The sequence below is a fragment of the Methylobacterium sp. 142-1Y genome, from assembly GCF_057747795.1.
In genome coordinates, this window is record NZ_JBYLEN010000002.1 from 203434 (window position 1) to 255000 (window position 51567).

Annotated in this window: 48 protein-coding genes, 2 tRNA genes, 2 rRNA genes and 1 pseudogene (2 of these 53 cut by a window edge); 23 read left to right on the plus strand and 30 right to left on the minus strand. The window is 70.1% G+C overall.

Annotated elements, in window-relative coordinates; translation table 11 throughout:
* On the minus strand, positions 1-85 hold the beginning of the coding sequence (locus AC3AOF_RS31010) for an autotransporter domain-containing protein (RefSeq protein WP_488349367.1). It extends 3107 nt beyond the left edge of the window; 85 of the gene's 3192 nt are visible here — the first part of the coding sequence; it begins with the start codon at positions 83-85; the stop codon falls past the left edge of the window.
* 485 nt (positions 86-570) lie between these two features.
* Here AC3AOF_RS31010 and AC3AOF_RS31015 point away from each other — a divergent pair, with 485 nt between their 5' ends.
* Together AC3AOF_RS31015 and AC3AOF_RS31020 are read left to right on the plus strand one after the other, a co-directional pair.
* Entirely contained in the window at positions 571-798 is a 228-nt protein-coding gene (locus AC3AOF_RS31015) for a hypothetical protein (protein ID WP_236992958.1), read from the plus strand.
* A 330-nt stretch (positions 799-1128) separates the two neighbouring features.
* Positions 1129-1797 (plus strand): DJ-1/PfpI family protein, encoded by a 669-nt coding sequence (locus AC3AOF_RS31020; protein WP_236992957.1) that lies wholly within the window; start codon positions 1129-1131, stop codon positions 1795-1797.
* 225 nt (positions 1798-2022) lie between these two features.
* Here the strand turns inward: AC3AOF_RS31020 and AC3AOF_RS31025 are convergent, their stop codons facing one another.
* Genes AC3AOF_RS31025 through AC3AOF_RS31040 form a run of 4 tightly spaced genes read right to left on the minus strand, consistent with a single transcriptional unit; the run spans position 2023 to position 5117 of the window.
* A complete protein-coding gene (locus AC3AOF_RS31025) occupies positions 2023-2805 on the minus strand; it encodes an ABC transporter ATP-binding protein (RefSeq protein WP_488349368.1) in 783 nt (260 codons plus the stop codon).
* Positions 2806-2819: 14 nt separating this feature from the next.
* On the minus strand, positions 2820-3530 hold the full coding sequence (locus tag AC3AOF_RS31030; RefSeq protein ID WP_236992955.1) for an ABC transporter permease: 711 nt from the start codon (positions 3528-3530) through the stop codon (positions 2820-2822).
* Positions 3527-4231: an ABC transporter permease gene (locus tag AC3AOF_RS31035; protein ID WP_236992954.1), complete on the minus strand. Its 705-nt coding sequence runs from the start codon at positions 4229-4231 to the stop codon at positions 3527-3529. Before AC3AOF_RS31035 ends, AC3AOF_RS31030 begins: the two co-directional genes overlap by 4 nt.
* A 31-nt stretch (positions 4232-4262) precedes the next feature.
* Positions 4263-5117 carry a transporter substrate-binding domain-containing protein gene (locus tag AC3AOF_RS31040; protein WP_488349369.1) on the minus strand — a complete coding sequence of 285 codons (855 nt, stop codon included), beginning with the start codon at positions 5115-5117 and terminating at the stop codon, positions 4263-4265.
* Positions 5118-5412: 295 nt separating this feature from the next.
* On the opposite strand from AC3AOF_RS31040, the gene AC3AOF_RS31045 reads away from it, so the two are divergent.
* Positions 5413-5913, plus strand: coding sequence for a GNAT family N-acetyltransferase (locus AC3AOF_RS31045; RefSeq protein WP_236992952.1), 501 nt, complete (start codon positions 5413-5415; stop codon positions 5911-5913).
* Between the two features lie 4 nt (positions 5914-5917).
* Here the strand turns inward: AC3AOF_RS31045 and AC3AOF_RS31050 are convergent, their stop codons facing one another.
* Both AC3AOF_RS31050 and AC3AOF_RS31055 read right to left on the minus strand, forming a co-directional pair.
* A complete protein-coding gene (locus AC3AOF_RS31050) occupies positions 5918-6565 on the minus strand; it encodes a pyridoxamine 5'-phosphate oxidase family protein (protein ID WP_488349370.1) in 648 nt (215 codons plus the stop codon).
* A 154-nt stretch (positions 6566-6719) separates the two neighbouring features.
* Positions 6720-7304 (minus strand): PepSY domain-containing protein, encoded by a 585-nt coding sequence (locus AC3AOF_RS31055; RefSeq protein ID WP_488349371.1) that lies wholly within the window; start codon positions 7302-7304, stop codon positions 6720-6722.
* A 136-nt stretch (positions 7305-7440) separates the two neighbouring features.
* Between AC3AOF_RS31055 and AC3AOF_RS31060 the strand changes: the two are divergent.
* A pseudogene (locus tag AC3AOF_RS31060) lies at positions 7441-7572 on the plus strand (NAD(P)-dependent oxidoreductase); the annotation flags it as partial.
* Between the two features lie 66 nt (positions 7573-7638).
* Here AC3AOF_RS31060 and AC3AOF_RS31065 read toward each other — a convergent pair.
* Positions 7639-7857 (minus strand): DUF6894 family protein, encoded by a 219-nt coding sequence (locus AC3AOF_RS31065; RefSeq protein ID WP_236993535.1) that lies wholly within the window; start codon positions 7855-7857, stop codon positions 7639-7641.
* Between the two features lie 274 nt (positions 7858-8131).
* On the opposite strand from AC3AOF_RS31065, the gene AC3AOF_RS31070 reads away from it, so the two are divergent.
* The 3 genes from AC3AOF_RS31070 to eutC are packed head-to-tail and all read left to right on the plus strand — an operon-like array spanning position 8132 to position 11268.
* Positions 8132-8998 (plus strand): transglutaminase-like domain-containing protein, encoded by an 867-nt coding sequence (locus AC3AOF_RS31070; protein WP_488349372.1) that lies wholly within the window; start codon positions 8132-8134, stop codon positions 8996-8998.
* Between the two features lie 21 nt (positions 8999-9019).
* On the plus strand, positions 9020-10399 hold the full coding sequence (locus tag AC3AOF_RS31075; protein ID WP_488349373.1) for an ethanolamine ammonia-lyase subunit EutB: 1380 nt from the start codon (positions 9020-9022) through the stop codon (positions 10397-10399).
* A complete protein-coding gene (gene eutC / locus AC3AOF_RS31080) occupies positions 10396-11268 on the plus strand; it encodes an ethanolamine ammonia-lyase subunit EutC (RefSeq protein ID WP_488349374.1) in 873 nt (290 codons plus the stop codon). Before AC3AOF_RS31075 ends, eutC begins: the two co-directional genes overlap by 4 nt.
* 114 nt (positions 11269-11382) lie before the next feature.
* On the opposite strand, the gene fliP is transcribed toward eutC, so the two are convergent.
* The 10 genes from fliP to AC3AOF_RS31130 form a co-directional block, all read right to left on the minus strand.
* The gene (gene fliP, locus AC3AOF_RS31085; protein WP_488349375.1) at positions 11383-12165 is read right to left on the minus strand and encodes a flagellar type III secretion system pore protein FliP; all 783 of its coding nucleotides are present in this window, start codon (positions 12163-12165) and stop codon (positions 11383-11385) included.
* 11 nt (positions 12166-12176) lie between these two features.
* The gene (locus AC3AOF_RS31090) at positions 12177-12668 is read right to left on the minus strand and encodes a flagellar basal body-associated FliL family protein (RefSeq protein ID WP_236993504.1); all 492 of its coding nucleotides are present in this window, start codon (positions 12666-12668) and stop codon (positions 12177-12179) included.
* 25 nt (positions 12669-12693) lie between these two features.
* Complete coding sequence (flgH, locus tag AC3AOF_RS31095) at positions 12694-13431, minus strand: flagellar basal body L-ring protein FlgH (RefSeq protein WP_236993503.1); 738 nt, start codon at positions 13429-13431, stop codon at positions 12694-12696.
* Positions 13431-14012 carry a MotE family protein gene (locus AC3AOF_RS31100; protein ID WP_236993502.1) on the minus strand — a complete coding sequence of 194 codons (582 nt, stop codon included), beginning with the start codon at positions 14010-14012 and terminating at the stop codon, positions 13431-13433. Before AC3AOF_RS31100 ends, flgH begins: the two co-directional genes overlap by 1 nt.
* Positions 14009-15145 carry a flagellar basal body P-ring protein FlgI gene (gene flgI, locus AC3AOF_RS31105; RefSeq protein WP_236993501.1) on the minus strand — a complete coding sequence of 379 codons (1137 nt, stop codon included), beginning with the start codon at positions 15143-15145 and terminating at the stop codon, positions 14009-14011. The genes AC3AOF_RS31100 and flgI overlap by 4 nt, the downstream gene beginning before the upstream one ends.
* On the minus strand, positions 15145-15672 hold the full coding sequence (gene flgA / locus AC3AOF_RS31110) for a flagellar basal body P-ring formation chaperone FlgA (RefSeq protein ID WP_442919396.1): 528 nt from the start codon (positions 15670-15672) through the stop codon (positions 15145-15147). Before flgA ends, flgI begins: the two co-directional genes overlap by 1 nt.
* A 69-nt stretch (positions 15673-15741) precedes the next feature.
* Positions 15742-16530, minus strand: coding sequence for a flagellar basal-body rod protein FlgG (gene flgG, locus AC3AOF_RS31115; protein WP_236993500.1), 789 nt, complete (start codon positions 16528-16530; stop codon positions 15742-15744).
* 13 nt (positions 16531-16543) lie between these two features.
* On the minus strand, positions 16544-16897 hold the full coding sequence (fliE, locus tag AC3AOF_RS31120; RefSeq protein WP_236993499.1) for a flagellar hook-basal body complex protein FliE: 354 nt from the start codon (positions 16895-16897) through the stop codon (positions 16544-16546).
* A 7-nt stretch (positions 16898-16904) separates the two neighbouring features.
* Positions 16905-17321 carry a flagellar basal body rod protein FlgC gene (gene flgC / locus AC3AOF_RS31125; RefSeq protein ID WP_488349376.1) on the minus strand — a complete coding sequence of 139 codons (417 nt, stop codon included), beginning with the start codon at positions 17319-17321 and terminating at the stop codon, positions 16905-16907.
* Positions 17318-17698: a flagellar basal body protein gene (locus tag AC3AOF_RS31130; protein WP_488349377.1), complete on the minus strand. Its 381-nt coding sequence runs from the start codon at positions 17696-17698 to the stop codon at positions 17318-17320. The genes flgC and AC3AOF_RS31130 overlap by 4 nt, the downstream gene beginning before the upstream one ends.
* A 243-nt stretch (positions 17699-17941) precedes the next feature.
* Here AC3AOF_RS31130 and AC3AOF_RS31135 point away from each other — a divergent pair, with 243 nt between their 5' ends.
* On the plus strand, positions 17942-20668 hold the full coding sequence (locus tag AC3AOF_RS31135; protein WP_236993496.1) for a heparinase II/III domain-containing protein: 2727 nt from the start codon (positions 17942-17944) through the stop codon (positions 20666-20668).
* Between the two features lie 236 nt (positions 20669-20904).
* On the opposite strand, the gene AC3AOF_RS31140 is transcribed toward AC3AOF_RS31135, so the two are convergent.
* From AC3AOF_RS31140 to AC3AOF_RS31150, 3 genes are read right to left on the minus strand one after another with little or no spacing between them, the layout of a single operon-like run.
* Positions 20905-22311 carry an FAD-binding oxidoreductase gene (locus AC3AOF_RS31140; RefSeq protein ID WP_488349378.1) on the minus strand — a complete coding sequence of 469 codons (1407 nt, stop codon included), beginning with the start codon at positions 22309-22311 and terminating at the stop codon, positions 20905-20907.
* A 59-nt stretch (positions 22312-22370) separates the two neighbouring features.
* The gene (locus AC3AOF_RS31145) at positions 22371-23255 is read right to left on the minus strand and encodes a dihydrodipicolinate synthase family protein (protein ID WP_236993495.1); all 885 of its coding nucleotides are present in this window, start codon (positions 23253-23255) and stop codon (positions 22371-22373) included.
* Complete coding sequence (locus tag AC3AOF_RS31150) at positions 23252-24040, minus strand: GntR family transcriptional regulator (RefSeq protein WP_488349379.1); 789 nt, start codon at positions 24038-24040, stop codon at positions 23252-23254. The genes AC3AOF_RS31145 and AC3AOF_RS31150 overlap by 4 nt, the downstream gene beginning before the upstream one ends.
* Before the next feature lie 138 nt (positions 24041-24178).
* Here AC3AOF_RS31150 and AC3AOF_RS31155 point away from each other — a divergent pair, with 138 nt between their 5' ends.
* The 4 genes from AC3AOF_RS31155 to AC3AOF_RS31170 all read left to right on the plus strand — a co-directional run bounded on the left by AC3AOF_RS31155 (position 24179) and on the right by AC3AOF_RS31170 (position 26866).
* Positions 24179-25186 carry an ABC transporter substrate-binding protein gene (locus tag AC3AOF_RS31155; RefSeq protein WP_488349380.1) on the plus strand — a complete coding sequence of 336 codons (1008 nt, stop codon included), beginning with the start codon at positions 24179-24181 and terminating at the stop codon, positions 25184-25186.
* A gap of 75 nt (positions 25187-25261) precedes the next feature.
* Positions 25262-25624 (plus strand): hypothetical protein, encoded by a 363-nt coding sequence (locus AC3AOF_RS31160; RefSeq protein ID WP_488349381.1) that lies wholly within the window; start codon positions 25262-25264, stop codon positions 25622-25624.
* A gap of 617 nt (positions 25625-26241) precedes the next feature.
* Positions 26242-26652, plus strand: coding sequence for a carbohydrate ABC transporter permease (locus tag AC3AOF_RS31165; protein WP_488349382.1), 411 nt, complete (start codon positions 26242-26244; stop codon positions 26650-26652).
* Between the two features lie 4 nt (positions 26653-26656).
* Positions 26657-26866: a hypothetical protein gene (locus tag AC3AOF_RS31170; RefSeq protein WP_488349383.1), complete on the plus strand. Its 210-nt coding sequence runs from the start codon at positions 26657-26659 to the stop codon at positions 26864-26866.
* Between the two features lie 280 nt (positions 26867-27146).
* Here the strand turns inward: AC3AOF_RS31170 and AC3AOF_RS31175 are convergent, their stop codons facing one another.
* Together AC3AOF_RS31175 and AC3AOF_RS31180 are read right to left on the minus strand one after the other, a co-directional pair.
* Positions 27147-28808, minus strand: coding sequence for a Na/Pi cotransporter family protein (locus AC3AOF_RS31175; protein ID WP_488349384.1), 1662 nt, complete (start codon positions 28806-28808; stop codon positions 27147-27149).
* 119 nt (positions 28809-28927) lie between these two features.
* A complete protein-coding gene (locus AC3AOF_RS31180; protein WP_236993486.1) occupies positions 28928-29638 on the minus strand; it encodes a hypothetical protein in 711 nt (236 codons plus the stop codon).
* 210 nt (positions 29639-29848) lie between these two features.
* Between AC3AOF_RS31180 and AC3AOF_RS31185 the strand changes: the two genes are divergently transcribed.
* The 4 genes from AC3AOF_RS31185 (at position 29849) to AC3AOF_RS31200 (ending at position 35874) form a co-directional block, all read left to right on the plus strand.
* Complete coding sequence (locus tag AC3AOF_RS31185) at positions 29849-30400, plus strand: DUF4337 domain-containing protein (RefSeq protein WP_048430904.1); 552 nt, start codon at positions 29849-29851, stop codon at positions 30398-30400.
* Between the two features lie 413 nt (positions 30401-30813).
* Positions 30814-31470 (plus strand): TetR/AcrR family transcriptional regulator, encoded by a 657-nt coding sequence (locus AC3AOF_RS31190; protein WP_236993485.1) that lies wholly within the window; start codon positions 30814-30816, stop codon positions 31468-31470.
* Positions 31467-32735 (plus strand): efflux RND transporter periplasmic adaptor subunit, encoded by a 1269-nt coding sequence (locus AC3AOF_RS31195; RefSeq protein ID WP_488349385.1) that lies wholly within the window; start codon positions 31467-31469, stop codon positions 32733-32735. Before AC3AOF_RS31190 ends, AC3AOF_RS31195 begins: the two co-directional genes overlap by 4 nt.
* A 4-nt stretch (positions 32736-32739) precedes the next feature.
* Positions 32740-35874 carry an efflux RND transporter permease subunit gene (locus AC3AOF_RS31200; RefSeq protein ID WP_488349386.1) on the plus strand — a complete coding sequence of 1045 codons (3135 nt, stop codon included), beginning with the start codon at positions 32740-32742 and terminating at the stop codon, positions 35872-35874.
* 93 nt (positions 35875-35967) lie between these two features.
* Here the strand turns inward: AC3AOF_RS31200 and AC3AOF_RS31205 are convergent, their stop codons facing one another.
* The 4 genes from AC3AOF_RS31205 to AC3AOF_RS31220 form a co-directional block, all read right to left on the minus strand.
* Entirely contained in the window at positions 35968-36780 is an 813-nt protein-coding gene (locus AC3AOF_RS31205; RefSeq protein ID WP_236993482.1) for an ABC transporter permease, read from the minus strand.
* Positions 36781-36788: 8 nt separating this feature from the next.
* Positions 36789-37634 carry an ABC transporter permease gene (locus AC3AOF_RS31210; protein ID WP_488349387.1) on the minus strand — a complete coding sequence of 282 codons (846 nt, stop codon included), beginning with the start codon at positions 37632-37634 and terminating at the stop codon, positions 36789-36791.
* 535 nt (positions 37635-38169) lie between these two features.
* Positions 38170-39213: an ABC transporter substrate-binding protein gene (locus tag AC3AOF_RS31215; RefSeq protein ID WP_488349388.1), complete on the minus strand. Its 1044-nt coding sequence runs from the start codon at positions 39211-39213 to the stop codon at positions 38170-38172.
* A gap of 20 nt (positions 39214-39233) precedes the next feature.
* On the minus strand, positions 39234-40343 hold the full coding sequence (locus tag AC3AOF_RS31220; protein WP_488349389.1) for an ABC transporter ATP-binding protein: 1110 nt from the start codon (positions 40341-40343) through the stop codon (positions 39234-39236).
* Between the two features lie 107 nt (positions 40344-40450).
* On the opposite strand from AC3AOF_RS31220, the gene AC3AOF_RS31225 reads away from it, so the two are divergent.
* Together AC3AOF_RS31225 and AC3AOF_RS31230 are read left to right on the plus strand one after the other, a co-directional pair.
* A complete protein-coding gene (locus AC3AOF_RS31225; protein ID WP_488349390.1) occupies positions 40451-41860 on the plus strand; it encodes an amidase in 1410 nt (469 codons plus the stop codon).
* Positions 41857-42210 (plus strand): hydroxyisourate hydrolase, encoded by a 354-nt coding sequence (locus AC3AOF_RS31230; RefSeq protein ID WP_488349391.1) that lies wholly within the window; start codon positions 41857-41859, stop codon positions 42208-42210. The genes AC3AOF_RS31225 and AC3AOF_RS31230 overlap by 4 nt, the downstream gene beginning before the upstream one ends.
* Here AC3AOF_RS31230 and AC3AOF_RS31235 read toward each other — a convergent pair.
* The 3 genes from AC3AOF_RS31235 to AC3AOF_RS31245 all read right to left on the minus strand — a co-directional run bounded on the left by AC3AOF_RS31235 (position 42173) and on the right by AC3AOF_RS31245 (position 46946).
* Positions 42173-44761, minus strand: a complete 2589-nt coding sequence (locus AC3AOF_RS31235) for a sensor domain-containing phosphodiesterase (protein ID WP_488349392.1) — start codon at positions 44759-44761, stop codon at positions 42173-42175. The two genes, AC3AOF_RS31230 and AC3AOF_RS31235, sit on opposite strands and share 38 nt — an antisense overlap.
* Before the next feature lie 281 nt (positions 44762-45042).
* Positions 45043-46173 carry an acyl-CoA dehydrogenase family protein gene (locus AC3AOF_RS31240; RefSeq protein WP_488349393.1) on the minus strand — a complete coding sequence of 377 codons (1131 nt, stop codon included), beginning with the start codon at positions 46171-46173 and terminating at the stop codon, positions 45043-45045.
* A gap of 11 nt (positions 46174-46184) precedes the next feature.
* The gene (locus tag AC3AOF_RS31245) at positions 46185-46946 is read right to left on the minus strand and encodes an SDR family NAD(P)-dependent oxidoreductase (protein WP_488349394.1); all 762 of its coding nucleotides are present in this window, start codon (positions 46944-46946) and stop codon (positions 46185-46187) included.
* Between the two features lie 220 nt (positions 46947-47166).
* Here AC3AOF_RS31245 and AC3AOF_RS31250 point away from each other — a divergent pair, with 220 nt between their 5' ends.
* From AC3AOF_RS31250 to AC3AOF_RS31270, 5 genes are all read left to right on the plus strand, one after another.
* Positions 47167-48279 (plus strand): CaiB/BaiF CoA transferase family protein, encoded by a 1113-nt coding sequence (locus AC3AOF_RS31250; RefSeq protein WP_488349395.1) that lies wholly within the window; start codon positions 47167-47169, stop codon positions 48277-48279.
* 362 nt (positions 48280-48641) lie between these two features.
* Positions 48642-50125, plus strand: a 16S ribosomal RNA gene (locus AC3AOF_RS31255).
* A 142-nt stretch (positions 50126-50267) separates the two neighbouring features.
* A tRNA-Ile gene (locus tag AC3AOF_RS31260) sits at positions 50268-50344 on the plus strand.
* A gap of 40 nt (positions 50345-50384) precedes the next feature.
* Positions 50385-50460, plus strand: a tRNA-Ala gene (locus AC3AOF_RS31265).
* Between the two features lie 271 nt (positions 50461-50731).
* A 23S ribosomal RNA gene (locus AC3AOF_RS31270) occupies positions 50732-51567 on the plus strand; it runs 1967 nt beyond the window's last position.
* The 16S and 23S rRNA genes sit together here with 2 tRNA genes alongside, the layout of an rRNA operon.

Consider the following 51567-nt stretch of genomic DNA (forward strand, 5'->3'; position numbering starts at 1 on the left):
CTGCGTAAGAGATCGTCGAGCAGAGCAGCGCGATCAGGCCGCGGGCGGCCGTCGCATGGCGTCTCGACTGTGTCTGGATTGGCATCAAATTGCCTCGATCTGATCGCGGTCTTTTCGGACTTCTTCTTCCGGGACGGCGCCGGAACGCGCTGGCGACCATGCTAGCCGCGAAAAAGTCCGGTCGGCGCCACGATCGTTTCGCATTTGTTCATTTTTGTACGGCCGTGGCAGAAACATCACGAAACCGGCACGTTCGTAGGCATGTGGGAACAGATACTCTGCCGGGGCATTATCCGGGCATCCCCGTCGCGAGGCGCCGGCATGACGCAGCAGGTCTCGATCGGCACCGGCTCGATCGCCGACGCGCCATCGTCGACGTCGCCCATCTCGGCGCGTCCGTGGCGGGTGATCCGGACGCCCTGAGGCGACGCTCGTCCCCGCTCTCCACACCTCGCCGCGTGCCGGCTCGCGCCGCGCGAAGACAGCTTGACCGAACCGACCCTGTCGTGGCTTGTTCACTCTATGTTCTAACGTGAGTCGGCCCCGGCCGGCGCCGTGCAGGGGTGAATCATGAGCTACGAGCCGGCGGAGCGACGGGACGGGAGGGCGCCCGGCGTCGAGACGATCGCAACTGCCTATCTCGCGGCGGCGGGGGGCGATGCGGGCGTCGCCCTGCGCCGGGCGATCGCAGACGCCCTCGCCGATCTCGGCGAGGCCGAGCGGCGCACCCGCCAACAGGACCGGCTGATCTCGCAAGGCTACGTGCGGGCGGGGAGCAGGGACCGGTTCAGGCTCTGATACTAACGGCCCGAGATTACTAACGGCCCAAGATTACTAACGGCCCAAGTTGGTGACGCATCGATGCGATCTCGGGCAAGCCCGAGATCGACGGGGCCGTTGACCCATCTCGAATTGTCGACACCACGCCCAGAAGTCCGGGACCTCGGGCTTGGCGAAAATTCGAGACTTGGCGAAAACTCGAGAACGGAACCAGAGGTCGTTTTCAACGGCCGTTGGTATGACACGGAACCCTGCCGGCCGACCGTCCTCACCCATCGGACGGTCTCTTCCACCCTTGCAACCCATCCCCGCCCATACGATCCTGCCGCCCCACCGGGAGGCTCGCCCTTGTCGCTCAGCTTCGGAATCCTCGTTTTCCCGCAGGTCCAGCAACTCGACCTCACCGGGCCCTACGAGGTCTTCGCCTCGGTGCCGGACAGCGCGGTCCACCTGATCTGGAAGAACGGCGATCCCGTGCCCTCGGCCACCGGGCTGCCCTTCGTGCCGACCGCGACCTTCGAGACCTGCCCGCCCCTCGACGTGCTCTGCATCCCGGGCGGCAGCGGGGTGAACGCGCTCCTCGAGGACGAGGCGGTGCTGGACTTCGTGCGGGCGCGGGCGGCGGAGGTCCGCTACCTCACCTCGGTCTGCACCGGGGCGCTGGTCCTCGGTGCGGCCGGCCTGCTGAAGGGCAAGCGGGCAACCACGCACTGGTACGCGCACGATTTCCTCAGTCATTTCGGCGCCGTGCCGGTGCAGGACCGCGTGGTGCGCGACGGCACTCTGATCACCGCCGGCGGCGTGACCTCGGGCATCGATTTCGGGCTCACGGTGGTGGCGGAACTCCTCGGCCGCGAGGAGGCCGAGACGGTTCAGCTCGCCCTGGAATACGCGCCGGCCCCGCCCTTCGAGGCCGGCACCCCGGCCGAGGCGCCGGAGGCGGTAGTGGCGCGGGCGAAGAAGCGGCTCTCCGGATCGCGGGCGGCCCGGGAGGCGATCATCGGGCGGATCACCTGACCATCTCGTCGAATGCGTTGATTGTTGACGAACGATATCGGGCAGGGAGAGATATCCTGCACTCCCACCTCATCCTGAGGTGTTAGTCGATCAAAGATCGACTGACCTCGAAGGAGGGCTCCAGAAATCGCAGTGTCTTCTGGAGCCCTCCTTCGAGGCCGCTACGCGGCACCTCAGGATGAGGTCGCGGGTAGCGGCTGGCGCAAGAGAATCAACCGCCCCGCCTCACTCCCCCCGCGCCAAAAACTGCCGGAACCGCTCCGATTGCGGCGCGGAAAACACCTGCTCGGACGGCCCGTCCTCCAGGATCCGTCCCTCGTGCAGGAAGACCACCCGGTGGGCGACGTCCCGGGCGAAGGCCATCTCGTGGGTGACGACCAGCATGGTGCGTCCCTCCTCGGCGAGCGCCCGCATCACCCGCAGGACCTCGGCGACGCGCTCGGGATCGAGGGCGGAGGTCGGCTCGTCGAAGAGCAGGACGCGGGGATGCATGGCGAGCGCCCGGGCGATGGCGGTGCGCTGCTGCTGGCCGCCGGAGAGGTGCGCCGGGTAATGATCGCGCTTGTCGGCGATGCCGACCTTGGCGAGCAGCCCCTCGGCCTCGGCGATGCATTCGGATTTGGGGCGCCCCAGCACGTGGACCGGCGCCTCGATCACGTTCTCCAGCACCGTGCGGTGAGACCAGAGGTTGAAGCTCTGGAAGACCATGCCGACCCGTGCGCGGATGCGGTCGACCTGTTTCGTGTCGGCCGGCACCCGGCCGCCGCGGCGCGCGCGCCAGGCCACCGGTTCGTCGCCGACCACGACCTCGCCGGCCTCCGGCACCTCGAGGAGGTTGATGCAGCGCAAGAGCGTCGACTTGCCGGAGCCGGATGAGCCGAGGATCGCCACCACCTCGCCCTCCCGGGCCGAGAGCGAGACGCCGCGCAGGACTTCGAGGTGGCCGAAATGCTTGTGCAGGTCGCGGACCGCGACGGCCTCGGGACGGGTGGGCGAGGGGGCCAGCATGGCGGATTCCGGGGTCAGGCGGGGCGAGCCACCGGGCGCGGGCGCAGGTCCGGCGACAGCCAGGCCTCGGCGAGCCGCAAAAGCCCGATGATCACGAAGGTGAGGACGAGGTAGAAGGCGCCGGCGCAGACGAAGACCTCCAGCGCGCGGAAGCTCTGGGCGATCAGCTTCTGGGCGATGCCGGTGATCTCCATCAGCGTGATGGTGGAGGCGAGCGAGGTCGCCTTGACCACCGAGATCACCTCGTTGCCGTAGGCCGGCAGGGCCTGGCGGGCGGCGAGCGGCAGGGTGACGCGGCGAAACAGCAGGAGCCGCGGCATGCCGCAGGCCCGCCCCGCCACCAGGGCGCCATAGGGCACCGACAGCACCGCACCCCGGAAGATCTCGGCCGTGTAGGCGCCGGTATTGAGCGCCAGTGCCAGCAGCGCGCACCAGTACGGCTCGCGGAAGAAGGTCCACAGGCCCCAGGCCTGTAGCGTCGGCCGGAACTGGCCGAGCCCGTAATAGATCAGGAAGATCTGCACGAGCAGCGGCGTACCGCGGAACACGAAGATATAGAGGCGGGCGAGCCAGTCCGCCGGGGCGACACCCGAGAGGCGGCCCCACGCCGCGAAAGCGGCCAGCACGCCGCCGAGCGCCACCGAGCCGGCGGTGAGGCTCAAGGTGAGGGGCACGCCGCCGAGCAGCGTGCGGATGGTCGATTCGAGGAACGCGACGTCGATCATCGGGTCCCCCGGCGGGCATGGGCCTCGGCCCGCGAGAAACCCCAGGTCGAGAGCGAGGTGATGGCGAGGTAGAGGGCGCCGGCCGCGAGGTAGAAGGTGAAGGGCTGGCGGGTCGAGCCGGCCCCGACCTGGGCCTGTCGCAGCAATTCGACGAGGCCCGTAACCGAGACGAGCGCCGAATCCTTGAGCAGGATCTGCCAGACGTTGCCGAGCCCGGGCAGGGCGTCGCGGGCGACCAGCGGCGCCACGACCCGGCGCAGGATCAGCCCGCGATGCATGCCGACGGCGCGCGCCGCCTCGATCTGCCCGCGGTCGAGGGCGAGATAGGCGCCGCGAAAGACCTCGGCCTGGTAGGCGCCCGAGATGATCCCGAGCGCCGCGACGCCGACTCCGAAGGCCGGCACCCCGACGAAGCCGGTGACGCCGAACAGGCCTGCGATGTTGCCCAGGGCCGCGCTGCCGCCGAAATACAAGAGGTAGATCACCAGCAGGTCGGGCACGCCGCGCAGGAGCGTGGTGTAGCCGTCGGCGGCAAGCCGCAGGGGCAGGAGGCCGGAGAGCTTGGCGCTCGCCGCCAACCCGCCGAGCACGGCGCCGAGGAGGAAGCCGCACAGGGCGAGCGCCAGCGTGGTGCCGGCGGCGAGCAGCAGCGCGCCGCCCCAGCCGCCGGGGCCGAAGCCGAGAAGGGTGAAGGCGCTCACGCGGATCCGATCCCCGTCTGGTCCCGAGCCATCAGCTCTGCGGGGTCAGGTCCGCCTTGAACCACTTGAGGGAGAGCTTCTTCAGGGTGCCGTCGGCGATCACCGAATCGATGCCCTCGTCGAGCCGCGCCTTCAGCTTCGCCTCGCCCTTGCGCAGGCCCATCGCCACGCCGCGGCCGAGGATGCCGCCGCGAAAGCGGGGACCTGCCAGCATCACCGTGCCGGCGAATTCCGGCTTCTCGGCGGTGGCCCGGAGCGGCGCGTCGTTGGCGAAGATCGCGTCGAGGCGGCCGGCGGCGAGGTCGAGGTCGTGCTGCTCGGTGGTCTTGTACTCGCGCACCTCGACGGTGCCCTTGAGGTACTTGTCCATGAAGGCGGCGTGGATGGTCGAGACCTGGACGCCGACGGTCTTGCCCTTGAGGAGCGGCTTGATCGTGTCGAGTGCCTTCTGGGCGTCGGCCTCGTTCGCCAGGCTGAACTTCTCGCCACCCAGGGGGAGCTTGGCGAGCGGCCCGTTGCGGTCGACCGCGAAGCCCGAGGAATCGCCGCTATAGGGCTTGGTGAAGTCGACCACCTTCAGCCGCGCGTCGGTGATGGTCATGCCCGACATGATGGCGTCGAACTTCTTGGCGTTGAGGCCCGGCACCACGCCGTCCCAGTCCTGGGCCACGAACTCGCATTTCAGCTTGGCGCGGGCGCAGATCTCGCGGCCGAGCTCGATCTCGTAGCCGTCGAGGGTGCCGTCGGGCTTGGTGAAGTTGTAGGGCGCGTAGGCGCCTTCGGTGGCGATTCTCACCGTCGCCGGCACCGTGTCGTCGGCCCGGGCCGTCCCGGCGGTGCCGAGGGCGAGGGACAGGACGAGGGCGAGAGCAGACCTGATTGTCATTGTGGCGTCGTTCCCGGACCTTTGAGGCGTTCCATGCTCAGCTAACCCGCAAGGCTGGCCTCAAGGCAAGCGCCTGCAACTGGGATCCTGTGACCGCCATGATGCGAGCGGCATGCCAGCGACGGTTTGCACTTACAGCAGAGCGCTGCTATGGCGCCCGTCTCGGGCAATCGGGCCCGGCGCGGGCGAGACGCCCGCCGGGAGTGGACCGATGGCCCCGAGGGCAGAGGCGCGACGACGGATCGGGTGACCGCTCCGCCCATCCCATCCGACGCCTTGCCCCGAGTGTGCCTCCGTGACCACGCTTCCCCTCGTCATACGGCCCGAGACCCCGCGCGACAACGACGCCATCGAGCGCCTGCACGAGCGCGCCTTCGGCCCCGGCCGTTATGCCCGCACCGCCTTCCGGCTGCGCGAGGGCGTGTCCCATCTGCCCGATCTCTCGTTCACGGCGCTCGTCGGCACGCTGCTGGTCGGCTCGATCCGGGTCTCGCCGGCCCGGGCGGGTTCGAGCCCGCTCCTGGTGCTCGGCCCGCTGACGGTCGATCCGGCCTTCGGCAGCCGCGGCATCGGTGCTGCGCTGATGCGCGCATCCCTGGATGCCGCCCGGGCCGGCGGCCACGGCCTCGTCATCCTGGTCGGCGACGCGCCCTATTACGCCCGGTTCGGCTTCCGGGTGCTGCCGCCGCGCAAGCTCACCCTGCCGGGCCCGGTCGATCCGGGGCGGTTCCTCGCGCTCGAGCTGCGCGAGGGAGCCTTGGCGGAAGCCGGGGGCAGCGTCGTCGGCGGGGCCTGAGGCGTCAGCCCGGATCGGCCTCGCCGCGATAGGCATCGAGCGGGATCGTCCCGCCCTTGCGGGCAACTTCACGGTCGTCGCCCTCCGGCAGGGCGCCCTCGAAGATGTCGATCCGCTTCCAGGCCGGGAACGGCTGGTGCCCGTCCGCGTCGGGCAGGTGCGGCGAGAGCGCAGTCCCCCGGCTCCGGTGGATGTAGCGGCCGCAATTGACGAAGATCGTGTCGACCGTGACCCGAACGACGTGGTCGGCGCCGGGATAGAGCGCCAGCAGGGCGGCCTCGTCGGCGAGCGTCGCGGTGCCGTGGATCCGCAGACGGTGCGGGTTCTCGAAATCGATGAAGAGCAGGCCGATGCGGGGATTCTGCCCAAGGTTGCCGAGGGTCAGGAACATGCCGTTCCCGTCGTAGCTCGGGAAAACCAGCTCGCTCGGTCCGGTGATGCGCACGAACCCGGGCGGTCCGCCCTTGTAGGACACGGTCGGCTGGCCGTTGCCGTCCACGGTGCTCAGAAAGACCATCGTGGCGCCGGCGATGAAGTCGCGCTCCGGCATCTCGAACGCGTCGTGTGCGTGCTCTTCCAGGCGGTCGGCGAGGCGGCGCGTGCCGTGCTCGTCCTGCAGACGCCGATGACTCTCGCCGAAGAAGACGCTCATCGTTTCCCCCTTTGACCTCGGCCATTCCCGACCGTTGCCCCGATTAGCACGGGGGCAGGGGAACCGTCGCACCCGCCTTTCGCCTTTACGGCTCGGCGCGACGGATCAGGGCCGGCTCCCCGTCACGGGGATGGGGAGCCGGTCTCAGGTTTTCTTAGTCCTTCATGATCTGGCCATCCGGCCCGACCTTCACTTCCTGCTCACGATCCGCCAGCGCCACCTTGATCTCGTAGGCGACGGCCTTGCCGTCGCGCTCGACCTCGGCCTCGTAGGCCTTGCCGCCGCCGGCCTGCTTCTCGGCGATCGCCAGGGCGTCCTTCAGGGAGACCTTGGCGTTGTTGAAGTCGGCGACCTTCAGGCGGGTGAAGTAGCGCTCGATCGGCTGGTTCTCGCTCTTGTAGAGTGCGCCGGTCTCGGCATTGATGCCGTGCTCGACCAGTTTGCCGTCCGGATAGACGACCTTGATCGCCCAGTGCATCGGGTTCTTGCCGTCGGCCTTCTCGAAGTCGGCGTCGATGGCGCGGCCGTTGCCGTCCTTCTGCTGGGCGGTGGTGATGGCATCGGCCAGGCTGACCTTGGCGAGCTTGGCGGCCTGCCACTCCTTCATGTCCTTCATGTCGCTTGTCGCGGCGGGGGCAGTGCCCGGCGCGGTCGGGGCGGTCGGCGCCGTGGTCTGGGCCAGCGCGAGGCCGGTGGTGAGGGCGAGGGCGCCGGCGGCGGCGAGGAAGCGGGTCAGCATCGTGGTCTCCGTGGGCGTGTGAGGCCGTCCATCCAAGGACACCGGAAACGCCGATCCGCCGACTTGGTTGCCCATTGGGCAACATGCTCTCGCAGGAGGCAGGGCCTGGATCGGAACCCACATACTCCCGTCCAGCTCTCAAGTACCGATGAAGCGCCCCGGCCAGCCGGTCGAGCCCGCGCCCGTCTCCGTGATGCTGGCGAGCGAGGAGGCGAGCGACGTCTCGGGCGCCACCGTGGCGGTGACCGGCGGCAAGCCGATGATCTGAGGCTTCGAGACGCCACTCCGGATCCTGCTCCGGAGTGGCGATGTCGCTATGGAAGAAGTGTCGGCCCTACGCGGCTGTCAGCGACACCCGGAACACCGTCCGCCCGGTCTCGTCGCGGACGTTCATGGCGAGGATCGCACCGGCGGACCGGGCCGGGTCGAGGGCGCAGGAGCGCAGGGCCTGGACGGCCTCGGCATGGGCGGCGCCGGCGTCGGTGAGCACCACGCCGATCGTGTCGCGGGCGTCCCAGGTTCCGGCATCGAGGTCGAAGAAGTAGCGGTGCACGGCGTATCCTCCCTGGTCGCTCCGGTCTTGCCGGGCCCGACGACAAGCGGCCTTAACGCAGGCTAAGCCAATCGAAGCAAAGACCGGGCCGCACCGGCGCGGCGCGCGAAACCCGCCGAATCGGCGCGGCTCTTGCGTGACCCTGGAGCGCTTCACGATCGCGTTGCAATCGCAAAGCTCTCTAGGTCTTTGATTTTGCCGCATTTTCTGCGACGAACCGGTATCCGCTTCGTCGGAAAATGCTCTAGCCCGCCGACGGGAAGGGTCTCAAGCCGTGCGCTACACTTTAGGTTGCCATCTCGCCTATGAGGTCGAGACCGAGACGGTCTTCATCTTCAACCTGGAGGTCGCCCGGCTGGCGCGCCACTGCGACCTGCGGGAGACGCTGCGCCTGACACCCGACCTGCCCATGCGCCGGCACGAAGCGCCCGAGACCGGCAACCGCTACGTCGCCGTCACGGTGCCGCCCGGATCGTTCAGCCTCGACTACGCGGCGGAGGTAACCCTCGATCCCCATCGGGCCGATCCTGCCGGCATCGCCGAGACGCCGGTGAAGGACCTGCCCCTCGACATCCTGCCCTACCTGCTGCCGAGCCGCTTCGTCTCCTCCGACCGGCTCACGCCCTTCGCCCAGGCCGAGTTCGGCGATGCGCCCCCCGGATTCGAGCGGGTGAGCCGGATCTGCAACTGGATCCACGACCACATCGCCTATGTGCGCGGCGCCAGCGACGAGGAGACCACCGCCGACGAGACGCTCTTGAAACGGGCAGGGGTGTGCCGCGATTTCGCGCATCTCGGCGCGGCCTTCTGCCGGGCGCTCGGCATCCCGGCCCGCTTCGTCAGCTGCTACGCCTACGGCCTGGTGCCGCCCGACTTCCACGCGGTGTTCGAGGCCTATCTCGGCGGCCGCTGGTGGCTGTTCGACGCGACGCGACAGGCCAATCTCGACGGGCTGGTGCGGATCGGTGTCGGGCGCGACGCGGCCGAGATCGCCTTCGCGACCCCCTTCGGCGAGATGAAGCCGACCGGCATGGAGATCCGCATCGATCGGGCCGACGGCGCGCCGGAGACCGGCGAGCGGACGGTAGCGGCGATCGCGACGGCGGACGAGGGTCCTGACGCGGGGGACGGCCCGCGCTAGGTTCTCCACCGGAGGCCTCGCATGCGCTACCGTCACGTCGTCGGACCCCGGACCTTCGTCTTTTCCGATCTCGCCGAGCTGATGGCGAAGGCGAGCCCGCCGCGCTCCGGCGACCGGCTCGCCGGCCTGGCGGCGGAAAGCGCCGAGGAAGGCGTGGCGGCGCGCTGGTGCCTCGCCGAGGTGCCTTTGTCCGAGATCCTGGCCCGGCCGCTGATTCCCTACGAAGCCGACGACGTCACCCGGCTGATCCTCGACACCCACGATGCGGCGGCCTTCGCCCGCGTCAAGCACCTGACCGTGGGCGATTTCCGCGAGTTCCTCCTCACCGCCTCGCCGGAGATCCTGGCGGCGATCGCCCCCGGGGTGACGCCGGAGATCGCCGCCGCGGTGTCGAAGATCATGCGCAACCAGGACCTGATCCTGGTCGCCCGCAAGGCCCGGGTGGTCACGCGCCTGCGCAACACGATCGGGCTGCCCGGCACGCTGGCGGTGCGGCTCCAGCCCAACCACCCGAGCGACGATCCCGCAGGCATCACCGCCTCGATCCTCGACGGGCTCGCTTACGGCTGCGGCGATGCCTGCATCGGCATCAATCCGGTCTCGGATTCGGTGCAGGGGCTGACCGGCCTACTGCATCTTCTGGCCGAGCTGATCGAGCGCTTCGACATCCCCACGCAAGGCTGCGTCCTCACCCACGTCACCACGACTCTGGAGGCGATGAATCGCGGCGTGCCGGTCGATCTCGTGTTCCAGTCGATCGCGGGGACGCAAGCCGCCAACGCCTCGTTCGGCGTCACGCTCCCGCTGCTGAAGGAGGCGCACGAGGCGGCCCTGGCGCAGAGGCGCGGGACGGTCGGCGACAACGTGATGTATTTCGAGACCGGGCAGGGCTCGGCCCTGTCGGCCGAGGCCCATCACGGCATCGACCAGCAGACCCTGGAGGCCCGGGCCTACGCGGTGGCCCGCGCCTTCCGGCCGCTCCTCGTCAACACGGTGGTGGGCTTCATCGGCCCGGAATACCTCTACGACGGCAAGGAGATCATCCGGGCCGGGCTGGAGGATCATTTCTGCGGCAAGCTGATGGGCGTGCCGCTCGGGGTCGACGTCTGCTACACCAACCACGCCGAGGCCGACCAGGACGACATGGACACGCTGCTGACGCTGCTGGGTGCGGCCGGCGTGACCTACGTCATGGGCGTGCCGGGCGCCGACGACGTGATGCTGAACTACCAATCGACCTCGTTCCACGACCAGCTCTACCTGCGCGAGGTGATGGGGCTCGGGCGGGCGCCCGAATTCGCGGACTGGCTCGCCCGGATGGGGCTGGCCGAGGCCGACGGGGCGTTGCGGCCCGGCGGCGGCGCGCCGCTCCTCGCCGCGGCACCGGGGCTCGCGGCGTGAGCCGGGACGACGATCCGGCCGCGATCTGGCAGCGCCTCGCCGCCCTCACCCCGGCCCGCATCGCGCTCGGCCGCGCCGGTTCCGGCCTGCCGACCCGGGAGGTGCTGCGCTTCGGCCTCGCCCATGCCCAGGCCCGCGACGCGGTGCACACGCCCCTCGATGCGGACGGCGTGCGGGCCGGGATCGCCGCCCTCGGCTTCGAGACCCTGGCGGCGGCTTCGGCGGCACCGGACCGGGCGACCTACCTGCGCCGGCCCGATCTCGGGCGCCGGCTCGACGCGGCCTCCGCGCAGGCGCTCGCCGCGGCCGCCGGCGATCCGGTCGATCTCGCGCTCGTGGTGGCGGACGGACTCTCGGCTCGCGCCGTCCACGAGGGCGCGGTGCCGTTTCTCGACGCGTTGAAGCCGGCGCTCGCCGGGTCCGGCTGGCGCGTCGCACCGGTGGTGGTGGCGACGCAGAGCCGCGTGGCGCTGGGCGACGCGGTCGGGGCGCTGCTCCGGGCCCGCGCCGTCGCGGTGCTGATCGGCGAGAGGCCCGGCCTGTCCTCGCCCGACAGCCTCGGGATCTACCTCACCTTCGATCCGCGGCCCGGCCGCACCGATGCCGAGCGCAACTGCCTGTCGAACGTGCGGGCGGCGGGGCTCAAGCCCGACCTGGCGGCGTTCAAGCTGCACTGGCTGATCGACCAGGCGCTGAGCCGGCGGCTGACCGGCGTGGCGCTGAAGGACGAGAGCGACCGGCTGCTGGCGGGACCCGGGGAGAGGCCGATCGACGCTGCGCGCCCGAACCCTCCCCCCTCTGCGGGGGAGGGTACCCCACGGAGCGGGGCGGGAGAGGGGACGCCGCTTCCGGAGAGGTCGCGACTGTGATGAAGGGCGCCACCTGGAACAGCGTCGCGCTGCCCCTCTCCCGGCTCACTGCGTTCGCCACCCTCCCCCGCAGAGGGGGGAGGGTTGGAGCGTACGCTCGATCCCGAGACGAAGCTAGAAGAACGACCGGACCAGCCCGCTCACCAGCAAGTTCCATCCGTCGATCAAGATGAAGAACAACACCTTGAACGGCAGCGAGATCACCGTCGGCGGCAGCATCATCATGCCCATCGACATCACGATCGTCGAGACGATCATGTCGATGACGAGGAAGGGCAGGGCGATCAGGAACCCGATCTCGAAGCCGCGGCGCAGCTCGGAGATCATGAAGGCTGGGATCAGGATGCGCAGGTCGATCTTCTCGCCGTCCTGTGCCTTCGGGAAGGTGCGGCTGGCGAGATCCTGGAAGGTCTGGAGGTCCTTCGGCCGCACCTGGGCCGACATGAACTCGCGGAACGGGTCGGTGATGCGGGTGAAGGCCTCCTCCTCGGTGATCCGGTTCTCCTGAAGCGGGCGCACGCCCTCGTTCCAGGCCCGGTCGAAGGTCGGCGCCATGACGTAGAAGGTCATGAACAGCGACAGGCTGACGAGGAACAGGTTGGCCGGCGTGCTCTGGAGGCCGAGGCCCGAGCGCAGGAACGAGAAGGCGACGGCAAAGCGCGTGAAGCTCGTCACCATCACGAGCAGCCCCGGCGCCAGCGACAGCACCGTGAGCAGCGCCACCATTTGCAGGATGCGCCCGCTCGCCGCGCCGTTGCCCGGCGGCAGCAGCGCGTCGAGGCCCGGGATGCCGGTGACGCTGCCCGCGGCGCCGCCTGCGCCCTGCGCCAGGGCGGCCCCGGCGGGCAGGAGCACGAGGGCGACGACCCCGAGAACGACCTTGAGACGCCGGCTCACGCGAACACCCTTCATTGCACCACCAGCGCCTCGACGATCAGCTCGCGGATCGCCCCCTTGGTGCGCAACGCGACGCGCTCGTTGAGGTCCTCGCGCAGGTGTTGGAGGCCGCTCGCCCCCTCGATCTGCGCCGTCGAGAGCGTGCGCAGGTAGGCGACGATGTCGGCCTTGATCTCCGCCACCGTGATGTCGGGGGTGGGCAGGCTGCCGGTCTTGAACACCACCGAGGATTCGAGCCGGATCCAGGAATCGGCCGGCTCGGCGAGGTTCGTCACCACCGAGCCGACGCTGCGCAGGGTGAGGTCGCCGGAATAGTTCAGGACCTTGGTGGCCTTCTCGTGCTCCTGGGCCTCGCGGGTCTTCTGGTCGACCGCCTTCTCGACGCTCGTCATCAGGTACAGGCCGAGACCCGCGCCGGTGCCGATCGCCACCAGGGTGCAGAGGGCGAGGGCGCCGATCCAGGCCTTTCCGCCGCCCTTCTTCTCGTCCTTCTTGTCCGCCATCGCGGGTCCCCCGGGTTCAAGGCCGTCAGAACGGCGCGACGGTCTCGAAGATCTGCTGGCCGAGGGTCGGCCCCTGCACGTCGGTCAGGCGGCCGCGGCCACCGTAGGAGACCCGGGCCTCGGCGATCTTGTCGTAGTCGATGGTGTTCTTGCGCGAGATGTCGCGCGGCCGCACGATGCCGGCGACGTTGAGCACGCGCACCTCGTTGTTGACCCGGATCTCCTGCGAGCCGCTGATCAGGAGGTTGCCGTTCGGCAGCACCTCGGTGATCACCGCGGCCACCGACAGGCTCAGGTTCTCCTTGCGGTCGATGGTGCCCTGGCCCTTGGTCTCGGTGCCCGAGCGGATGCCGGTATCGGCGGTGGCCGAATCCTTCAGGCCCGAGACGCCGTAGCCGAAATCGAAGCCGAGGCTCGATTTCTGGCTGCGCGAGCGGTCGCTCGCATTGTCGAACTGCGCCTTGTCGTTGATCAGGATGCTGACCGTCAGCACGTCGCCGATGTTGCGGGCGCGGGGATCCTGAAACAGGTCGGCGCTCGCCGGCGTCCAGGTCGAGTGATAGCTGTGCCGGCTCTGGAGCGAACCGAAGGTCGAGGGCAGGGCCTCGCGCGGGGCGGAAAGCCCGGTGCCGATCGGCGTCAGGACCGGCGGACGGCCGAACTCGTCGAGCTTGCTCTGGCAGCCGGCCAGCGCCAGGCCGGCGGCCGCCAGGGGAAGCAGTCGGAGCGTCAGGAGGCGGCCGGAGGAAGCGAAATGGGTCATCACGATTTCTCGTTGTCCTTGCGGCGGCCGGCCTCGGCCATCTTGCGGGCGAGCGACGCGGCGCGGGACGCCTCCATCTCGGCGAGCACCGCGCTCGCCGTGCGGGCGTTGAGCTTCACCAGGATCGCCGCGGCGTTGTCCTCGGGCATGTTGGTGAGCTGGAGCGCCGCCGCGTCGGCGCGCATCTTGGCGTAGACCGCGACCACGCTCTCGTCGGCCTTAGCCAGGAATTCCTTGCGGCGCTGGACCACCGCCTCGTACTCGGCGCGCTTCTCCTCGAGGCGGCGGATGCGCTCCTCGACCTGCTTCTCGAGCGCGGCGAGCTGATCCTTCTGCCAGGCGAAGCGGGCATCGGCCGCCGCATCCGCGATGGTGGCGCAGTAGCCGGTCTTGGCCGGGTCCTTGGCCGCCCCGGCGGCGAAGTCCTGCGCCGTCGGCTCCTTGGGCGCGTCGCGGGCGGCGATGGCCCGCATCGCCGCATCCTTGGCCGGGTCGCTCGCCGCCCCGCCATGACCGTCGCCGGCGGCGAGCGCCGGACCGGCCAGCGCCAGCAGGAGGGCGGTGAGGAGGATCCGGGTCATTGGACGACGAGCTCCGCCTGGAGGGCGCCGGCGGTCTTCACCGCCTGGAGGATCGCGATGATGTCGGTGGGCTTCAGCCCCACCTGGTTGAGGCCGCGCACCAGGGTCTGGAGGTCGGAGCCGCCGAGCACCGCGAGCCGGCCCTGCTCCTCGCGGGCCGCCACCTCGGTGCGCGGCACCACCGTGGTCTGGCCGTTGGAGAAGGGCGCGGGCTGCGACACTTCCGGCGTCTCGGTGACCCGCACCGTGAGGTTGCCGTGGGTGACCGCCACCGTGGAGATCTGGACGTTGCGGCCGATCACCACCGTGCCGGTGCGCTGGTCGACCACGACCCGGGCCGGCACGTCGGGCTGGATCGTCAGGTCGCCGATCTCGGCGACGAGGCGCGGCAGGATCATGTCGCGGGGGCGCTGGAGCACCACCGAGCGCTGGTCGCGCGGGCTGGCGATGCGGTGGCGGAAGCGGCCCATCGCGTAGGTGTTGATGGCGTCGGCCACCATCGTGGCGGTCTTGAAGTCGGGGTTCTTCAGCTCGAAGATCAGCTCGGGCAGATCGCGGAACGCACCCGGCACCTCGCGCTCGATGAGCGCGCCGTTGGGGATGCGGCCGGCGGTCGGCACGCCCTGCGTCAGCTGCTCGGCTTGCCCTTGAGCCGAGAAGCCCGAGACCGCGAGCGGGCCTTGCGCCGCCGCATAGACGTTGCCGTCGCCGCCCGACAGGGGGGTCATCAGCAGGGTGCCGCCGCGCAACGAGGTCGCGTCGCCCAGCGAGGTCACCGTGACGTCGATGCGCGAGCCGGCGCCGACGTAGGGCGGCAGGTCGGCGGTCACCATCACGGCGGCGACGTTGCGGGTGCGCAGCCGCGCGTCGCGCACGTTGATGCCCATCCGGTCGAGCATCGATTGCAGCGACTGCTCGGTGAACTGGGCGTTGCGCAGGGTGTCGCCGGTGCCCTGGAGGCCGGTGACGAGGCCGTAGCCGACGATCTGGTTGTCGCGCACGCCCTTGAGGCTGGCGACGTCCTTGATCCGGGCGTAGCCGCCGCTGGCGATGACCGGCGCGGCGGCGCGGGTGGGCAGGACCGGCACCAGGGCCACGGCCAACGCGAGGGCGATGCGGAACGGGGCCCGCATCAGAAACCGCCGATCTTGATGCGGCCGTCGGCCATCACCGTGCCGAGCACGATGCGGTTGGTGTCGGTGTTGCGCACCCGGATGGTCTCGCCGAGGCCGCCATTCTGCAGCGGCGCCCCGACCGCCGTGATGACGAGGCCGTTCTCCTCGAAGATCATCTGGGTCGGCGTGCCCCGGCTCACGAGGCGGGGATCGTCGACGGCGTTGACCGGCACCGGCTCGCCCGGCAGCAGCATCCGGCGGGCGGTGCGCCCGACGATGGCCATCGGCGCGTCGATCACCGCGGCCCGGGCCCGGTAGGTCGTCGGGTAGGCCTGGAGCCGCAGCATCGTCTCCTTGATCGTGTCGCCCGGATAGATCGTCACGGTCGGCACCGGCAGCATCATCTCGGTGAGGGCCGAGGGCGCGTCGGCGGGTGACGACGGGACTGGCGCGGCCACGCCGAGGGCGGCCGGAAGACACAGGCCGACCAGGGCCGGGAGGACCAGCGCCAGGAGGAGACGGGAGTGCCGGAGGAGGGAACGCATGGGGGTGTCGCGCCGGGAGGAGGGGCGCCGCCGGGTCCGGCGGCGTGGCAGTCTCACCGAAAGATCGGCTTACCGGATGCCCTTGGAGATCGTGCCCGCCATCTCGTCGACGGCCTGGATCACCTTGGAGTTCATCTCGAACGAGCGCTGGGCGGTGATCAGGCTGGTGATCTCCTTCACCGGATCGACGTTCGAGCCTTCGAGGTAGCCCTGCTGGAGCTTGCCGTAGCTGGCATCGCCCGGGTTGCCGATCACCGCCGCGCCCGAGGCCGGGGTCTCGCGGTAGAGGCCGTTGCCGAGCGGCTCGAGACCCGACTCGTTGGCGAAGTTGGCGATGGTGATCGTGCCGATATTCTGTTGCGCCACCTGGCCGTCGATCTTGGCGTAGACCTGGCCCGACTGGTTGATGGTGATCTCGGTCGCGGTCGGCGGGATCAGGATCGCCGGATCGACCGTATAGCCTTCGAGCGTGACGAGCTGGCCGGTGGCGTTCTTGTTGAAGGCGCCGGCGCGGGTGTAATTGATCTCGCCGCTCGGGCTCGTGATCTGGAAGTAGCCGCGGCCATTGATGGCGAGATCGAGCTGGTTGGCCGTATTGGTGAGCTGGCCCTGGCGGTGCAGGTTGCGGATCGCCGCGGCGCGCACGCCCAGCCCGAGCATCGCGCCCTCGGGGACCGCCTCCTGGCCGGACTGGTTGGGCACGCCCTGCTGCCGCTCGGCCTGGTAGAGCAGGTCGGTGAACTCGGCCCGCGCCCCCTTGAACCCGGTGGTGTTCAGGTTGGCGATGTTGTTGGCGATGACTTCGAGGTTGAGCTGCTGGGCGGACATGCCCGTGGCGGCGACGGCGAGCGCTCTCATCTGCGTAAGGTCCTCAGATCGCCATGCGGCTCAGTTCGAGATAGGCGGACACGACCTTGTCGCGGATGGCGACGGCGGTCTGCAGGCTCTGCTCGGCGGACATCACCGCCTCGACGACCTGCTGGGTCGAGACCTTGCCCTGGATGCCGGCGATGGAGGCGGCCTCGCCGGCGCGCAGGTCGTTGCGCACGCCGCTCGCGAAGCTCGCCATGATCTGCCCGAAATCGGCCGGCGCGGCACCGTCGGCACCCGGCATCGCGGCGCCGGACATCGGGGGCAGCGCGGCGCGCTGGACGGAGGCCGCCGCCTCGGGCCGGGCGGAAGCGGCGGCCCGGTCGAAGGCCGAGAGGGTGAGGGCCTCGATCATCGGATGCTCATGTCCTCAGGAGGTCGATCACGCTGGCCACCATCGCGCGGGCCTGCTTGATCACCTGCAGATTGGCTTCGTAGGAGCGGTTGGCCTCGCGCATGTCGGCCATCTCGATCAGGGCGTTCACGTTCGGCAGCTTGACGTTGCCGTTCTGGTCCGCCGCCGGGTTGCTCGGGTCGTGCTCGACCCGGAACGGGGTGTCGTCGGTGTCGATGTCGCGCACACGCACCGAGGCGGCACCGATCGCGCGATCGAGCTCGGCCTTGAAGGTCACGGTCTTGCGCGCATAGGGGTCGGCCCCCGGCGCGTTGCCCGTCGACTGGGCGTTGGCGAGGTTCTCCGACACCACCCGCATGCGCAGAGACTGGGCTTCAAGGCCCGCGCTCGCGAGACGGGAGGCGGCCAGCAGGGGGTCGATCACGATCCGCCCCTCACGGCCAGTTTCAGCATGCGGTCGAAGCTGCGCACCACCCCGATATCGAGGTTGTGCTGGCGCGACACGTCGCTCGCCTTCAGCATCTCCTGCTCCAGGCTGACGCTGCTGGAGGTCTCGAGCACGTCCCAGCCGGACTTGTCGGTCCGCACCGGCACGCCGAGGCCGGGGGCGTGGAGATGGGCCTGCGCTGTCGTCGCCATGTCGCCGCCGGTTCCGGCGAGAACCTGGGCGAAGGGCACGGTGTCCCGGGCCTTGTAGCCCTGGGTGTTGGCATTGGCCACGTTGCCGGCGATCGTCGACTGGCGCACCGACAGGTAGTTGCCGTGCAGCGAGGCGAGCTCGAACAGGTAGATCCCCGTCACGCGAACCCCTCCATGTCCGTCACTCCTTACCTTGTGCCGAAACGACCCGACGCCCGGGCCCTGCCGCGTAACGGAGGGTTTAGAAGCGCTACCTTGCCCGAGGCTGGCGCAAGCTTGCGGGGCTCGCGGGAGGGTCGCCCGGTGGGGATGCGCACGCAGCAGGCATCCCCGCGCCTTGACAGGGACGGCCACTCCCCGGCACTGCCGCGGGGTACCCGCCCGCACTCGTCCCCCCTTCAGCGCATGCTTCCGGCCCTGCTGCCCTCCGAGCCGGTCTTCCTCCCGGTCCAGGCCCGTTACGCGGGCGGGGCGGGACCGGGCACGCGCGAGGGCGAGCACGCGATCACCGCCAACAACCGCTGGTCCCGGGTCCAGCTGACGTTTCGCCATCTGCCGGCGGAGGCCTGGTGCTGCCTGGAGGCCACCCTCGCCTGGACGGCCGAGGAGGAGGGGGGGCAGGCCCTCGACTTCCTCCTCGCGGGCTTCGACTTCCTGGCCGCCGACGGGTCGAGCCTCGACGTCGAGCAGGTGCCCGGCCTCGTCCGCACCCTGCTCGATCCGCACAGTGCCTGGATCGCCGGGCCGGCCTGCCAGCCCGCCGGCAGCGAGCTGGTGCGGATGGCGCCGTTGCGGGTGGCCTTCGGGGTGCCGCCCCAGGCGCGCGGCCTCGCCCTGACGCTCCGCTCCTGGCGCAACAGCGAAGGGGTCACGCTCGCCGAGCCGCGCCTGCGCCCCGGCATGCCCTCGAGGCCGGGCGCGTTCCGCCGCCGGCGCCTCGGGCCGCATCCGGAGCCCCTGCGCCACGGCCTCGTCCCGGGCCTCGGCCTCGTGGTGCGCGGGCAGATCCACGCTGCGCGGCAGACCGAGCACGCCGCGCGGGTGAGCCTCGTCTACCGCGACCGCGACGGGGCGGAGATTCCGCCGCCCTATCCGGGCACCGTCGCGGTGCCGGGTCTCGGCGCGAAGCCGGGCGCGGAGGAGCCGGGCGAAGGGGAGAGGCCGGCCCTTGGGGCGGCGATCAACCTGCCGGCCCAGCCGCAGGCGCGCCGCTTCACCCTCGCCCTGGAGCCGCCGCCGGGCGCCACCGCCCTCGATCTCGGCTTCTGCACCTGGGAGGAGGAGGGCGAGCGGCTGCCCGCCGTGGAGCTGCTCGGGCCGCCGGAAGTGGCGCTCGAGGACCGGTTCCGGCTCGAGAGCCTGTGCGGCGACGACCTCCTCGACGCGCCGGGCTTCCTCGCCCGCCTCTCGGCCCGGCTCGGGCGCGATCCCGGCGCCGAGGCCGCCTGGATCCCGGGGCCCGGGGAGGCGGGCGCCGCCGCCCTGCCGCTCGCCCGCGCCCGGTCCCTGCGATCCGAGACCGAGCGTCCGGTCGCCCTGCGGCAAGAGGGCGGCCTCACCTTGCGCCTCGCCGGCTGCCCGGACTGGACCCTGCCCGAGCCTCCGGATTTCCGCGAGGATCCGTTCCGCGCCGTGCCCTCCCGCGCCATCCCCTGGCGCCTCGCCTACCAGTCGCTGACCTGGCTGCTGGCGCTCGCCGAGGCGGCGCCGGCCCGGGCGCTCGCCCTCGCCCAGGCCTGGTCGCGGGCCAACCCCTGGGGCCAGCCGGCCGATCCGTTGAGCCTGCATCCGGGCGCCTTGCCGGCCCGGGCCGAGGTGTGGATCGGGCTCCTCGCGCTTCCGGGCGCCGGGGCGGCGGCGCCGGTCCTGACCGGGGAGGCGGTGCGGCACGGCTTCGCCCTGGCGGAGATCGTCGGCCAGAACACCTTCGGGCGGAGCCTGCACCAGCTCCAGGCCGCCGCGGCGCTGCTGGCCCTCGCCTCCGCCCTGCCGCGCCTGCCGTTCTCCGGCCACTGGGACGGGCTCGCCCGCGAGTCCCTACGCGACGGCGTGCCGGCCCTTCTGCCGGTCGACGGGCACTTCTCGGATTCCTCGCTCCACCGCCGCCTCGACCTCGTCACCCTCGGGCGGGCCCTGCGCGAGCCCCTCGGCGAGGCGGCGCCCGGCCCCCTCGTCGCCGCCCGGACCGAGGCGGCGCTCTCGGACCTCGCCGGCCTCCTCGATCCGGGCGGGCGGCTGCCGCCCTTCGGCGAGGTGTTTGCGGGCACCGACGATGCCGGCTGGATCGCCCGGCTGCGCGGCAAGGCCGGGCTGGTGGCGCAGCGCCCGACCGCGCAACAGGCCGCGTCCTCCTCGACGCTCCTGCCCGACGGCCTCTGCGCCCGCCACGACACCGCCGGACGCGGCTGGGCGCATTTCGCCTGCACCTTCGCCGAGACCTCGCCCCAGGGCCACGCCGATTGCACGTCCTTCGTCTACGCGGCGGGGGCGACGCGCTGGATCGTCGAGGCCGGAGGCTCGGAGCAGGTCGAGATCGGGGCGGCGCGCCACTACCTGCTCTCGTCCCGCGCCCACAACGTCGCGGTGATCGACGGCACCGAGCCGGTGGCCGGGCGCGGCCTCCACCGCGGCAGCCTGGCGCTGCCGGGCGCCGTCGCCCACGCGATCGAGACCAACGTGCACGGGCCGGGCGTCAGGCACCTGCGGGTCTTCGTGCTGCCGCACGACCTGTCGGGCCTCGCGGTGATCGACCGCTTCGCCGCGCAGGATGGCGGCCCCCTGACCTTCCGGGCCTTCGCGCAGCTCGCGCCCGAGACGCTCGTCGCCATCGAGGGGCCGCGCCGGGTCCAGGCCCGCCAGGGCGGCCGGCGCCTCGGCCTGGTGCCGTTCGCGATCGCCGGCCGGGTGGCGGGCCTCGACACCGTGATCGGCCGCAGCGAGCGGCCCGGCACCATGCAGGGCTTCGTCGTCCGGCCCGGCGTGCTCGAACCCGCCTGCACCCTGCGCTACGCGGTGACCGGCCGCGGCACGGTCTGCGGCGGCTTGCTGATGGCCGTGGACGGCCCGGCGGAGGATTCCCTCGCGCGGGTGCTGGCGCGGGAGGAACTGGCGCAGTTCCTCATGCAGGCGTGAGGGATGCCTCTGGAGTTTTTTGATCGAAAAATTCAAGAATGCATCCCACCATCCACCTCATCCTGAGGTGCGACTGAAAGGAGCCTCGAAGGAGGGCTCCAGGAATCTCAGAGACATCTGGAGCCCTCCTTCGAGGTCAGCCGATCTTCGATCGACCGACACCTCGGGATGAGGTGAGATGGTGGAATATCGTCTATCATATCAGGTGCGATCGATGATCGTGATCGACTGGCGACTCACACCACCTTGCCGGGATTGAGCACCCCTGCCGGATCCAAAGCCGCCTTCAGGCGCCGCATCAGGGCGATCTCGGCCTCGGAGCGGACATGGCCGAGCCACGGCTTCTTCGTCAGCCCGATGCCGTGCTCGGCCGAGACCGTGCCGCCGAACGCGCGCACCAGCCCGTAGACGACCTCCTGGATCGCGTCCTTCGGCTGCGGGTCGGCGCCTTTCAGCCCGGCGACGATGTGCAGGTTGCCGTCGCCGATATGGCCGTAGAACAGCGCGAAGGCGCCGGGCAGGCGTTCGGCCAGGGCCGCCTTGCAGGCCTGGACGTAGTCGTCCATCGCCGCCACCGGCAGGCCGATGTCGAAGGGCTCGTGCGGCCCCAGCACCAGCGGGAATTCCGAGCAGGCGTCGCGCACGCCCCAGAACGTCTTCACGTCGGAGAGCGAGCGGGACAGGACCGCATCCGCCAGCAGGCCCGCCTCTCCTTGCGCCTCCAGCCAGGCCTCGAAGCGCGGCCCGTCGAAGGTCTCGTCGGTCCCTTGCGCCTCGATCAGGCAATAGGCGGCGTGGCCCGGGGCCAGCGGCACCCGCACCCCCGGCATGGCATGGACCGTCTCCCAGTAATCCGGCCACATCACCTCGAAGGCCGAGAGCATCGGACCGAGGCCCCGGCGGGCCGCCGCGAGGAGCCCGACCACGGAGTCGTAGTCCGGCAGGGCGCAGAGCGCCGCGAAGGTGCAGGCGGGCTTCGGGAACAGCCGCAGCACCAGCCGGGTGATGATGCCGAGCGTGCCTTCCGAGCCGATGAACAGGTGCTTGAGGTCGTAGCCGGCGTTGTTCTTGATCATCCGGTTGAGGCTGGTGACGATGCCGCCATCGGGCAGCACCACCTCCAGGCCGAGGATCATCTCGCGGGTCATGCCGTAGCGGATGACCCGGTTGCCGCCGGCATTGGTGGAGGCGTTGCCGCCGATGGCGCAGGAGCCCCGGGCCCCGAGATCGAGCGGGACCAGGAACCCGGCCGCATCCGCGGCCTCCTGCACCACCTGGAGCGGCGTGCCGGCCCACACGGTCATGGTGGCCGAGGCCGGGTCGATCGCCTCGATTCCGGTCATCCGTTCCAGCGACAGGGCGACCGAGCCGGGCAGCGGCCGGGCGCCCCCGCACAGGCCGGTGAGCCCGCCCTGCGGCACCACCGGCACGCCGTGGGCCGCACAGATCCGCATCGCGGCGGCGACCGCCTCGGTGGTGGTGGGCCTGACCACCGCGAGGGGGACTTGCGGCCCGAGGGTGCTCCAGTCGGAGGCGTTGCGGGCCGGCCGCCCGGCGCCGGAGAGGATCGTCTTCTCGCCCAGTTCCGCGACGAGGGCGGCCACCACCCCCTCGTCGCGGGACGCGTCCGGCATTGCCGTCATGCTGGTCTCCTCCCGAGGGGCGGCGTGGATCGCCGCTCGTCTCGATCGTCTTACAGGTTTTACGCTGCTGCGGCGCGGGACAGGCCCGCCATCTCCGCCGCGATGCGCCGCCCGATTCCGGCATCCGCCGCGACCAGCGGAGCGCGCACCCGGCCGAAGGCGGGTTCGCCCGTCATCGCCGCCATGGCGGACTTCAGTACCGGCACGAACGGCCCGCGGATCAGGCCGATCGCCGCCCGCATCGGCTCGGCGGCGGCGGGATCGGTGAACATCGCCCGCACCAGGTCGGGAACGAGGTTGGCCATGCCGCAGATCGTGCCGACCCCGCCCTCGGCGAGCGCCCGGCCGATATCCGCCTCGTTGCCGACGCAGACCGCGACCTCGGGAGCCGCCGCCCGGAAGGCCTGGAACTGGGCGAAATCGCCCGAGCTGTCCTTCACGCCGGCGACCAGTTGGCCGTAGCGCGCTCGCAGGGTCGCCACCGCCGCCGGGGGCAGGCCGACGCCGGAGGTCTGGGGGATGTGGTAGAGGGTCGCCCGCAACCGGTCGTCGCCGACGCCGTCGAGGATCGCCGCGAAGGCATCGACGATCCCGGCCTCGGTCACGTCGCGGTAGAAATAGGGCGGCAGCACCAGGGCGTGGGTGAGGCCGAGGCCGAGCGCCGCCTTGGTCAGCGCGACGCTGTCCGGAATCGCCGGATAACCGGTGCCCAGCCCGATCCGGTCGGCCGGGATGCCGGCGGCGAGCAGGGCCTCGACCGCCGCGAGGCGCTCAGGGCCTGAGAACGAGGTGCCCTCGCCGGTGGTGCCGAACGGCACCACGCCGTCGCAGCCCCGCTCCATCAGGAACCGGACGTGGCGCACGAGGGCGCCGTGATCGACCGCGCCGGTCGCGTCGAGCGGCGTGGCGAGGGCGACCCACAGGCCGGTGATGGCGTTGCTCATGCGGTCCTCCGAGAGGGCGGTTCACGCCCGTTTGAATGAGGGGAAGAGGGCGGTTCACGCCCGTTTGACTCGAGAGAAGAGGGCGGTTCACGCCCGCTGGATTCGAGGGAATCGGGCGCCTCGTGCCGGTCGGCCTCGCGGCCGGTATCCAGCCCCAGCGCCCGGCGGCGCGAGGTTTCGAGGTGCCGGCGCAGGGCGGCGGCGGCCGCGTCGGCATCGCGCGCCTCCACTGCCGTCAGGATCGCGGCATGCTCGGCGAAGGCCGGCGGCAGCACCTCGGGCGAGAGCGCGACGCGGCTCTGCATGATGACCCGGATGCGGATGAGGTTGACCCGGTGGATCTCCGAGACGAGGCCGTTGCCGAGATGGGCGACGACCGCATCGTGAAACCCCCAATCCGTGGCTTGCGCCTCGGCGATCAGCGCCTCGGTGACGCCCTCCGCGGCCTCAGCGCTGATCCGCGCATGGGCGGCGCGCAGGGACGCCACCAGGGCGGCGGGCGCCGTGCGGGCGAAATGCGCCACCGCCGCGGTCTCGATGATCTCCCGGAGCTGGAACGCCTCGTGGACCAGCCGCAGGTCGACCGCCGCGACCTGCAACCCACGCTGCGGCAGGGTCGAGATCAGCCCGTCAGCCTCCAGCCGCGGGATCATCTCGCGCACGGCGCCGAGAGGCAGGCCGGTGAGCGCCACCAGCTCGCGCTGCGTCACGAAGGAGCCCGGCGCCAGGCGCCCGTCGAGCAACTGCTGGACGAAGGCGTCGTAGGCTTGGTCGCGCTGTTTCATGTCACCCAACTCTCACTGACATGTCAGTCTGTCAATCGCTAAAGGTTCGCTCAACATGCAGTGACCGGGCCGGGCGCCAAAGCGCCGGTCCGGATCGAGACGTGAACGGGAGCCGGGCATCCGGTCCGAGGAGGAACCATGACGACGATGCAGCGCGCGCCAGCCTCGCCTCCTTCCCGTTTCGGGGCAGGAGTGACGCGCGGACCGAAAGCCGCGCTCGCCGGGCTGCTCGCCGCCGTGCTGACCGGTACGATCCCGGACGCTGCTCGCGCCGAGGGCTTCGACTGGAAGCGGTATGACGGCCAGACCATCAACCTCGTCCTCACCAACCATCCCTGGAGCAACGCCATCCGGGAGATGGCGCAGCCATTCACCGTCAAGACCGGGATCAAGCTGCGCATCGCGATCCTCAACGAGGATCCGCAGCGCGCCCGGCTCAACACGCTGCTCCAGGCGAAATCCTCCGACGTCGACGTCTACGTCTCGCTCAAGATCCGCGAGGGTGCGGTCTACAACAAGGCCGGCTGGTACGCCGACGTCACCCCGATGCTGACGGATCCGAGCCAGACTGCGCCGGTCTTCGAGCTCGACGATTTCGGCGCCGGGCTGATCCGCAACGAGACGTTCGGGGGCAAGCTCACCGGCCTGCCGATCAACGTCGAGGGGCCGCTGTTCTACTGGCGCGAGGATATCTTCGCCAAGTGCAGCGTCGCGGTACCCGAATACCTCGAGGACATCCTGGGCGCGGCGCGCAAGATCAAGGCCTGCGATCCGTCGATCGATGCCTGGGCCGCTCGCGGCGTACGCAACGCCGTGCCATACCCGATGGCCGCCTTCGTGTTCAACAGCGGCGGTGGCTTCAAGTCGGTGGACGGAACCAAGCCCGGCCTGTGCCGGCCGGAATCGGTCGCGGGGCTGACGCTCTACACCGACCTCCTCAAGGATTACGGGCCGGTGGGCGCGACCAATCGCAGCTTCCCGCAGGTGGTCGAGCTCCTGGGCCAGGGCAAGGTCGCCATGACCCACGAATCCTCGAACGAATTTCCCAATATCATGAAGTATTCGGGCCGCGAGGACGACCTCGGCATCAAGCTGTTGCCGAAGGGGCGTGCCGGCGGCGTGTCGCAGCCGATCGGCTTCGGCTGAGGCCTGTCGATCTCCGAATATTCCCGCCGCAAGGGGCCGTCCTGGTACTTCCTGCAATGAGCGACCTCGCCGTCGATGCAGGCGACCCTGGTCGATCGCGGCGTGGCACCTTCGCGCAGTTCCGTCTTCGAGGGCGAGGGGATGCGGGCCTGGGCGAGCCAGAAGCCGGTGCGCCGGCAATGGGTCGCGGCGGTGAGCGAGATCAGCCGCCGCGGCACCGGCGACTACGCCTCGCCGACCGACCGGGTGCCGGAGACCCGCGAGATCATCGGCCGGGCGGCGCAGAAGGTGGTCCTCGGCCAGAAGACGCCGCAGCAGGCCGCCTGCGACGCCGACGCGGCGCCGTTGAAGCTGCAACAGCAGGATCCGCCGCGTCTCGGCTACGCGATCGGTCGTGTCGCGATAGCCGACCCCTTCCCACCCTCGACCTCATCCTGAGGTGCGACCGCAGGGAGCCGCGAAGGAGGCCTCCGGATGGCGCAGCGATCCCTGGAGCCCTCCTTCGAGGTCACTCGATCTTCGATCGACTGACACTTCAGGATGAGGGGGAGGGTGGGATCCCATGATGTCGGTCGCGCAGGCGCCGACACCGGTCGTCATCCCGCCACGGGGACCGCACGTGACCACCATCGCCAGTCCAGCCGTCACCATCGTTCCCGAGCGGGCGCGACGCGGACAGGCAAAAATCTCGTTCTCCTGGATGGTCTGGCCGGCGGTCGCCTTCGTCGTCCTGATGATGGTCTTCCCGATCGTCTGCGCCGCCTGGATCTCGCTCCAGGACGCCTCGCTCGGGACCGAGCCGCGCTTCGTCGGGATCGAGAACTACCTGAACCTCGCGAGCGACCCGGAATTCCTCAATGCCTTCCGGGTCACCTGGGTGCTCTACGGGGTGGCGCTGGCGATGCAGCCCGTGCTCGGCACCTGGCTCGGCATCGTGCTCAACGGCGTCAAGGTCGCGCGCAATCTCGTGCTCCTCGATCCCTCCGTCGCATCGTCAACTGGCTGCTCGGCACGGTCGGGGTATCCCGCTCCTGTGCCTGGCGAGCCCGCACTGGGTGCTGCTCAGCGTGGCGCTGATCGATACCTGGCAATGGGCGCCCTTCGTCGGGCTGATCGTGCTCGGCGGCCTGCAATTCCTGCCGGCGAGCGTGTTCGAGGCCGCCGCGGTCGACGGCGTCATCGGCTGGCGCCGCTTCGTCTACGTCACCCTGCCGCTCCTCGGGCCGACCTTGCTCATCGCCGCCGTCCTGCGCTCGGTCGATCTGCTGCGCTTCTTCGACCTCGTCTTCATCGCCACCCGCGGCGGGTCGGGCAACGCCTCGACCACCATGAACATGTACGCCTATCAGCAGGGCTTCGAGTTCTCGCCCTTCGGCCACGCGTCGGCGGCGATGCCGACGCTCTCGATCGTCGTGCTCTGCACCGTCATGGTCTTCGCCCGCCTGCGGCGCGCCCTGAGCTATTGAGGCCATGCCGACGACCCCGCCCGTCTCCCGCCGGATCCTCGGCCGCGCCCAGGTCGCCGCGATGCTGGTCGCGGTCCTGGCGCCGCTCGCCTGGACGGTCCTGTCCTCGTTCAAGGTCGGCCGGGACGTGATGGCGCTGCCGCCGCAGCTGATCTTCACGCCGACGCTCGACAATTACCGCGAGCTGTTCCTGCGCACCGACTTCCTGCACTGACGTTCGATCCGGGGCGGGGGGCTTTGTTCTCGGAGGAGGGGCAACGTGTCTAAGCGGATTTCGCCGAAGTGGTTGCCGGTTCGGCGCCAAAAATCTGCGACAAAACAAAAACCTAAGCGGGCGAAGCGTTGGCCTGCCCACGCAAGTCTGTTTAGGGGCCGGCTTGATTGGCGTGATCCTGCAAAGGATTGCTGAGCGCGCCATGGCCCGCGACGCTGCCGGGGCAGCCACGCGGCACTTTTCCCGGGGTGGAGCAAGGTACTGGCGTCTCGCCAACCCGTCACGACCCCTCCAACCGGCTCGCCCGCAACGCCCCCCGGCTCTCCAGGATCGGATAGGCCGCCCCCGCCACCAGATGGTCGTTGACCCGCTTCAGGTCGCGCACCAAGTCGGGATAGAGCGCCGTGGCCTCGGCCGGCCCCAAGCCGGGGCCGGCCTCGCGCAGGCGGCGGAAATGGGCCTCGGTCGCCCGGGCCTCGAGATCGCGGAACACCGCCTTCTCGTCGGCGAGCCGCCGGGCGGCGCGGGGATCCTCGGTCAGGAAGGCGGCGCCCGCCGCGCTCAGGTTGGCGGAGAGGCGCGCCAGCAGCATTCCCACTTCCGCCTTGCCGTCCGCCGAGAAGGCGAGGCCGCGCTTCAGGCGCTTGGCCGCATGGGTCATCACGTTGCGCGAGAGGATGTCGCCGGCGTGTTCCAGGTTGGTGGTGAAGGCGATGAGCGTCGCGATCCGGCGCTCGTCGTCGTCGCTCAGGGCTTCCGGGTCGAGGCGGACGAGATAGGCCTTGATGGCGGCGTTGAGCCGGTCGAGCGTATCGTCCATGCGGCGGATCTCGGTGACCTTGGCCCGGTCGCCGCCGGTCAGCGCCTCGCCGGCTCCGGTCATCATCTCGGCGAGCACGTCGGCCATCCGCAGGGCCTCGCGGCCGGCGGCGCCCAAGGCCACCGGCGGGGTCTCCAACGCCGCCTCGTCGAGATGGATTGGCCGGCCGGGATCGTGGACGTCGATCCTTTCGGGCACCAGCCGGCGCAGAAGGGCCGCGAAGGGGGTGAGCGCCGGCATGAAGACGAGCGCGAGCACGAGGTTGAAGGCGGTGTGGAAATCCGCCACCGCCCGCGACAGGTCGGGCTGCCAGGCCACCAGCAGCGGCCCGATCAGGCCGAGGCAGGGCAGGGCGATGACACAGCCGAGGGCCCGGGTGAGGAGGTTGCCGAGCGCCACCCGGCGTCCCGCGGCCTCGCCGTCGCGAGCCCCCTCCAGCACCGGGTTGAGGGCCGAGCCGAGATTGGCCCCGAGCACCAGCGCCATCCCGGCCTCGAAGGGCAGCACGCCGGCATGGGTGAAGGACATCACCAGGAGCACGATCGCCACGCTGGAATGCGCCGCCCAGGTGAGCACCGCCCCGAGCATCAGGGCGATCAGCCGGTCGGTGGCGACGGCGCCGAGCAGCACCCGCAGGGCCGGCACGTCCTCGTAGGGGGTGATGACCTCGACGAGGCGCGAGAGCGCCATCAGCATCAGCCCGAGGCCGATCGCCGCCCGGCCGAGGTCGCGGGTGCGCGGCTCGGACCCGCGGCGAAACAGGATCACACCGACCAGCACCAGGACCGGCGCCACCCGGGCGACGTCGAAGGACAGGACCTGCACGATCAGCGTTGTGCCGATATTGGCGCCGAGCATCACGGCGAGCGCCGGCACCACCGCCACCAGCCCGGCGCCCGCGAAGGAGGCGACCATCAGGCCGGTCGCGGTGCTGCTCTGGAGGAGCGCCGTGACCCCGAGCCCCGCCGCCAGCGCCTTGACCCTGTTGCCGAGCGCCACCCCGAGCAGACGGCGCAGATGCGGCCCGAGGGCGCGCTGCACCCCCGTCTGCACCATGTGGATGCCCCAGAGCAGCAGCGCCACCGCGCCGCAGAGATCGAGCAGGGTCAGGGTGGTGTCCATCGGCGTCGGTCGGCCTCCGTCCCGTCCAAGTCTTGCCCGTCCGAGCCCTGGGACTTAGGGCGCCGGAGCCTCCGGGTTCGGGCTCCGGACGCACATCTGATGCCTGTCGGGCGAAGGGATCAGGGTTTCGGGCAGGCCGGGTCGGCCGGGCGGGCGGCGCGGTGGAAATCCAGCACCTCGCGGGTGTAGGTCTCGACCACCTCCGAGAAGGGCTGCCGCTCGCCCGTGAACAGCACCGCCCGGTGGCTGAACAGATGCTCGGGCACGCTCAGCGTCCCGCAGGACGGGGCGGGCGGGGCGGCCTGGTCCCAGCCCGCGGGCAGGGGCTGCCACAGGGGTTCCGAGCCGACGGTCTGGCGGGTGGTGCCGAGCGGCGCCACCGCCCGGCCGAACGGCGTGTCGGTGGTCTCCAGCTGTCGGTTCATCTCCGGGGTCAGGCGGGCCGGCACGTACCAGTTGTCGGCCTCCGACAGGACGTGGTCGCCGCAGGCGAGGCGCACCCGGCGGTAGCGCAGGGGCTCGTCCGGCCCGACCGCGAGGCGCTTGCGGGTCTCCGGGCTCGCCGGCGTGTCGACGCCCCGGTCCAGCCGGGCGACGAGGCGGGGCGTCTCGGCCATGCGGTGGGCGGCGCACCAGTTCTCGAGCGTCGCGGTGGCGCTGCGGCTCGCCAGCAGGGCGGCGTTGAGGCTCTGGACCACCGCCACGGCCTCGACGCGGGAGAGGTAGGTGTCGGGCCAATCCGGCCCGGCGGCCCGGGCCGGGAGGGCGGGCGCGACGGCGGCGAGGAGGAGGGCGGCGGACAGGGCTCGGCGCATGATCGGGCGTCTCATCGGGACCGGCCCTCGTGGCGGGGCCGTGACGCAAGGCCTGCCCTCTCCCGGGGCGGCCCGCAAGCGGGGGCTGGCGCAGCCCCGCGACCCGGCTATGAAGGCGCGGGCGCCGCCGGCTTCATCGATCGGACGCGTCCCCGGTTCTTCGTCCTGTCGCAGGGTTTCGCCAGACGAGGCCGCGCCTGTCGGATTGGTTCGGGAGAGACGACGATGTCGGGTGGTCACGGGGCGGTGGACAGCTCCAACAAGAAGGTCGCGCTGCTGATCTCGGTGCTCGCGTTGTTTCTCGCCCTCGGCGAGACCCTGGCGAAGAGCGCCCAGACCGACGCGCTCGGCGCCAACGTCGAATCCGCCAACCAGTGGGCCTACTTCCAGGCCCGCACGATCCGCGGCACGGTGCTGAAGACCGCCGGCGAGCAGATCGCGCTGGAGCCGAACGCCTCCCCGGAGGCGGTGAAGAAGCAGATCGAGGAATGGGCCAAGACGATGGCCCGCTGGGATTCCGATCCGGCCTCCGGCGACGGCCGCAAGGAGCTCGCCGCCAAGGCCAAGGCGGCCGAGGCCAAGCGCGACCTCTCGCTCGCCCGCTACCACCATTACGAGCTCGGCTCGGCCGCCTTCCAGATCGGCATCGTGCTCGCCTCCGCCCAGGTCATCACCGGCATCGCCGCGCTCGCCTTCGCGGGCGGCGCCCTGGGGATCGCGGGGATCGGCATGCTGGCGATCGGGCTGTTCGCCCCGCACGCGATCCATCTGTTCTGAGGCGGGATACCGGAGGCCCGCTCGGACCTCCGACCGGTGATCCTCGTACCGGCGCGTGCCCGGGACCGTCGTCCCGGGCACGCGTGGCAGCGCCCGGGATCGAGGGTGAGACCAGCCGAGACGAGGCGGAGCAAGCGACCGACCAGTCTTCCCGCGCCGCCTCGACTGTCTTTCGGATCACGATGGACTGTCGCGGACTGACGCTGCGGCGGGACGGCCACGGCGCGATGCTGATCCGGATTGTGCGGCGGGCAAGCTCCGCCCCGCCTCCACGTCGCTGCCCGATCCGGCCGGAGGCCGCGAGGCGCGCGATGGCAGCGCTTTCTTATCGTGCTATTATGTCGCGGAAACCCGCGCTTGCCAGTGTCGCGCCCAGCCCCGCTAACTGAACCCGTCAGTTCAGTTAGGGCTTCATGAGCGACGCCGCACGCCGATCCGATCGACCTGATGCCGGCCGCCCTCGAGTCGCGCGCCCGCCGGCCGAGCGGCTGCTCGATCCCAAGCGCCGCCGCCGCATCCTGGAAGCCGGAATGGGGCTGTTCTCGGGCCTTCCCTACGCAGCCGTTCACATGGACGCGGTCGCCGCCGCCGCCGGCGTCGCCAAGCCCACGCTCTACCGCTACTTCCCGACGAAGGAAGCCCTGTTCATCGACGGGCTCGCCTGGACCCTGGCGGATCTTCGCGACGCGATCGGGGCGATCCCCGACCGGGACGCCCCCGCGCGCCTGCGCGCCGCCGTCGGGCTGGTGCTGGGGCGCATCGGCGCCCTCTCGCCGGCGCTCACCGCGATCGAGGGGCGCGGCGCCGAGTTCGGCGAGCGCAGCCGGCGCGTCCTGCGCGAGGGCTTCGACGGGTTGCGCGATGCGCTGGCCGGCCTGCTGCGCGACGGCGTCGCCGCGGGCGAGCTGCACGTGCCCGACATCGACCTCGCGGTGCTGATGCTGCTGGGCGGCATCCGCATGGCGGTACACGGCACCGGCCGGCGCCCGCCCGCATCAGGCGCGGTCGCCGATTTCTTCCTCAACGGTCTCGGTGCGCCTCTCGCACCGCGTCATGGAGCCCCGCGATGATCCGCCTCGTCCTCGTCCTCCTGGCGCTCGTCGCGGCCGGAGCGGGATGGCTCGTGCAGCGCCATGGCGGCGACACGCACGCCGCCTGGAGCACGGCCCGGGGGGCGCTGCCGGCCGATCTCGGCCGACACCTGCCGGAGCACCTGCCGGTCGCCTACGTCCCGCCCGCTCCTCCGCCACCGACGAATCCCGCCGCGTCCCGTCCCGTCGTCACCACGGTGGCGGCGGGCGTCACCGACCTCGCGCTCACCCGCTCGGGGGTGGGCTGGGTCGAGCCGATGGCGAGCGTGATCGTGCGCCCGCGCATCGACGGGGTCATCGTCGAGCAGCTCGCCCGCGACGGCCAGGTGGTGAAGGCCGGCGACGTGCTCTACCGCCTCGACGACCGCGAGATCCGCGCCCAGATCGCCCGGGACGAGGCGGCGCTCGCCCGCGACCAGGCGACCCAGGTCCGAACCCAGAACGACGTCCGCCGCGTCGGCGAGCTGCTCTCGCGCTCCTCCGCCTCGCAGGCGCAGTTCGACGTCGCCACCGCCGAGGCCAAGGTCGCATCGGCGAATGTCGCGGCGTCGCAAGCGGCGATCGAGGCCGACAAGGTCCGGCTCGACTACACCACCGTGCGGGCGCCGATCGCCGGCCGCCTCGGCCGGGTGCTGGTCACCACCGGCAACCTCGTCAAGGGCAACGAATCCGCCGGAACCGGCCTCGTCACCATCACGCAGATGCGGCCCTTGCGCGCCACCTTCTCGCTGCCCGAGCGCGACCTCGACGGGTTGCGGGCGGCGCTGATGCGGCCCGGCACCGCGCCGGTGAGGGTCTATCCGAGTGGCGGAGAGGCGGTGCTGGCGGTCGGGCGGCTGTCCTTCGTCGATTCGAGCGTCGACCAGGCGTCGGGCACCGTCACCGCCTGGGCCCTGTTTCCGAACGAGGACGACCGGCTCTGGCCGGGCCAGTACGTCCGGATCGAGGTCGATCTCGGCCGGCGGCCCGGCACCGTGACGGTACCGCAAGCGGCCGTGCAGCCCGGGCAGGAGGGCAGCTTCGTCTGGGTCGTGCGTCCCGACGGCACGGCCGAGCGCCGCAACGTCGAGGTGATCACCTCCCGCGACGGCCGCGCCGCCCTGAGCCTGGGGCTCAAGCCCGGCGAGCGGGTGGTGGTGGAAGGCCAGTTCCGGGTCCGCCAGGGCCTGCCCGTCACCGAGCGGCCGCAGGACGCGACCGAGGCGCAGGCGGCCAAGCCCGGCGCCGCCACCCGGATCGAGTAAGTCGATGAACCTCTCGGCTCCGTTCATCCGCCGACCCGTCGCCACGATCCTGCTGTCGATCGCGCTGACGCTGTCGGGGCTGTTCGCCTACCGCTTCCTGCCGGTGGCGGCCCTGCCGACCGTGGATTTCCCGACCATCTCGGTCACCGCGCAATTGCCCGGCGCCTCGCCCGAATCGATGGCGGCCTCGGTGGCGACGCCCTTGATCAAGGAATTCTCGACGATCCCGTCGATCGCCACGATCTCGGCGACGAACTATCAGGGCTTCACCTCGATCACCGTCGAGTTCGAGCTGTCGCGCAACATCGACCAGGCCGCCGTCGACGTGCAGGCGGCGATCACCCGGACCTTGCGCCGGCTGCCGGTCGAGCTGACGATCCCGCCGAGCTTCCGCAAGCTCAACCCCGCCGACGCGCCGGTGATCCTGCTCGCCTTGTCGAGCGAGACGACGCCGCTGCCGACGCTGGATGCCTTCGCCCAGACGGTGATCTCGCCCTCGCTCTCGACCATCACCGGCGTGGGCCAGGTGCTGGTTTATGGCAGCCAGAAATTCGCCGTCCGGGTCCAGCTCGATCCCAACGTGCTGGCGGCGCGCGGCATCGGCGTCGACGAGGTGCAGGCGGCGATCCAGAACGCCAACACCTCGACGCCGGTCGGCGTGGTCGAGGGCAGGGGCCAGAACCTCACCATCCAGACCAACACCCAGTTGATGAACGCCGACGGATTCCGCGACGTGATCGTGGCGGTCCGCAACGGTCGGCCGGTGCGCCTCGGCGAGGTCGCGCGGGTGATCGATTCGGTCGAGAACAACCGCATCGCCTCGTGGAAGGACGGCACCCGCGGCCTGGTGCTCGCCGTCCAGCGCCAGCCCGACGCCAACACGGTCGACGTGGTCGACCGGGTCCGCGCCATGCTGCCGAAGTTCCAGGAGCAGCTGGGCGGCAGCGGCACCATCGACGTTGTCAACGACCGCTCGCTCTCGATCCGCGAGGCGGTGCACGACGTGCAGTTCACGCTGGTGCTCACCATCGTCCTCGTCGTCGCGGTGATTTATTTATTCCTCGGCCGTCTTGCCGCGACGCTGATCCCGTCGGTCGCGGTGCCGATCTCGATCATCGCGACCTTCGGGGCGATGTACGTGCTCGGCTACTCGATCGACAACATCTCGCTGCTCGGCCTGACCCTCGCGGTCGGCCTCGTCGTCGACGATGCGATCGTGATGCTGGAAAATATCGTCCGGCACGTCGAGGAGGGGATGAAGCCGTTCGAGGCGGCGCTCAAAGGGGCGGGCGAGATCGGCTTCACCATCCTGTCGATCACCATCTCGCTCGTTGCGGTGTTCATCCCCGTGCTGCTGATGGGCGGCGTCGTCGGGCGGATCTTCAACGAATTCGCCATCGTGGTGACGATCGCCATCGTCGCCTCGGCGGTCATTTCCCTGACGCTCACCCCGATGCTCGCCGCCCGCCTGCCGGCCGATGCCGCCGGCCACGGTCAGAAGAAGAACCTGTTCGAGCGCGGCTTCGCGCGCATCCAAGGGTCTTACGAGCGCGGCGTCGATCTCTGCCTGCGCTGGCCGTTCGCGGTGCTGATGGTGTTCTTCGCCTCCGTGGCGCTCACCGCCTGGATGTTCGTCGTCATCCCGAAGGGGTTCTTTCCCTCCGAGGATATCGGCCAGCTCCAGATCGCGACGGAAGCCGGCCAGGACGTGTCCTTCGACGCGATGACGGCGCTCCAGCACGAGGCCGAGGTGATCCTCGCCCGCCACCCGGCGGTGGCCCATGTGGTGAGCCGGGCCGGCTCGAACGGCTTCTCCGGCACGCTCAACCAGGGCTCGTTCTTCGTCGAGCTGAAGGACCGCGACCAGCGCCCGCCGCTGCCTAAGACCATCACCGAGCTGCGCCGCGACCTCGCGACGGTGCCGGGCCTGACCTCGTTCATCACGCCGGTGCAGAACCTGCGGCTCGGCGGGCGCCAGTCGAAGAGCCAGTACCAGTACGTCGTGCAGGGCCTCGACCGGCCGGGGCTGGAACGCTGGTCCGAGCGCCTGACCGAGGCCCTGGCCAAGGACCGCGCCACCTTCACGGGCGTCACGAGCGACCTCCAGAACGCCGCGCTCCAGGCCAAGGTCACGGTCGATACCGACAAGGCGCAGGCGCTCGGCATCACCTCGGACCAGATCCGCCAGACGCTCTATACGGGCTTCGGCACCCGCCAGGTCTCGACGATCTACGGCACCGCCGACAGCTACCAGGTCATCACCGAGTTCGACCCGCGCCTGAACTGGACCGCCGACCGCCTCGACGAGATCCGCCTGCGCGCCAGCAACGGCAAGCTGGTGCCGCTCTCGGCGGTGGCGAGCGTCACCCGCGTCCCGGGCCCGCTCTCGATCAACCAGCTCGGCCTGCTGCCGGCGGTGACGATCTCGTTCGACCTCGCCCCCGGCGTGGCGCTTGGCCAGGCGGTCAACCGCATCGCGGCGATCAAGGAGTCGCTCGGGGTGCCGGGCACCATCACCACGACGTTCGCGGGAACCGCTCAGGTGTTCCAGGACGCGCTGGCCAACCAGGGCCTGCTGCTGGCGGCCGCCGTCATCACCATCTACCTCGTGCTCGGCATCCTCTACGAGAGCTTCATCCACCCGCTCACCATCCTCACCGGCCTGCCGGCGGCGGCGATCGGCGCGCTGGGCGCGCTCCAGCTCTACGGGATGGACCTCTCGGTGATCGCGATCATCGGCGTGCTGATGCTGATCGGCATCGTGAAGAAGAACGCCATCATGATGATCGACGTCGCCCTGGTGCTCCAGCGCGAGCAGGGCTGGAGCCCGGCGGCGGCGATCCGCGAGGCCTGCTCCTTGCGCTTCCGCCCGATCATGATGACGACCGCGGCCGCCGTGATGGGCACCCTGCCGATCGCCATCGGTCACGGGGCGAGCGCCGAGTTGCGCCAGCCGCTGGGCGTCGCGGTGGTGGGCGGGCTGCTGGTCTCGCAGCTCCTCACCCTGTTCATCACGCCGGTGCTCTACCTCTACATGGACCGTCTCGGGACGGGTGTGACCCGCCTCGTCCTGTCGCTGCGCCGCGGCCGCCGCGATCCGGGCCGGCCGGAGGCGGAGGGGCACCAGCCGGCGGAGTGAGGCGCGAAGCAGAGTTGCACCGGGCAACTCCGCTTAGCTTTCTGCTTCGCATCATTTTACCGCCGAACCGGTAACCACTTCGGCGAATGATGCTTAGACCAGCCGCCGCGACAGCCCGGTCAGCCGCTCCATCACGGCGATGCCCCCGATCGTCGCGACGATCAGGATTCCCGACAGCGCCGCGATGGTCACGTCGAGGCGGCCTTCGAGGTCCTGCCACATCCGGATCGGCAGCATGTCGGTGGCGGCGTCGCGCAGGAACAGCGAGACCGGGATGTTGTCGAACGAGGCCATGAAGGCGAGGAAGCCGCCGGACAGGATGCCGGGCCGGATCAGCGGCAGGGTGATCCGGCGGAACGTATAGAGCCGCGAGGCGCCGAGGCTCGCCGAGCCTTCGAGCAGGCTGGGCTGAAGCTGGGTCAGCGCCGCTACGGTGTTGCGCACCACGTAAGGCACGCAGACCACGGTGTGGCCCAGCACCAGCGTCGCGACCGAGACCGGCCAGCCGATGAGCGAGAAGAACATCAGGCTCGACAGGCCGAAGGCCAGGGCCGGCAGGATCAAGGGCGACAGGAAGAAGCTGTCGAGGAGGCGGGCCGAGAGACGCGGCGAGCGCGCCACCGCCAAGGCCGCCAGAACCCCGAGCCCGATGGCGAGCGCGGTCGCCAGCACGGCGACCGTGAGGCTGTTCTTGAGCGCGTAGTGAAGCTGCCAGGCCTCCATCAGTTCGCCGTACCAGCGCAGGGAATAGCCCGGCGGCGGGAAGCGCAGGGACAGCCCGTCGGTGAACGAAACCACCAGCACGATCAATGTGGGTGCGAGCAGCAGCACCAGGGCGAGAATCGCCAGCAGGTGCAGCAGGCCCTCGAAGCTGAGTCGGTCGAGGGCGCCGGGGGAACGGGACATCGTCACTCTCACGTCTGGGCGTAGCCGCGGGCGAGGCGGCCCAGCGCGTTGAAGGCCAGGACCACGCCGAGCACCGCGACGAGGAAGATCACCGACATCGCCGCCGCGAACGGCCAGTTCTGCAAGGCGATGGCCTGCTGGTAGATGTAGCCGGGCATGAACAGCATCTGTCCGCCGCCGATCAGCGACTGGGTGATGAAGCCCGAGATCGCCGCCGCGAAGGTGAGGACCGAACCGGCGATCAGGCCCGGCAGGCAGAGCGGCAGGGTCACGCGAAAGAAGGTACGCCAGCGCCCGGCCCCGAGCGCTTCCGAGGCGTCCCACAGGCTCGGGTCGATGCGGGCGAGCGCCGTCATCAGCGGCAGCACCATCAGGGGCATCTGCACCTGGGCGAGCGCCGCGACGAGCCCGCCCTCTGCGTAGAGCATTCGCAAGGGCGTCTCGATCAGTCCCAGCGAGGAGAGCAGGGAGTTGATCACCCCTTGTCGCCCGAGGATCACGATCCACGCGAAGGTGCGGATCACCACGCTGGTGAGGAGCGGTGTCAGCACCGCCAGGATGATGATCCCGCGCACCCAGCCCCCGGCCCGGGTGGCGACGAGCGCCAGCGGCAGCCCCAGCACCAGGCAGGCGGCGGTGACCTTGAGCCCGAGCCAGAGCGTGCCGAGGAGCACGCCGAGGCTGAAGCCGTCGCCCAGGAAGGCCGCGTATTGCGACAGGCCGTAACCCCCATCCGCCCCCCGAAGCGACAGGCCGAGCAGCGCGACGAGGGGCGCGGCGAAGAACGCCGTGAAGAACACGGCGAGCGGGCTCGCCAGCCGCAAAGGGTAGGTGGTGACGTCCGGCGGGGCCACGGTGACAATTCCTTCTACGGCTTCGACGTGATCCGTACAGTCGAGGTAGAGCGCGTCTCCCCTCTCCCGTGTGGGCTAGCGGATTCACACTTCTCCTTCGAGAGCTAACCCTCTGTAAATATGCGCGCTTTCCCCTCCCCCTTGTGGGGAGGGGTTATGGGGATCGAAGATCCCGCGTGGGGGTGGTGCAGGAGGCACCGCTGCGCTCTATCCGGCACCACCCCCACCTCCAGCTCCTCCCCACAACTTGCAGCGATTCCGGGCAAGCCCGGGATCGCCGGGGGGAGGAGAGGCGCGCGACCTTCACCGGGAGAAGCTCTCGAACCGAGAAGTGTGAACACGCTAGCCCGTGTGGGAGAGGGGTCGGGGGTGAGGGTGGCTCGGCTTCAGGATTGAACTCCGAACGCTGAGCTGCACAGCTCGACGCTTGGCTCTTTATCCTGAACCCGAGCCACCCTCACCCCTACCCCTCTCCCACACGGGAGAGGGGATCCCGCGCCTTATCTTGGCCGCGGCAGATCAAGGAGAATCGATGCTACAGCTTGATCTCGCGGTTGAACCGCTCGATCCAGGCCGGGCGCTGCGCGTTGATCGTCTTCCAATCCTGGAACACGAACTTCTTCTTCAGGTCGTCGGTGTCCTTGGCGAGCACCCGGGCGATCTCGCCGGTCATCTTGACCTTGGTGTTGGTCGGCACGACGAGGTAGGGCGCCTGCATCAGCCGGGTCTGGACCGGCTCGGAGATCGCCGCCTCGATCAGCTTGAAGGCGAGTTCGCGGTTGGGCGAGTTCTTGACGATCTGGATCAGCGTCTTGAAGGCGATGGCGCCTTCCTTGGGCGCCACGAACTCCACCGGCACGCCCTTGGCCTTCAGGATCTGGATCGCGTTGAAGTTGCCCGGCGAGATGTCGACCTGGCCCTGCTGGAACAGGGTGGCGAGCGCACCCGGATTGGCCGCCACCGCCGAGAGGTTGGGCTTCAGCTTCTCCATCGCCTTGAAGGCGGGATCGATGTTCGATTCCGAGCCGCCATGCATCTTGGCGATCTCGACCATGAAGCCGGTGCCCAGCGTCGAGTTCATGTTGGTGATGCCGACCCGGCCCTTGTATTCGGGCCGCCACAGGTCGGCCCAGGAGGTCGGCGGGGTCTTCACCGTGTCGGGATTGTAGGTCAGGCCGACGACCTGGAAGAAGGCGGCCGGGCCGTGCGGGTCCTGCGCGTCGGGGATCAGCTCCTTGAAGGCGGCGCTGCGCTCGACCGGGTAGGGCTCGACGAGATCCTGGGCGAGAGCCGTCAGGGCCGGGCCGGGATCGTGCAGCATCACGTCGATCGGCGGGTTGGCCTTGGCGGCCGAGACCTTGGCGATCTGGTCGACCGACAGCATCGGGTCGAGGACGATCGGGGCGTTGCCCGTCTCCTTGCGGAAAGCCGGCACCAGCACGGCCTTGTGAGCCTCCTCCCAGCTGCCCGTGAAGGTGGCGAAGACGAGCGGCCGCGCCTGGGCGTAGGACAGGCCGGGAAACAGCTCCATCGCGCCGAGCGACAGGGCGGTGGTGAGAAGCGTGCGGCGGTCGAGCATCGGGAAACTCCGTTCGAGGATCAGGCGGCGGCCGGGAAGGCGGAGGCGAGGCCGGGGGCGACGGCGATGCGCACGGGGGTGCCGGGCGGACGCAAGCCGCCCCCGCCGAGGCGCGGCTCGGCGATCTTGAGCGGACGCCCGGCTCCGACCCGGACCTCGTGGACGACGGTGGGGCCGAGCGGCAGGGCCATCTCGACCACGCCGGCGATGCCGTCCTGCCCGTCGGTGAGGCGCAGGTGCTCGGGCCGCAGGCACACGGTCACCCGGGATCCCGGCGCGATCGGCCGGGCGAGGGGACGGGCCAGAACCTCGCCGCCGGCATCGAGCACGATGCGGGGCTGGTTGCCTTCCTGGCCGAGCATCACCCCCTGCACCGCATTGGCCGAGCCGACGAAGGTGTTGACGAACAGGCTCTCCGGCGCATCGTACACGGTGGTCGGGGCGGCGAACTGCTCCAGCCGCCCGTTCGACAAGACCGCCACTCGGTCGGAGAGCGACAGGGCCTCCTCCTGATCGTGGGTGACGAGCAGCGTGGTCACCCCGGCGACGCGCTGGAGGCGCTTGACCTCGATCTGCATGTCGAGGCGCAGGTTCTTGTCCAGCGCCGCGAACGGCTCGTCGAGGAGCAGCACCGCGGGGCGGATGGCGAGTGCGCGGGCCAAGGCCACCCGCTGCTGCTGCCCGCCGGAGAGCTGGCGCGGGTAGCGGTTGCCGGCATGGCCCAGCTGCACGAGGTCGAGGAGGCGCTTGGCTTCCATCGCCTGCTCGGTCCGGGGCGCGCCGCGGGCGGCCAAGCCGTAGGCGACGTTCTCGGCCACCGTCAGGTGCGGGAACAGGGCGTAGTTCTGAAAGACGATGCCGACGGCGCGCCGGCTCGGCGGCAGGGCGTCGATGACTTGGTCCGCGACGATCACCCGCCCTTCGGTCTGGCGCAGGAAGCCGGCGACGATGCGCAGCAACGTGGTCTTGCCGCAGCCCGACGGCCCGAGCAGCGAGACCAGTTCGCCGCCCTTGATGTCGAGGTTCACGTTTTCCACGGCGACGGCACCGCCGTACCGATGGGTGATGCCGTCGAGCACGACGGACCGGCCTTCCGCCTGGGTCTGGGCGCGGGCTCCGGATGGTGTCACGGTGAGGGTTCCTGCGGCATCGATCTTGCTGCCCCAAGTGTCGCAAATCGTATGCCATTTCGGGGAAAGCTCATGACTGACCACGACTTGACGACAGGGGGCATCGCATGAGCACGGAGCTGTGGCGGCTCTCCGCGACCGAACTCGGCCGGCTCTTCGCCGCGGGCCGAGCCTCGCCGGTCGACGCCCTGGAGGCGGGACAAACCCGCGCCGCCGCGTGGGAGCCGCACCTCAACGCGATCGCCCGGGAGAACCCACGGGCCCGGGACGAGGCCGAGGCGAGCGCCGCCCGCTGGCGCGCCGGCACCCCGCTCTCGCCCCTCGACGGCGTGCCGATGACCGTGAAGGAGTTCCTCGTCACCGAGGGGCTGCCCTCGACCTATGCCGAGCCGGGCGAGGCCGCTGCCTCTTCCCACGACGAACTGCCCGTCGCGCGGGCACGCCGGGCCGGCCTCGTGATCCTGGCCAAGACCACGATGCCGGAATTCGCTGTGCAAGGTTACACGGCCTCTGCCCGTTTCGGCGTCACCCGCAATCCGTGGAACGTCGCGCTCACCCCCGGCGGCTCGACCGGCGGAGGGGCGGCGGCGACGGCCGCCGGCTACGCGCCGGTCGCGCTCGGCACCGATGGCGGCGGATCCCTGCGCCGGCCCGCCGCCCATACCGGCCTCGTCGGGCTGAAGAGCAGCCTCGGCCGGGTACCGCGCCACGGCGGCCTGCCCTCGCCGCTCCTCGATTTCGAGGTGGCGGGAGCGCTCACCCGCACCGTCGCCGATAGCCGCGCGATGCTCGCCCTGATGCAGGGGGCCGATCCGCGGGTCCTGTGGTCGAATTTTGCACCCAACCCGGCCCCCGAGCGCCGCTTGCGCGCCCGCTACGTCGAGCGCATCGGCGACGCGCCCCTCGATCCCGTCATCGCCGCCTCGTGCCGGCGGGCGCTGGGGCATCTCGAGGCGCTGGGCGTCGCGGTCGAGGAGGGGCCGCTACCCTTCGAGATCGCAGGGCTGAACGCGCTCTGGCCCGAGATCGGCAAGATCGGCCTCGCCCGCCTGTTCGAGGCCGATCCGGCCCTCGCCGCGCGGGCGAGCGCGCCGTACCGAGCGATGGCCGAGGAGGGCGCGCGGGCCCCGGCGACCCTGCTCGCCGCCATCCTCAAGCGGGTCCAAGCCCTGCGCAACGCCGCGAACGCCGCGTTTACGGAGATCGACCTCCTGGTCACCCCCTCCGCCGCGGCGATGCCCTGGGCGGCGGATGCGGTCTACCCGGAGGTGATCGACGGGCAGCCCGTCGGCCCCCGCGGCCACGCGGTCTATTCGGGCTGGGTCAACGCCGCCGCCCTGCCGGGCTTGAGCCTGCCGGTCGATCCGGCACCGGACGGGATGCCGATCGGCCTCCACCTCGTGGCGGGGTTCGGCCGCGACGACCTGCTCCTCGACATCGCCGAGGCGCTGGAGCGCCGCCGCCCCTTCGCGGATCGCTGGCCGGTCCTGCCCGGAACCTCGGAGGCGGCACGATGACGGCCGGCGGCATCTCGCTCCATGCGGTCGACGTGGCGGAGGGCTGCCCGGCCCTCGGCCTGCGGGTCACCCTCGCGGCCCTGGACGAGCCCGGCCCGCGCCCGGTCGCCGAGGGAGTGATCGGGAGGGATGGCACCTTCGACCACCCGGTGGTGCGCGGCATCGGGATCGGGCCCGGCATCTACGAGGCGGTGTTCCACCTCGGCGACTACTTCACGGCACAAGGCAAGCCGGGCCCGCACTTCCTCGACCGGGTGCCGTTCCGCTTCACCATCGTGGATGCGGCGGAGCACTATCATCTGCCGCTGAAGTTCACGCGCTTCGGCTACGCCGTGTTCCGGGGCGTGTGAGCGAGTGCCCGAGCACCGGCACGAGTTCGCCGAACGGCACCGGCCGGCCGAGCAGGAACCCTTGCGCCCCGGTGCACCCCGCCTCGCGCAAGGCCGCGAGCTGCACCTCGGTCTCGACGCCCTTGGCGACGACCGCCCGGCCGAGCGACCGGCCCAGCCCGACGACGGCGCGCAGGAAGCCGGCACCGTCCGGGCAGGCCGTGAGCGCGGGAGCGAGCTTGATCCGCCCGAAGGGCAGGCGCTGCAGGGCGCCGAGGGAGGAGGCGCCGGCGCCGAAATCGTCGAAGGCGAGGCCGATCCCGAGGGCGGCGAGGTCCGCGAGCCGCCCGCCCGCTTCCGCGGCCGCGCCCTCGGCAATGTCGAGCTCCAGGCGATCGGGCGGCGTCCCGTTCGCCGCCAGGGCGGCCCGGAGGACGGAGACGAGGCCGGCCTGGCGCAATTGCCCGCCCGCGATGTTGACCACCACCCGCATCCCCTGCGGCAGAGCCTGCGCGTCCGACAACGCGCTGCGCAGCACCCATTCGCCGAGCGGCACGATCAGGCCGCTCTCCTCGGCGAGGGCGAGGAACGCCGCGGGGCCGAGCGGGCCGCGGGCCGGGTGGTCCCAGCGCAGGAGCGCCTCGACCGCCTCGACCCGCCCGGAGGCGAGATCGAAGACCGGCTGGTAGTACAGGGCGAACTCGCCGCGCTGGAGCGCGAGGCGCAGGTCGATCTCGAGGCGGCGGCGCTCCTCCGCCGCCCGGTCCATGGCGGCGGCGAAGAGGCGGTAGGTGTTGCGCCCCTCCGATTTCGCCCGGTAGAGCGCGCGATCGGCCCGCTTGACCAGGGTGTCGCCGTCGAGCCCGTGCTCCGGCGCGAAGGCGATGCCGATGCTGACGCCGACCGTCGCCGCCTGCCCGCCGAGATCCACCGGCTCGCGCAGGGACGCGACCAGGCGCTCCGCCGTCGCCGTGGCGCTGGCCGCCCCGGCCTCGCCGTCGAGCAGGATCGCGAACTCGTCGCCCCCTAAGCGCGCCGGCAGGTCCTCCTGCCGCAGGGCGGCGCGGATCCGCCGGGCCATCTCGCGCAACAGGGCGTCGCCCGCCGCGTGGCCGAACGTGTCGTTGACCGCCTTGAACGCGTCGAGGTCGAGGTAGAGCACCCCGCAGGTCCCGCCGTGGCGCCGCAGCGCGGCGAGGCGGCGGTCGAGGCTGTCGCGGAACAAAGCCCGGTTCGGCAGCCCGGTCAGGCCGTCGTGCCGGGCCATGTGGGCGACCTGCGCATCCGCCGCCTTGCGGGCGGTCACGTCGGTATAGGTGCGCACCGCCCCGCCGGTGGGCAGCGGCACCGTGCGGATCTCCAGCATCGTGCCGTTCGGCCGCTCGCGCTCGTAGGTATGGGGATGGGTGGTGATCGGACCGTGGGCGACCTGCTCGCGCAAGGCGGCATCGCAGCGTGCGAAATCACCCTGCGCGACCTGGTGGCGCCGCACCTCGTCGAAAGTCGGGGTCCCGCGCATCAGGTCCCGCGGCAGGTCGAGGAGCGCGATCGCGCGCTCGTTGCAGACCCGCACGATCCCGGTCTCGTCGACCATCATCAGGCCCTGGTCCATGTGCTCCAGGGTGGCGTCGAGGAGGGCTGTGCTGGCGCGCAGCTCGGCCTCGGCCCGGTCGATCTCCGTCACGTCCTGCACGCTGCCGAACAGGGCCGCGGCCGCCCCGGCCTCGTCCAGCTCGCAGATGCCGTGCGAGACGACGACCCGCTCCGCACCGTCGCGGCGCACGATCCGCGCCTTGAAGTGGAAGCCCGTCCGCTGCTCCCGCGCCCGGGTGACGAGGCCGGCGATCCGCTCGCGGTCGTCCGGATGGTAGTAGGACAAAGCCTCCGTCACGCTGGCGGCGGGGTCGCCCGGCGCGCGCCCGTGCATGCGGCAGACCTCGTCCGACCAGGTCGTGGCCCCGGAGACGAGGTCGACGCGCCAATGGCCGATCCGGGCCACCTGTTCGGCGAGCGTCAGGTTGCGGTTGGCGAAAGCCAGGGCCTCCTCGCTCGCCCGCCGGCGCCGGGCCTCGGTCGCGCTGGCCACCCGGGCCTCGTAATGCCGGAGCTGCGCCACCACGATCGCCGTCAGGTCGGCGAGCTGCGCGCGCTCCCCGGTCGAGAGCCGGCGCGGGACGGTGTCGGCGATGCACAGGGTGCCGAGGGCGAGGCCGGGCCGCAGCGCCAGCGGGGCGCCGGCATAGAACCGCACCCCCCACGGCCCGGCGACGAGCGCGACGTCGCGAAAGCGCGGATCCTCCGCCGCGTCCTCGACCACCAGGGGCGTGTCGCCCAGGATGGCCCGGTCGCAGAAGGCCGCGTCCCGGGCGGTCGGACCGAAGGCGATGCCGTCGGAGGCCTTGCACCACAGCCGGTCGGCATCGACCAGCGTGACCCAGGCATAGGGCACCCGGAACAGGGCACGGGCGATGCGGCAGACCGCGTCGAACTGGGCCTCGGGCGGCGTGTCGAGGATCCCGAGGTCGTGCAGGGCGGAGAGGCGGTCGGCCTCCCGGTCGGGACGAGGGGGCATCGCCACGCTCCTTTCCGGCAGATCGGCGCGGGAACGCCAGGCGAGGCTCGACACAACGTCAAAAAAATGAACGAGTCGTTAAATGCCTCGGCCGCGCCGTCTACCGATCGACAAGACGGCCTAGGCCGAGCGATGTCTTTCACGGTGGGAGCGCGGGATGATGCACCGCATGCACCATCCCGCGGCGATGAACTGTTGCTGAACGGACGAGTACTGTCCTCTCCCACTCGCGCAACCGCTGCCGATTGACGCGGACCGGGCTCGCGACCGCGGCGGCCGCCTCACGCCGTCAGCGCCCGGCTGATCACGATGCGCTGCACGTCGCTGGTGCCCTCGTAGATCTGGCAGACCCGCACATCGCGGTAGATCTGCTCGACGGGATAGTCGGCCAGGTAGCCGTAGCCGCCATGGATCTGGATCGCGTCGGAGCAGACGGCTTCCGCCATCTCGGAGGCGAAGAGCTTGGCCATCGCCGCCTCCTTGAGGCAGGGCTGCCCGGCATCGCGCAGGCGCGCGGCGTTCAGGACCAGGAGGCGCGCGGCCTCGATCCGCGTCGCCATGTCGGCGAGCCGGAAGGCGACCGCCTGGTGCCCCGTCAGCGTCTGGCCGAAGGTCTCGCGCTCCTTCGCGTAGGCGAGCGCCGCCTCGAAGGCCGCCCGGGCCATGCCGACGGCCTGGGCGGCGATGCCGATGCGACCGCCCTCGAGATTCGAGAGCGCGATCTTCAGCCCCTCGCCCTCCTGGCCGAGTATCAGGTCGGGGGTCAGCTCCATGTCCTCGAACACGATCTGGGCGGTGTCGGAGCAGCGCTGTCCGAGCTTGTGCTCGATGCGCGCCACCTTGTAGCCGGGAGTCCTGGTCGGCACGATGAAGGCCGAGATGCCGCGTTTTCCCGCTTCCGGGTCGGTGACCGCGAACACGATGGCCAGATCCGCATTCGCCCCCGAGGTGATGAACTGCTTGGTGCCCGAGAGCACCCAGGCATTGCCGGAGCGCCGTGCCCGGGTCTTGAGGGCGGCGGCATCCGATCCGGCCCCCGGCTCGGTCAGGCAGAAGGCTCCGAGCTGCTCGCCGCGGGCGAGCGGGCCGAGGAACCGCGCCTTCTGCTCGTCGCTGCCGAATTTCAGGATCGGCATGCAGCCGACCGAATTGTGCACGCTCATCACCGTCGAGACCGCGCCGTCGCCGGCCGCCACCTCCTCGATGGCGAGCGCGTAGGCGACGTGGTCGGCAGCGGCACCGCCATGCTCCTCGGGTACCAGCATGCCCATGAAGCCGAGCGCGCCCATCTCGGAGATCGCCTCTCGGGGAAAGCGCGCCTCCCGGTCCCACTGGGCCGAGAACGGCTTCAGGCGCTCTTGCGCGAAGCTGCGGGCGGTGTCGCGGATCAGGATCTGGTCGTCGCTCAGCATCCTCGCGCTCCCTACTTCGCCTGCATGCGCAACGCGCCGTCGAGGCGGATGACCTCGCCGTTGAGCATCGGATTGTCGATGATCGCCATCGCCAGCTTGGCGTATTCCTCCGGCTTGCCCAGCCGCGACGGGAACGGCACCGCGGCGCCGAGGGAATCCTGCACCTCCTGCGGCAGGCCGCGCAGCATCGGCGTCTCGAAGATGCCGGGCGCGATGGCGCAGACCCGGATTCCGGCCGGCGCGAATTCCCGCGCCGCCGGCAGGGTCAGCCCGACGATTCCGGCCTTCGAGGAGGCATAGGCCGCCTGACCCACCTGGCCCTCATAGGCCGCGACCGAGGCGGTGGAGATGATGACGCCGCGCTCGCCCCCCTCCAGCGGGTCGAGCGCCAGGGCGCCTGCCGCCACGAGGCGCATCAGGTTGAAGCTGCCGATCAGGTTGACCTGGATCACCTTGGCATAGGCCGCGAGGTCGAGCGGGCCGTTGCGGCCGACGATCCGGCCGGCGGTCGCGACGCCGGCGCAATTGACCAGGATGCGGGCGGGCCCGTGCGCCTCCGCCGCCCGGGCGACCGCCGCCTCGGCGCTGCCTGCGTCGCCGACGTCGCAGCGGAGGGCGATGCCGCCGATCTCGCCGGCGATCTCGAGAGCCGCGCCCTCGTTGAGGTCGAGGAGCGCGACCTTTGCACCCGCCGCCGCCAGCGCCCGGCCGGTCGCCGCGCCGAGCCCCGATCCGCCGCCCGTGACGATGGCCGCTACGCCGTTGACCTTCATGCGCGTCCTCCCCGATCCTCGCCCCCACTCGACCGGTGGGTGACGGACCCTTGTCGCTTGCCGCCGATTCCGCATCACCCGTGACGGGGTGCCGACCGGTCTGCTAGGCGAAGGGCTCCTTGCGGCCCATCGCTATGGGCCGGGCCAGGCATCGTCAAGGCGCCGCCGCCTCAAGTGACGACAGCCGCCGGATCAACGCGGCATCGGGGGGAGAGACAGCATGAAGCCAGCCGGGCAGGGCGGGCCGCTCGCAGGGCTACGCATCGTCGAATTCGCCGGCATCGGCCCCGGCCCGTTCGCGGCCATGCTCCTCGCCGATATGGGCGCCGAGCTGATCCGGCTCGACCGGACAGGGGGAAGCGATCCCTATTCGAAGAACGTGGTGGCACGCGGCCGCCCGACCGTGACGGTCGACCTGAAGGACCCGGCCGATCTCGCCGGCACTCTCGCGCTGCTGGTGACGGCCGATGCCCTGATCGAGGGCTTTCGGCCTGGCGTGATGGAGCGGCTCGGACTCGGGCCGGAGGTGGTGCTCGCCCGCAATCCGCGCCTCGTCTACGGTCGCATGACCGGCTGGGGCCAGCAGGGGCCGCTGGCGAGGTCAGCCGGGCACGACATCACTTATCTGGCGATCACCGGCGCCCTCGCGGCGATCGGACCGGCCGAGCACCCGGTGCCGCCGCTCAACCTCGTCGGCGATTACGGCGGCGGTTCGCTCTACCTGGTGGCGGGCCTCCTCGCCGGCCTCATCTCGGCGGGCCGCACCGGGCAGGGCCAGGTCGTCGACGCGGCGATCTGCGACGGCGCCGCCTCGCTGATGGCGATGTTCTCGGAGTTGTCGTCACAAGGGCGCTGGAGCGACCGTCGGGAGGCGAACCTGCTCGATGGCGGCGCGCCCTGGTATCGCACTTACGCCTGCCGCGACGGCCGCCACATCGCCCTCGGGCCGCTCGAACCGCATTTCTACGCCCTCTTCCGCCGCCTCATTGGCCTCGAGTCCGACCCGGATTTCGACCGGCGCGACGATCCTGAGATATGGCCGGCGCTGAGGCGCAAGCTCGAAGCCGCGTTCCTGACGAAAACCCGTGACGAGTGGTGCCGCCTCTTCGAGGGAACGGATGCCTGCGTGGCGCCGGTCCTGACTCTCACGGAGGCCGCCGGTCACCCGCACCTCGCGGCGCGGCAAACCTTCGTGACCGTCGACGGCACGGTCCAGCCCGCACCGGCACCCCGGTTTTCCGGCACCCCCTCGGCGATCCGACCCCCGTCCGGGCCGCTCACCCTCGGCGAGGCGATCACCCGCTGGAGAGGGGAGGGGAGTTTTCGAAGCTGAGCCGGGAAAACGAGTGTTGACGGCGCCGGAAACGGGGCCTATACGACCACCCATCGGCGCCGGCCGCTCCCGCGGACCGGTCGCTGAGCCATCTTCGAGACAGTCCGGGCCGGCGAGCCTGACCTTGGTCAGGCGCTGGTCCCGTTGTTGCCGATGATGCCCCGGTTTCGATCGGGCCGCTCTTTGACAAGTACATACGAGAAAGAGAAGCGTGGACGGCGTCGTCCCTGCGGATCCTGCCTTCGGGTGGGATCGTGAGTAGGATGATGCTGATCTGACGTTTCGGTGCTCACACGATCAGGTGGAAACGCCGATCGGTCGTGAGCCTCCGTTTATGTTGTGATCAGCTATGATCAGCTCTTCAACTTGAGAGTTTGATCCTGGCTCAGAGCGAACGCTGGCGGCAGGCTTAACACATGCAAGTCGAGCGGGCCCTTCGGGGTCAGCGGCAGACGGGTGAGTAACGCGTGGGAACGTGCCCTTCGGTTCGGAATAACTCAGGGAAACTTGAGCTAATACCGGATACGCCCTTTTGGGGAAAGGCTTGACTGCCGAAGGATCGGCCCGCGTCTGATTAGCTAGTTGGTGAGGTTATGGCTCACCAAGGCGACGATCAGTAGCTGGTCTGAGAGGATGATCAGCCACACTGGGACTGAGACACGGCCCAGACTCCTACGGGAGGCAGCAGTGGGGAATATTGGACAATGGGGGCAACCCTGATCCAGCCATGCCGCGTGAGTGATGACGGCCTTAGGGTTGTAAAGCTCTTTTCTCCGGGACGATAATGACGGTACCGGAGGAATAAGCCCCGGCTAACTTCGTGCCAGCAGCCGCGGTAATACGAAGGGGGCTAGCGTTGCTCGGAATCACTGGGCGTAAAGGGCGCGTAGGCGGCTGATTTAGTCGAGGGTGAAAGCCCGTGGCTCAACCACGGAATGGCCTTCGATACTGGTTGGCTTGAGACCGGAAGAGGACAGCGGAACTGCGAGTGTAGAGGTGAAATTCGTAGATATTCGCAAGAACACCAGTGGCGAAGGCGGCTGTCTGGTCCGGTTCTGACGCTGAGGCGCGAAAGCGTGGGGAGCAAACAGGATTAGATACCCTGGTAGTCCACGCTGTAAACGATGAATGCTAGCCGTTGGTCTGCATGCAGGTCAGTGGCGCCGCTAACGCATTAAGCATTCCGCCTGGGGAGTACGGTCGCAAGATTAAAACTCAAAGGAATTGACGGGGGCCCGCACAAGCGGTGGAGCATGTGGTTTAATTCGACGCAACGCGCAGAACCTTACCATCCCTTGACATGGCATGTTAGGCGGAGAGATCCGTTGTCCTCTTCGGAGGCGTGCACACAGGTGCTGCATGGCTGTCGTCAGCTCGTGTCGTGAGATGTTGGGTTAAGTCCCGCAACGAGCGCAACCCACGTCCCTAGTTGCCATCATTTGGTTGGGCACTCTGGGGAGACTGCCGGTGATAAGCCGCGAGGAAGGTGTGGATGACGTCAAGTCCTCATGGCCCTTACGGGATGGGCTACACACGTGCTACAATGGCGGTGACAATGGGCAGCGAAGGGGCGACCTGGAGCGAATCCCCAAAAGCCGTCTCAGTTCGGATTGCACTCTGCAACTCGGGTGCATGAAGGCGGAATCGCTAGTAATCGTGGATCAGCACGCCACGGTGAATACGTTCCCGGGCCTTGTACACACCGCCCGTCACACCATGGGAGTTGGTCTTACCCGACGGCGCTGCGCCAACCGCAAGGGGGCAGGCGACCACGGTAGGGTCAGCGACTGGGGTGAAGTCGTAACAAGGTAGCCGTAGGGGAACCTGCGGCTGGATCACCTCCTTTCTAAGGATGCTGTCTGATGTGAGTTCGCTCACTCTCACGGCGTCGTTGGATCAAGGGTCCAGTCAGGACCCAATTGGCGGGACGCGCCGTCTTCGTTTCTCTTTCTCATCATCCGGACACGCTGGGCGGTACGCCAAGCGACGGGCCTGTAGCTCAGGTGGTTAGAGCGCACCCCTGATAAGGGTGAGGTCGGACGTTCGAGTCGTCCCAGGCCCACCAGGATCAGGTGACGATGCCCTGCCAGTGAGCGGCGTCCCACGGGGCTGTAGCTCAGTTGGGAGAGCGCGTGCTTTGCAAGCATGAGGTCGTCGGTTCGATCCCGTCCAGCTCCACCACCCTCCCCTGCCAATCGGCAGTGAGGTCGAGGGTCGTCCGGATCAAAGAGCTTCGCAACCATCGACGCAATCGCGGGTGGCTGCGGATATCTGACATCGTGAAGAGGGAATGTGCCCGGGCCGTTGCGAAAGCGGTCGGCCGGGGTGCGTTCGGCAAGCATAAGGCAGCGGTTTCGAAAGAACCTGCTGCCGGTCTTTATCGTGACCGTGGATGGTGGTGTGCCAAGCCTGCAAAGGCTTTCGCTCACCGCCGGACACCGATCATGAGAGCGATCAAGTGCCTTAAGAGCATCTGGTGGATGCCTTGGCGCTGAGAGGCGATGAAGGACGTGGTACGCTGCGATAAGCCTTGGGGAGCTGCGAACGAGCTTTGATCCGAGGATCTCCGAATGGGGAAACCCACCTTCAGCCACCGTATCGTAGGCTCAGGAGCGATCCTGGGTCTGCGCTACGATGGTTTGAGAAGGTATCAAATCCTGAATCCATAGGGGTTTGAAGCGAACCCGGGGAACTGAAACATCTCAGTACCCGGAGGAAAGGACATCAACGAGACTCCGTCAGTAGTGGCGAGCGAACGCGGACCAGGCCAGCGCCTGGCATGACGCTTACCGGAACGGCCTGGAATGGCCGGCAGGATGGGTGACAGCCCCGTACGGGACAAGCCAATGCCAGGACACGAGTAAGGCGGGACACGTGAAATCCTGTCTGAAGATGGGGGGACCACCCTCCAAGCCTAAGTACTCCTCAGCGACCGATAGCGAACCAGTACCGTGAGGGAAAGGTGAAAAGCACCCCGACGAGGGGAGTGAAACAGTTCCTGAAACCGGATGCTTACAAACAGTGGGAGCCCAAGATTCGTTCTGGGTGACTGCGTACCTTTTGTATAATGGGTCAGCGACTTAGAGTTACGAGCGAGCTTAAGCCGGTAGGCGAAGGCGCAGCGAAAGCGAGTCTGAACAGGGCGTTCAGTTCGTGGCTCTAGACCCGAAACCAGGTGATCTAGCCATGCGCAGGATGAAGGTGCGGTAACACGCACTGGAGGTCCGAACCAGTGCCCGTTGAAAAGGTCTTGGATGACGTGTGGTTAGGGGTGAAAGGCCAATCAAA

Coding starts and splice junctions, on each gene's coding strand:
- AC3AOF_RS31150 (WP_488349379.1), bottom strand. CDS start 24,040: ATGAAACAGCGCGACCAAGCCTACGACGCCTTCGTCCAGCAGTTGCTC.
- AC3AOF_RS31160 (WP_488349381.1), top strand. CDS start 25,262: ATGCAGGCGACCCTGGTCGATCGCGGCGTGGCACCTTCGCGCAGTTCC.
- AC3AOF_RS31175 (WP_488349384.1), bottom strand. CDS start 28,808: ATGGACACCACCCTGACCCTGCTCGATCTCTGCGGCGCGGTGGCGCTG.
- AC3AOF_RS31055 (WP_488349371.1), bottom strand. CDS start 7,304: ATGCTGACCCGCTTCCTCGCCGCCGCCGGCGCCCTCGCCCTCACCACC.
- AC3AOF_RS31235 (WP_488349392.1), bottom strand. CDS start 44,761: ATGCCCCCTCGTCCCGACCGGGAGGCCGACCGCCTCTCCGCCCTGCAC.
- AC3AOF_RS31215 (WP_488349388.1), bottom strand. CDS start 39,213: ATGCTCGACCGCCGCACGCTTCTCACCACCGCCCTGTCGCTCGGCGCG.
- AC3AOF_RS31190 (WP_236993485.1), top strand. CDS start 30,814: ATGAGCGACGCCGCACGCCGATCCGATCGACCTGATGCCGGCCGCCCT.
- AC3AOF_RS31185 (WP_048430904.1), top strand. CDS start 29,849: ATGTCGGGTGGTCACGGGGCGGTGGACAGCTCCAACAAGAAGGTCGCG.
- AC3AOF_RS31090 (WP_236993504.1), bottom strand. CDS start 12,668: ATGGCGGACAAGAAGGACGAGAAGAAGGGCGGCGGAAAGGCCTGGATC.
- AC3AOF_RS31200 (WP_488349386.1), top strand. CDS start 32,740: ATGAACCTCTCGGCTCCGTTCATCCGCCGACCCGTCGCCACGATCCTG.
- AC3AOF_RS31140 (WP_488349378.1), bottom strand. CDS start 22,311: ATGACGGCAATGCCGGACGCGTCCCGCGACGAGGGGGTGGTGGCCGCC.
- flgH (WP_236993503.1), bottom strand. CDS start 13,431: ATGACCCATTTCGCTTCCTCCGGCCGCCTCCTGACGCTCCGACTGCTT.
- AC3AOF_RS31030 (WP_236992955.1), bottom strand. CDS start 3,530: ATGATCGACGTCGCGTTCCTCGAATCGACCATCCGCACGCTGCTCGGC.
- AC3AOF_RS31230 (WP_488349391.1), top strand. CDS start 41,857: ATGACGGCCGGCGGCATCTCGCTCCATGCGGTCGACGTGGCGGAGGGC.
- AC3AOF_RS31180 (WP_236993486.1), bottom strand. CDS start 29,638: ATGAGACGCCCGATCATGCGCCGAGCCCTGTCCGCCGCCCTCCTCCTC.
- AC3AOF_RS31050 (WP_488349370.1), bottom strand. CDS start 6,565: ATGAGCGTCTTCTTCGGCGAGAGTCATCGGCGTCTGCAGGACGAGCAC.
- fliE (WP_236993499.1), bottom strand. CDS start 16,897: ATGATCGAGGCCCTCACCCTCTCGGCCTTCGACCGGGCCGCCGCTTCC.
- AC3AOF_RS31195 (WP_488349385.1), top strand. CDS start 31,467: ATGATCCGCCTCGTCCTCGTCCTCCTGGCGCTCGTCGCGGCCGGAGCG.
- flgG (WP_236993500.1), bottom strand. CDS start 16,530: ATGAGAGCGCTCGCCGTCGCCGCCACGGGCATGTCCGCCCAGCAGCTC.
- AC3AOF_RS31155 (WP_488349380.1), top strand. CDS start 24,179: ATGACGACGATGCAGCGCGCGCCAGCCTCGCCTCCTTCCCGTTTCGGG.
- AC3AOF_RS31040 (WP_488349369.1), bottom strand. CDS start 5,117: ATGACAATCAGGTCTGCTCTCGCCCTCGTCCTGTCCCTCGCCCTCGGC.
- AC3AOF_RS31245 (WP_488349394.1), bottom strand. CDS start 46,946: ATGAAGGTCAACGGCGTAGCGGCCATCGTCACGGGCGGCGGATCGGGG.
- AC3AOF_RS31250 (WP_488349395.1), top strand. CDS start 47,167: ATGAAGCCAGCCGGGCAGGGCGGGCCGCTCGCAGGGCTACGCATCGTC.
- AC3AOF_RS31225 (WP_488349390.1), top strand. CDS start 40,451: ATGAGCACGGAGCTGTGGCGGCTCTCCGCGACCGAACTCGGCCGGCTC.
- AC3AOF_RS31100 (WP_236993502.1), bottom strand. CDS start 14,012: ATGACCCGGATCCTCCTCACCGCCCTCCTGCTGGCGCTGGCCGGTCCG.
- flgA (WP_442919396.1), bottom strand. CDS start 15,672: ATGCGTTCCCTCCTCCGGCACTCCCGTCTCCTCCTGGCGCTGGTCCTC.
- AC3AOF_RS31205 (WP_236993482.1), bottom strand. CDS start 36,780: ATGTCCCGTTCCCCCGGCGCCCTCGACCGACTCAGCTTCGAGGGCCTG.
- AC3AOF_RS31170 (WP_488349383.1), top strand. CDS start 26,657: ATGCCGACGACCCCGCCCGTCTCCCGCCGGATCCTCGGCCGCGCCCAG.
- AC3AOF_RS31075 (WP_488349373.1), top strand. CDS start 9,020: ATGCGCTACCGTCACGTCGTCGGACCCCGGACCTTCGTCTTTTCCGAT.
- flgI (WP_236993501.1), bottom strand. CDS start 15,145: ATGCGGGCCCCGTTCCGCATCGCCCTCGCGTTGGCCGTGGCCCTGGTG.
- AC3AOF_RS31135 (WP_236993496.1), top strand. CDS start 17,942: ATGCTTCCGGCCCTGCTGCCCTCCGAGCCGGTCTTCCTCCCGGTCCAG.
- AC3AOF_RS31240 (WP_488349393.1), bottom strand. CDS start 46,173: ATGCTGAGCGACGACCAGATCCTGATCCGCGACACCGCCCGCAGCTTC.
- AC3AOF_RS31025 (WP_488349368.1), bottom strand. CDS start 2,805: ATGCTGGCCCCCTCGCCCACCCGTCCCGAGGCCGTCGCGGTCCGCGAC.
- AC3AOF_RS31145 (WP_236993495.1), bottom strand. CDS start 23,255: ATGAGCAACGCCATCACCGGCCTGTGGGTCGCCCTCGCCACGCCGCTC.
- AC3AOF_RS31015 (WP_236992958.1), top strand. CDS start 571: ATGAGCTACGAGCCGGCGGAGCGACGGGACGGGAGGGCGCCCGGCGTC.